This window comes from Butyrivibrio sp. WCD2001 (assembly GCF_000424485.1).
Lineage (GTDB): Bacteria > Bacillota > Clostridia > Lachnospirales > Lachnospiraceae > Butyrivibrio.
The window spans coordinates 1-57,671 of sequence record NZ_AUJZ01000011.1 but is presented as its reverse complement, the minus strand read 5'-3'; the positions used below and the strand labels follow the sequence as shown (position 1 = coordinate 57,671).

50 protein-coding genes (1 of these 50 running past the window's edge) are annotated in these 57,671 nt (G+C 42.6%); 47 read left to right on the top strand and 3 right to left on the bottom strand.

Annotation, left to right across the window (positions count from 1 at the left end; all coding sequences use genetic code 11):
• Positions 1-189 carry the 5' end (the start) of a metallophosphoesterase gene (locus tag G630_RS0111015; protein ID WP_022763264.1) on the bottom strand. Its footprint begins 564 nt before the window's first position, so the window shows 189 of its 753 coding nt (coding positions 1-189); it begins with the start codon at positions 187-189; the stop codon falls past the left edge of the window.
• 119 nt (positions 190-308) lie between these two features.
• Here G630_RS0111015 and G630_RS0111010 point away from each other — a divergent pair, with 119 nt between their 5' ends.
• The 10 genes from G630_RS0111010 (at position 309) to G630_RS0110965 (ending at position 13,305) form a co-directional block, all read left to right on the top strand.
• Entirely contained in the window at positions 309-986 is a 678-nt protein-coding gene (locus tag G630_RS0111010) for a hypothetical protein (protein WP_022763265.1), read from the top strand.
• 17 nt (positions 987-1,003) lie between these two features.
• The gene (locus tag G630_RS0111005) at positions 1,004-2,206 is read left to right on the top strand and encodes a macro domain-containing protein (RefSeq protein WP_022763266.1); all 1,203 of its coding nucleotides are present in this window, start codon (positions 1,004-1,006) and stop codon (positions 2,204-2,206) included.
• Between the two features lie 153 nt (positions 2,207-2,359).
• The gene (locus G630_RS0111000) at positions 2,360-3,034 is read left to right on the top strand and encodes a vWA domain-containing protein (protein ID WP_026498589.1); all 675 of its coding nucleotides are present in this window, start codon (positions 2,360-2,362) and stop codon (positions 3,032-3,034) included.
• A gap of 170 nt (positions 3,035-3,204) precedes the next feature.
• Positions 3,205-3,510 (top strand): PspC domain-containing protein, encoded by a 306-nt coding sequence (locus G630_RS25950; RefSeq protein WP_081646804.1) that lies wholly within the window; start codon positions 3,205-3,207, stop codon positions 3,508-3,510.
• A 54-nt stretch (positions 3,511-3,564) separates the two neighbouring features.
• Entirely contained in the window at positions 3,565-3,954 is a 390-nt protein-coding gene (locus G630_RS21550; RefSeq protein WP_022763268.1) for a DUF4342 domain-containing protein, read from the top strand.
• 202 nt (positions 3,955-4,156) lie between these two features.
• On the top strand, positions 4,157-6,214 hold the full coding sequence (locus G630_RS0110985) for a response regulator (protein ID WP_026498588.1): 2,058 nt from the start codon (positions 4,157-4,159) through the stop codon (positions 6,212-6,214).
• Positions 6,211-9,360 carry a DegV family protein gene (locus tag G630_RS21545; protein ID WP_049946175.1) on the top strand — a complete coding sequence of 1,050 codons (3,150 nt, stop codon included), beginning with the start codon at positions 6,211-6,213 and terminating at the stop codon, positions 9,358-9,360. The genes G630_RS0110985 and G630_RS21545 overlap by 4 nt, the downstream gene beginning before the upstream one ends.
• A complete protein-coding gene (locus G630_RS0110975) occupies positions 9,360-11,489 on the top strand; it encodes a sensor domain-containing diguanylate cyclase (protein WP_026498587.1) in 2,130 nt (709 codons plus the stop codon). Before G630_RS21545 ends, G630_RS0110975 begins: the two co-directional genes overlap by 1 nt.
• A gap of 26 nt (positions 11,490-11,515) precedes the next feature.
• Positions 11,516-12,388, top strand: a complete 873-nt coding sequence (locus G630_RS0110970) for a cation diffusion facilitator family transporter (protein ID WP_026498586.1) — start codon at positions 11,516-11,518, stop codon at positions 12,386-12,388.
• A gap of 50 nt (positions 12,389-12,438) precedes the next feature.
• Entirely contained in the window at positions 12,439-13,305 is an 867-nt protein-coding gene (locus tag G630_RS0110965) for a helix-turn-helix domain-containing protein (protein ID WP_022763273.1), read from the top strand.
• A 75-nt stretch (positions 13,306-13,380) separates the two neighbouring features.
• Here the strand turns inward: G630_RS0110965 and G630_RS0110960 are convergent, their stop codons facing one another.
• The gene (locus G630_RS0110960) at positions 13,381-13,602 is read right to left on the bottom strand and encodes a hypothetical protein (RefSeq protein WP_022763274.1); all 222 of its coding nucleotides are present in this window, start codon (positions 13,600-13,602) and stop codon (positions 13,381-13,383) included.
• Between the two features lie 259 nt (positions 13,603-13,861).
• Between G630_RS0110960 and G630_RS0110955 the strand changes: the two genes are divergently transcribed.
• The 37 genes from G630_RS0110955 (at position 13,862) to G630_RS0110770 (ending at position 57,268) form a co-directional block, all read left to right on the top strand.
• Positions 13,862-14,635: an HD domain-containing protein gene (locus G630_RS0110955; RefSeq protein WP_026498585.1), complete on the top strand. Its 774-nt coding sequence runs from the start codon at positions 13,862-13,864 to the stop codon at positions 14,633-14,635.
• Positions 14,636-14,745: 110 nt separating this feature from the next.
• Entirely contained in the window at positions 14,746-14,901 is a 156-nt protein-coding gene (locus G630_RS24220) for an SHOCT domain-containing protein (protein WP_081667878.1), read from the top strand.
• On the top strand, positions 14,902-17,055 hold the full coding sequence (locus G630_RS21540) for a DEAD/DEAH box helicase (RefSeq protein WP_049946174.1): 2,154 nt from the start codon (positions 14,902-14,904) through the stop codon (positions 17,053-17,055).
• Between the two features lie 90 nt (positions 17,056-17,145).
• The gene (locus G630_RS0110940; RefSeq protein ID WP_026498584.1) at positions 17,146-17,355 is read left to right on the top strand and encodes a hypothetical protein; all 210 of its coding nucleotides are present in this window, start codon (positions 17,146-17,148) and stop codon (positions 17,353-17,355) included.
• A 57-nt stretch (positions 17,356-17,412) separates the two neighbouring features.
• Positions 17,413-18,165 carry a LytR/AlgR family response regulator transcription factor gene (locus G630_RS0110935; protein ID WP_044959130.1) on the top strand — a complete coding sequence of 251 codons (753 nt, stop codon included), beginning with the start codon at positions 17,413-17,415 and terminating at the stop codon, positions 18,163-18,165.
• Between the two features lie 373 nt (positions 18,166-18,538).
• Positions 18,539-19,492 (top strand): AAA family ATPase, encoded by a 954-nt coding sequence (locus G630_RS0110930; RefSeq protein WP_026498582.1) that lies wholly within the window; start codon positions 18,539-18,541, stop codon positions 19,490-19,492.
• On the top strand, positions 19,482-20,648 hold the full coding sequence (locus G630_RS0110925; protein ID WP_026498581.1) for a DUF58 domain-containing protein: 1,167 nt from the start codon (positions 19,482-19,484) through the stop codon (positions 20,646-20,648). Before G630_RS0110930 ends, G630_RS0110925 begins: the two co-directional genes overlap by 11 nt.
• Positions 20,645-22,846 carry a transglutaminase family protein gene (locus G630_RS0110920; protein ID WP_026498580.1) on the top strand — a complete coding sequence of 734 codons (2,202 nt, stop codon included), beginning with the start codon at positions 20,645-20,647 and terminating at the stop codon, positions 22,844-22,846. Before G630_RS0110925 ends, G630_RS0110920 begins: the two co-directional genes overlap by 4 nt.
• Positions 22,847-22,984: 138 nt before the next feature.
• Positions 22,985-25,264 carry a YfhO family protein gene (locus G630_RS0110915; protein ID WP_026498579.1) on the top strand — a complete coding sequence of 760 codons (2,280 nt, stop codon included), beginning with the start codon at positions 22,985-22,987 and terminating at the stop codon, positions 25,262-25,264.
• A 276-nt stretch (positions 25,265-25,540) separates the two neighbouring features.
• The gene (gene flgM / locus G630_RS0110910; RefSeq protein ID WP_022763283.1) at positions 25,541-25,822 is read left to right on the top strand and encodes a flagellar biosynthesis anti-sigma factor FlgM; all 282 of its coding nucleotides are present in this window, start codon (positions 25,541-25,543) and stop codon (positions 25,820-25,822) included.
• A 234-nt stretch (positions 25,823-26,056) separates the two neighbouring features.
• A complete protein-coding gene (locus tag G630_RS0110905) occupies positions 26,057-26,578 on the top strand; it encodes a flagellar protein FlgN (protein ID WP_022763284.1) in 522 nt (173 codons plus the stop codon).
• A gap of 338 nt (positions 26,579-26,916) precedes the next feature.
• The gene (gene flgK / locus G630_RS0110900) at positions 26,917-28,602 is read left to right on the top strand and encodes a flagellar hook-associated protein FlgK (protein WP_026498578.1); all 1,686 of its coding nucleotides are present in this window, start codon (positions 26,917-26,919) and stop codon (positions 28,600-28,602) included.
• Positions 28,603-28,716: 114 nt separating this feature from the next.
• A complete protein-coding gene (gene flgK / locus G630_RS0110895) occupies positions 28,717-30,573 on the top strand; it encodes a flagellar hook-associated protein FlgK (RefSeq protein ID WP_026498577.1) in 1,857 nt (618 codons plus the stop codon).
• Positions 30,574-30,587: 14 nt separating this feature from the next.
• Positions 30,588-32,780 carry a flagellin N-terminal helical domain-containing protein gene (locus tag G630_RS23595; protein WP_049946173.1) on the top strand — a complete coding sequence of 731 codons (2,193 nt, stop codon included), beginning with the start codon at positions 30,588-30,590 and terminating at the stop codon, positions 32,778-32,780.
• A gap of 187 nt (positions 32,781-32,967) precedes the next feature.
• Positions 32,968-33,429 carry a flagellar assembly protein FliW gene (gene fliW / locus G630_RS0110885; protein WP_026498576.1) on the top strand — a complete coding sequence of 154 codons (462 nt, stop codon included), beginning with the start codon at positions 32,968-32,970 and terminating at the stop codon, positions 33,427-33,429.
• Between the two features lie 59 nt (positions 33,430-33,488).
• Positions 33,489-33,710: a carbon storage regulator CsrA gene (csrA, locus tag G630_RS0110880; RefSeq protein ID WP_022761402.1), complete on the top strand. Its 222-nt coding sequence runs from the start codon at positions 33,489-33,491 to the stop codon at positions 33,708-33,710.
• Positions 33,711-33,945: 235 nt separating this feature from the next.
• Complete coding sequence (locus G630_RS0110875) at positions 33,946-34,404, top strand: flagellar protein FlaG (RefSeq protein ID WP_026498575.1); 459 nt, start codon at positions 33,946-33,948, stop codon at positions 34,402-34,404.
• Positions 34,405-34,475: 71 nt separating this feature from the next.
• Positions 34,476-36,131 carry a flagellar filament capping protein FliD gene (gene fliD / locus G630_RS0110870; RefSeq protein WP_026498574.1) on the top strand — a complete coding sequence of 552 codons (1,656 nt, stop codon included), beginning with the start codon at positions 34,476-34,478 and terminating at the stop codon, positions 36,129-36,131.
• A gap of 86 nt (positions 36,132-36,217) precedes the next feature.
• Complete coding sequence (gene fliS / locus G630_RS21530) at positions 36,218-36,658, top strand: flagellar export chaperone FliS (RefSeq protein WP_242829928.1); 441 nt, start codon at positions 36,218-36,220, stop codon at positions 36,656-36,658.
• Between the two features lie 29 nt (positions 36,659-36,687).
• Entirely contained in the window at positions 36,688-37,212 is a 525-nt protein-coding gene (locus G630_RS0110860; RefSeq protein ID WP_049946172.1) for a hypothetical protein, read from the top strand.
• A gap of 8 nt (positions 37,213-37,220) precedes the next feature.
• Positions 37,221-38,222: a hypothetical protein gene (locus G630_RS0110855; RefSeq protein WP_026498572.1), complete on the top strand. Its 1,002-nt coding sequence runs from the start codon at positions 37,221-37,223 to the stop codon at positions 38,220-38,222.
• A gap of 154 nt (positions 38,223-38,376) precedes the next feature.
• A complete protein-coding gene (gene fliW, locus G630_RS0110850) occupies positions 38,377-38,829 on the top strand; it encodes a flagellar assembly protein FliW (RefSeq protein WP_026498571.1) in 453 nt (150 codons plus the stop codon).
• 329 nt (positions 38,830-39,158) lie between these two features.
• Positions 39,159-40,526: a flagellin N-terminal helical domain-containing protein gene (locus tag G630_RS0110845; protein WP_026498570.1), complete on the top strand. Its 1,368-nt coding sequence runs from the start codon at positions 39,159-39,161 to the stop codon at positions 40,524-40,526.
• A gap of 195 nt (positions 40,527-40,721) precedes the next feature.
• Positions 40,722-42,524 (top strand): motility associated factor glycosyltransferase family protein, encoded by a 1,803-nt coding sequence (locus G630_RS0110840; protein WP_026498569.1) that lies wholly within the window; start codon positions 40,722-40,724, stop codon positions 42,522-42,524.
• A gap of 13 nt (positions 42,525-42,537) precedes the next feature.
• Positions 42,538-42,843 carry a hypothetical protein gene (locus tag G630_RS0110835; protein WP_026498568.1) on the top strand — a complete coding sequence of 102 codons (306 nt, stop codon included), beginning with the start codon at positions 42,538-42,540 and terminating at the stop codon, positions 42,841-42,843.
• Between the two features lie 85 nt (positions 42,844-42,928).
• A complete protein-coding gene (locus G630_RS0110830) occupies positions 42,929-44,680 on the top strand; it encodes a motility associated factor glycosyltransferase family protein (RefSeq protein ID WP_196805780.1) in 1,752 nt (583 codons plus the stop codon).
• 92 nt (positions 44,681-44,772) lie between these two features.
• Entirely contained in the window at positions 44,773-45,834 is a 1,062-nt protein-coding gene (locus G630_RS0110825; protein WP_026498566.1) for a radical SAM protein, read from the top strand.
• Positions 45,835-45,868: 34 nt separating this feature from the next.
• A complete protein-coding gene (locus G630_RS0110820) occupies positions 45,869-46,948 on the top strand; it encodes a radical SAM protein (protein WP_026498565.1) in 1,080 nt (359 codons plus the stop codon).
• Between the two features lie 11 nt (positions 46,949-46,959).
• Positions 46,960-47,838 carry an SDR family oxidoreductase gene (locus G630_RS0110815; RefSeq protein ID WP_026498564.1) on the top strand — a complete coding sequence of 293 codons (879 nt, stop codon included), beginning with the start codon at positions 46,960-46,962 and terminating at the stop codon, positions 47,836-47,838.
• A gap of 3 nt (positions 47,839-47,841) precedes the next feature.
• Complete coding sequence (locus G630_RS0110810; protein ID WP_044959126.1) at positions 47,842-48,666, top strand: transketolase; 825 nt, start codon at positions 47,842-47,844, stop codon at positions 48,664-48,666.
• An 11-nt stretch (positions 48,667-48,677) separates the two neighbouring features.
• Entirely contained in the window at positions 48,678-49,592 is a 915-nt protein-coding gene (locus G630_RS0110805; protein WP_026498562.1) for a transketolase family protein, read from the top strand.
• 39 nt (positions 49,593-49,631) lie between these two features.
• The gene (locus G630_RS0110800) at positions 49,632-50,186 is read left to right on the top strand and encodes a D-glycero-alpha-D-manno-heptose-1,7-bisphosphate 7-phosphatase (protein ID WP_330363798.1); all 555 of its coding nucleotides are present in this window, start codon (positions 49,632-49,634) and stop codon (positions 50,184-50,186) included.
• A 30-nt stretch (positions 50,187-50,216) separates the two neighbouring features.
• On the top strand, positions 50,217-51,212 hold the full coding sequence (locus G630_RS0110795) for an SDR family oxidoreductase (RefSeq protein WP_026498560.1): 996 nt from the start codon (positions 50,217-50,219) through the stop codon (positions 51,210-51,212).
• 81 nt (positions 51,213-51,293) lie between these two features.
• The gene (locus G630_RS0110790; RefSeq protein WP_026498559.1) at positions 51,294-52,850 is read left to right on the top strand and encodes a PfkB family carbohydrate kinase; all 1,557 of its coding nucleotides are present in this window, start codon (positions 51,294-51,296) and stop codon (positions 52,848-52,850) included.
• Between the two features lie 24 nt (positions 52,851-52,874).
• A complete protein-coding gene (locus G630_RS0110785; RefSeq protein ID WP_026498558.1) occupies positions 52,875-53,453 on the top strand; it encodes a D-sedoheptulose-7-phosphate isomerase in 579 nt (192 codons plus the stop codon).
• 2 nt (positions 53,454-53,455) lie between these two features.
• Positions 53,456-55,531 carry a glycosyltransferase family protein gene (locus G630_RS0110780; protein ID WP_026498557.1) on the top strand — a complete coding sequence of 692 codons (2,076 nt, stop codon included), beginning with the start codon at positions 53,456-53,458 and terminating at the stop codon, positions 55,529-55,531.
• Between the two features lie 336 nt (positions 55,532-55,867).
• The gene (locus G630_RS0110770) at positions 55,868-57,268 is read left to right on the top strand and encodes a flagellin N-terminal helical domain-containing protein (protein ID WP_026498555.1); all 1,401 of its coding nucleotides are present in this window, start codon (positions 55,868-55,870) and stop codon (positions 57,266-57,268) included.
• Positions 57,269-57,432: 164 nt separating this feature from the next.
• Here G630_RS0110770 and G630_RS25050 read toward each other — a convergent pair whose 3' ends face one another.
• Positions 57,433-57,597, bottom strand: a complete 165-nt coding sequence (locus tag G630_RS25050) for a hypothetical protein (RefSeq protein ID WP_170832732.1) — start codon at positions 57,595-57,597, stop codon at positions 57,433-57,435.
• Positions 57,598-57,671: the final 74 nt, after the last annotated feature.

The window sequence follows — 57,671 nt, the reverse complement described above, 5'->3', positions numbered from 1 at the left end:
GTTGCCGATAAGAAGTTCCATATTCGGCGCATCCTTGATGGTCTGCAGCAGCTTAATTCCGTCGGGGCCTCTGTCTATGGCATCGCCAAGCACGTACATGAAGTCATCCTCTGAAAACCGGATCTTTTCCAGAAGCTTTTGAAAAATGTGATATTGTCCGTGAAGGTCTGAGACAGTATAGGTTGCCATAAATTCTCCTGTGATTTAATAACATACAATTCATATAACATAATACCATTAACTTGGCAGGTATGCTTTGCATTTTTTGTGATATTCTTAATTTATGAAAAAAAGGAACGGAAAAAGGTATGGGCAAAAATATTGTTAGTCTAACGCATATTTCAGAAGTTTTTCTATATGAATATTATGTCCTCGGGGATAACGAATATGAGCTCGCCGCGGAGGATACGGCGGCGCCGCACAAGGAGCGGGCCAGAGAGCTTGCGCAGGAAGGTGATTATAAGAAGGCGCAGCAGGAGTGGGTTCTGGCGCACTTTGAAAACCCGGTGGATATGGAAGCAATTTTGTGGATAATTCAGTGCTGCAAGCAGCTTGGAGATACCGAGGGCGAGTATTCGTACACGACGGATTCCTACAATTTCTGCTGCACGAGGGCAGAGCTGGCGGCTTATTACAGGAACCTTGGCTGGTATTATCTTGAAAAATACTTGCCGGACGTCTCGGCTGCCTGCTACCTTTACAGCAACTATTTTGATAAGACGGAACAAGCCGATGCGGAGATAGCATTTCTTGAGAAAGCTGTAGGAAAGCCGGTAGGGGATAAGAGTCTTGAGGAGATTCAGCAGCTTTTGAAGGACAACAATATCCCGACGGAGGCGAATCCCATTACGCTTGCGCTTTTATATAAAGCGGCCGAAGAGGCGATGGGCGCAGGAAGAGAAGAGCAGGCGATCGACTGTTATAGGATGGTCTATGACCTGACCGGCGATGAAGAGGTTGGGAAAATCCTGAATAATTTAGCTTAAGGAGCATAGGAGGGGATATGCCTTTTAAGATAATTCGTGATGATATAACTAAGATAAAAGCAGATGCGATAGTGAACACCGCAAATCCTGACGTTGCAATCGGAGATGGCGTTGACTATGCGATTTATGAGGCAGCAGGCAGGGATGCGCTTCTTGCGGAGAGGGAGAAAATCGGAGTCCTGGAGCCCGGTGAAGTGGGAGTGACGCCTGCTTTCAATCTTAATGCGAAGTACATCATTCATGTCAGCAGTCCCTGGTGGGAAGGCGGAGATGAGGGAGAACCGGAGCTTTTAAGAAAGTGCTATGATAAGTCACTTCTTGAGGCGGCTGAGAGAGGCTGCAACTCTATAGCATATCCGCTTCTTGCTACGGGGTCCTACAGATTTCCTAAGGAACTTGGGATTAAAATTGCTACCGATGCGTTCAAGGATTTCCTGGAAGAACATGAGATGGAAATAACTCTCGTGGTTTTCGGGGAAGAGGCGTATCGAATCTCGGGAGAGCTATTTGAGGATGTCGACAGCTTTATAAGCGACAGATATGTGGAGGAAGCCGAGAGCGATGAGTATGCCCGCGACTGGAAAATTGAGGCAATCTATACACAGGGTAGTTCTTTCGCGGATGAAGATTTTTCCGAGGAGGAATCTGATGAAGACCTCTATATAGATGATTCCGATGAAGAGTCAATCGATGAAATTATAATCAAAGAGGAATTACCGAAAAAAGACGATAATATTAATCCTATTAAGAAACTCGGCAGCATCTTCAAGAAATCCGATATGGCTGGAGCATCAAAGCTGTCTGCACCTGCGGCGCAGGCGATGCAGATGTCTAGCGAAGCTGCTATGCCGATGATGAGTCTGGAGGATACTTTAAAGAGTATGTACAAGGATTCCTTCGGGGAGCACCTCCAGCAGCTGATAAATAAGAAGGGCCTCAAGAATTCGGAAGTCTACGCTGCGGCCAACATGTCCAAGCAGTATTTTTCAAAGCTTCTTAAGGACAAGGTAAATCCCTCCAAGGAGAAGATGCTAGCACTTGCGGTCGGTCTTCATCTCAACATGGACGAGACCGTGGATTTCCTTCGACTCGCCGGCTACGCGATGTCTCCGATATCACAGACAGACGCAGTGGTGGAGTACTTCATCCGCAAACAAGAATACAACGTAATGCGAATCGACATAGTCCTCTACGAGTACGGCCTCGATCCGCTCTCCTGATCGAAGACAAAATTCCGCGCACCCGGTGGGCAGGCCCCTTGGATGCGCGGAATTTTTTCATGGTCGCCTTCGGGTTGACCATTTTTTTTTTGTCCGAAGGTATTATGTGGTTACAAGAACAGAAAACCAGTAATACAAACGGAGGTAAAGATTATGAGTAAAGGATTAACAGAAATAGTTTATATCTTGGATAGAAGCGGATCGATGTCAGGGCTTGAGGCAGATACAATAGGCGGGTTCAATTCCATGATGGATAAGCAGAAGAAGACCGGAGAGAAGGCGCTGGTTTCTACAGTACTTTTTGATGATGAGTGCGAGGTCCTTCATGACAGAATTCCGATCGACCACATAAAGAAGATGACCGAGAAGCAGTACTACGTTCGCGGATGCACAGCTCTTCTCGATGCAGTGGGCGGAGCGATTCATCACATAGCAACCATTCATAAGTATGCGAGAAAAGAGGACAGACCCGAAAAGACTATTTTCATAATTACAACAGACGGAATGGAGAATGCCAGCAGAAAGTACTCCTACAGCAAGGTTAAGAAGATGATTAAGCAGGAGCAGGAGAAATATGGCTGGGAGTTCATTTTCATCGGAGCAAATATCGATGCTTATGCGGAGGCTGACCGCTTTGGAATCAGGAGAGACAGGACCGCCAATTATGTATGCGACGAGATGGGTACAGCGACAGTATTTGCCGGAGTATCCAAGGCTGTAAGCGCGGTTATGATGGCAGAGGATGACTGCGATATGGAATGCTGCCTTGCTCAGAGCGGTTGGAATGAAGAGATAGACAGGGATTATAAGAAGCGCGGAAGAAAATAATCAGGAAGAAAAATCCCTTTTCACACACAAAAAACTCCAAAAAGGAAAAATATGAAATAATTTTTTGCATTATTTTGAATTTATCTGAAGACATTTGTGGATTATATTCGTTATATAAACAAATGAACAGTTTGGTTTCTGATTCGTAATCAGGAGAAAGGTTGAAAATCATGGGTGGAAAGAGATTATATAAGAGTAACAATCGTAAGATCTGTGGCGTATGCGGCGGCCTTGCAGAGTACTTTGGAATTGATCCTTTTATAGTAAGACTTATCTGGGGCGTTCTCGCATTTGCCTGGGGAACCAGCATTGCAGTTTATATCATACTTGCTTTCATAATGAGCGATGCTCCTGATTACATTGAAGACGGTCATATAAATTTTGAAAACAAGAACATTGAAGAGAAGACCTATGTCAATGCAGAACCGGTCGGTTTCAGAATTAACGACGGAGTTAAGGAAGAAATCTACCGATAATCATAGATGCAAATATATTAAGTTTTGTTAGAGTAGTGCAGAAAGGAGTAACACATGAACATAACACTCGAAGCAATTGAAAAGGTAATGGATCTTACAGGAGTTGAATACAAGACAGCTAAGGAAGCTCTTGAGAAGACAGAAGGCAATGTGGACGAAGCTGTAAAGCTCATCCAGCCTCAGACAAAGGACATCGGTGAGGATGTTAAGAACCTCATGGATAAGCTTAAGAAGACCGTTGAGGAAGGCAATGTTGACAGAATCCAGGTTAAGAAGGATGACGAGATTGTCCTTAGCGTTCCCGTAAACGTAGGAATCATCGGCGGTATCCTCGGACTGGCAGCAGCTCCCTGGGCTCTTATCGCCGGCAGTGTTGCAGCATTCGGTCTTGGCTGCAAGCTTATGGTTGTGAAGAAAGACGGCACAACCAATGAGATCAAGTAAAAACTGAATAGTACCCACTTTTTCCCCGAAGTCTCCGGTCGTTTCTGATCGTAATGCTTCGGGGATTTTTTTGTCTTAAAGAGTTTAATGTTTTTTTCCAAAAACTTAATATTGTGGTAATCAAATGAGATTGTTTGCTATTTATTCGACTTATATAATTAATTGTGGGATTTTGCACAGTTTCTTATGCGGAGATAGCAGAGTGGGAGATAATGAGCGGGTTTCAAAAAAGCATAATGTCGTGATCATCATTATCACCGTCGTAAGTATCGGTGCTTTAATGGAGAGTATTCTGCAGGGATGGGAGTTTTGGATGCCACCCCTTATTATTGTCGGGATTATTGCCTGCTGGGCAATACATGTCAGAAGCCATTTGGAGCCCAGGATTCGGGAAAATATTTTCCTGATATATTGCATGCTGGTGATTTTTTATCATGGCGCGCACAGGAGCAGCCTCTATGATGTGATTGCCTTCTCGGTTCTGGTGATGATTACAGCAACTTTGTTAAAGCGCGAAGAATACCTGGTTTTCTTACTGGTTGAGTTCTTTGCTATCATTTTCATGCAGATAATATGGACAGTGGCCTCCGGAGCCGCTGCGTTCAGTTCTCTCGAATTTCACAAAATCCTTCTCCAGTCGCTGTTAGAGGTATGCTGTTACAGAGCTCTAAGAGCTATCCTTAAGTATGAGCGCTTTGTTGAGGATGAGCTTATTCGTAAGAACAACAATGATGAGACCGAGAGTATAGGCCTCGAGGATTTCCTTGTAAACATATCACACGAACTGAGAACCCCTGTAAATGTTATAAACGGTATAACAAGTCTGATGCTTAAAAAGACGAGGAGTGAGGATGTCCTTATCATCAGGGATGCAGGTGTGCGCCTTTCACTGCAGATCGAGGACATCCAGGATTACAGTGAGATACAAAGAGGGGATTCCAGGCTCGAAGAGGACAGGTATGCCCTGGCGTCTCTCTTGAATGATATAGTTGCCAATTATAATATTCTTGCAAAGAACGATAATATCGAATTTATTATTGATCTTGATCCCAATATGCCAACGCTCCTTCGGGGCGATTCTGTAAAAATTCGAAAAATAATCGATCATCTTCTTGATAATGCCTTTAAGTTCACGGCTGCGGGCGGAGTATATCTCAAAATCACAGGAATAAAAAAAGAATACGGAGTTAATCTCATAATCGAAGTATCCGACACTGGCATAGGCATGGATGAGAAGGATATTGAGAGGATAACCAGAGGCCGCTATCAGGTGAACCAGAGCCGCAACAGGAAAGTTGGCGGTATTGGACTGGGGCTTTCCATAGTGTTTGGTTTTACGCGCCTTATGAAGGGGTTCGTCACCATTGAAAGTCAGAGGAAAAAGGGAACCACGGTGCGTGTCAGTATAGCGCAGGAGGTCCTCGATCCTTCGCCCTGCATGAGTGTTGCGGATAAGAGATTTATCAATATTGTTTTCTATCTGATTCCCAATAAATATAAATATCAGGCTGTCAATGAGTTCTACAAGTCGCTCGGAACCAATTTTGCCACGGGTCTGCGGCTTAATCTTTATGCGGTTCCGAACCTCGCCGAAGCAAAGAAACTCATCGACAAAGGAAAAATCACTCATGTTTTCATAGGGTATGAGGAATATGTCCTTGATCCTGAATACTTTGAGAAAATTGCGCATGAAAACATCACTGTTGCGGTTTCAAAACGCTACGATTTTGAGCGCCCTGATGACAGTGAGATAATCTGGGCAGAAAAACCCGCCAGCGGATATCAGATGCTTCGTGTACTAAACGGGGAGGCCTATTCTTCCAAGCTTCTTCCTGAAGAGGGAAGACCTAAGCTTGACGGGCTTCGCGCGCTTATAGTTGATGACGAACCTATGAACCTGGTTGTTGCCAGCGGACTTTTCAAGGAATACAAGCTTGATATTGAAGTTGCGCACAGCGGAGCAGAAGCTCTTACCATGTATTCGCAGTCTTTCTATGACATCATATTCATGGATCACATGATGCCTGAGATGGATGGAATCGAAGCGATGAAGCAGCTTAGAAGGATTGCTGTACAAAATGGCAAGAATGTATGTGTTATCGCGCTTACGGCAAACGCTATCAGTGGTGCGAGAGAGATGTTCCTGCAGGAAGGCTTTGACGGCTTCATAAGCAAACCGATAAATCTTAATACGTTTGAGCGTGTTATGAACAACCTTTTGAAAAGCGGGACTCTTCAGGGTAAAGGAGGTGCAAGATGAGATTACGCTTCCTTAACCGATTGATACGTCTTTTAAAGAGCCCTGAGCTCGGCTTCAGAGAGAGGGTTTTTGTGCTCCTTACCATTGTTACGGAGTTCTTCATTATCCTGGGACTTATAGGGGATATAGTTTTTAATGAGAATATTATTGAGACTATTACCGTAGCCATAGTAGCGGTATTGATTCCTGTCATCACATTTTCGTCAGTAAAACTGAAAAAGATAAAAACAGCAACAAGAATTATTGTCGTGGGACTTGTTCTGATACTCCTTCCTATCCTGTTTTTCTTTGGAGGCGGAGTTACGGGAGGCGGCGTGCAGTGGATAGTCTTTGCTTACCTGTACACCGGTCTTGTAATCAGCGGAAAATGGAGGCCGCTGATGGTCGCAATTTTGACTATTGAGACCTGTCTTTTCTACCTGAACGGATATTTTCGCCCTGAACTTGTCGGCAAACATAATGAGCGTATGTTTTACATTGATTCTCTGATATCGCTGATATTGGTGGGGCTTATCTGCTGTGCCATGGTGTGGTTCGAAGAATGGCTTCTTATGGAGGAAAACAATAAGGCGCGTGATGAGACCAAGAAGGTTGAGGAATTAAACCGCGCGCAGAACCGCTTTTTCTCAAGCATGAGTCATGAGATCAGAACACCCATCAACTCAATCCTTGGTCTTAACGAGATAATCCTTCGTCAGGAGGATGCTTCCTCCGAGATAATAAAGGATGCCGAGAATATCCAGGGGGCGGGCAGAATGCTGCTGGCTCTTGTGAATGATATTCTGGATTTTTCAAAGATAGAAGCCGGAAAGATGGACATAGTTCCCGTCAACTACAGTATGGAAACGATGCTGTCGGAAATCGTGGGAATGATATGGATGCGTGCGGAGGAAAAGGGGCTTGAACTCAAGGTCCAGGTTGATCCTTCGATTCCTGCGGAATACTTCGGCGATGAGATGCGTATCAAACAGATACTCATAAATATCCTGAACAATGCAGTTAAATATACAAAGCAGGGATCCGTGACACTTACGGTGGAGAAGGAGGAAGTAAGGGATAATCAGATACTTCTTGTGTTCTCTGTGACTGATACCGGAATGGGTATTAAGCAGGATGAAATACCCTATCTTTTTGATGCCTTCCACAGAATTGATGAGGAGAAAAACAGCAAGATAGAGGGTACCGGACTTGGCCTTTCAATCGTTAAGCAGCTGGTAGAGCTGATGGGCGGTAGGATAACCGTCAACAGCGTCTATACGCAAGGGTCGACTTTCATGGTTGCTCTGTGGCAGCAGGTGGCAAGAAAAGATGCCATCGGCGATATAAATATCGTGAAGTTTGTGAACAGGCAGAAGGCAGAGAAATATGTTCCCGACTTTACAGCATCCGAAGCGGCAATCCTTATTGTTGATGACAATGAGATGAACCTGGAGGTGGAAAAGAAGCTTCTTACCGATACGCAGATCACTATACATACTGCAATAAGCGGACAGGAAGCTCTGTCAATGACTCTGAATTACAAGTATGATCTGATACTCATGGATCATCTTATGCCTGAGATGGACGGTATTGAATGTCTCCAGCTTATAAGAAATCAGGATAGCGGACTGAATCGCAACGTTCCTGTTATTGTTCTTACGGCAAATGCGGACAGTGAGAACAGAGAACTGTATGATCGAAGTGGTTTCGATGATTATCTGGTAAAACCGGTGACCGGCCAGCAGCTTGAGGATATGCTTCTTAGGCATCTTCCCGAGATTAAGATAAACAGAACCGAGGGCAGCAGCAGTACCGGAGCACGGATGAATACTACAAGCGGTTATAGTAAAAAACTGCCGGTTGCAATTTGCACAAGCTCTATGTGCGACCTTCCGGCGAAGTTTATAAATGAAAAAAATCTGGATATAATTCCGTTCTCTATTATTGCGGACGGAAAGAGTTACCGTGACCGGGTAGAAGCAAGTACCGACGATCTTGTTCACTATATGCAGGAGGATGTGGAATTCAACTCTTCGCCGCCGTCGGTGGAGGAATTTGAGAGCTTCTTCGGACGCGTTATGAAAAAAGCACATCAGATCATATATCTGACGCTTGCTCCGGGCTTTAGCGATGAATACAGAAATGCCAAAACTGCGGCAAGAGCGTATGAAAATGTTATCATTTTTAACTCCGGAAATAACTCATGTGCTCTCGGATTGCTGGTGCTTCTGGCTCAGAGAAGGGCTATGCAGGGAAGACCAACCGATAAAATCCTGGAGGAACTTAAAAAAGCAAGAGATAACATCAGTTGTACCTTTATTACCACCGATGCCGGATTCATGGTGAAGAGAGGCATAATCGGCAGAAATCTTTATGGTGTCATGAGTACCTTCAATTTGAAGCCCGTAATCCGCATCAGGGATAACAGGGTAACCATTTGGCGGCTTTTCATGGGTGAAAAAGAGAGCTGTTATATCAAATACATAGATCATGTTCTGAACAGGTTTGAGAATCCCGATACCGATCTGATTTTTGTAGAGTATATAAATCTCACGGAAGATGAGAAGGAGTTAATAAGGCAGAGAATCCACAAGAGAATTCATTTTGAGCATATCATTTTCCAGAAGGTATGCTCAGTTATGACGCTGAACTGCGGCATGGGAGCAATCGGTTTGTCTTACCTGGAAAGAGGTGAGGCGCCTTATGATCTTAGCATGATGCTCTCGGGGGATGTTGTCGATGACAGTGAAGTTTCGTATGTGAATGATGAATCAATCGGTGATGAAAAAGAAAAAAGTGTTGACGAGAAGTGGTATGAGCATGTACCCGGACTGGAATATGAGAAGGCGCTGGAAGCTGCCGGGTCCAAGGCAACCTTCCTTGCAGTGCTTAAGATGTTCTATGAAGGGATCGACAAGAAAGCCTCTGAGCTTGAGAAATGCTATCTGGCTAAGGATTATGACAATTATATTATTAACGTCAATAACCTGAAAAATTCTGCCAGAACCGTAGGCGCTAAGAAGCTTGGAGAGCTTGCACTTGAGCTTGAAAATGCTGCGAAAGCGGGAGATGTTGATTTTATAAAACAGAATAACGGAAGGCTTCTTACGGATTACAGAGATTATATTAAGTTACTTAAGAGCATCGATGAAATGAAGGATATTTGATGAAAAAGGATAAAGATATCATAAAAAGTGTATACTGGCTCCTATTCGGTTTCATAATGATGCTGATCTTTGTTATGGTGCCCATAAGATCCGATATTTTTACTTCTGGTTATACGGAGCAGCCGATTAATTTTTCGGAAAACTGGAGAATGGGCGGACAAAAGATTGCTCATATTCAGTCTGTTATGGCAGGTGAACACGGCGGAGAAGTTATTTTCGAAAAAGGGCTTCCCTCAAGACTTACCGAGAAGGATTCTCTTTGCTTTGAATCCCAGAATACCAATCTGTCGGTTTTCCTGGATAACGTGGAGATATATAAATTCACCAGTACTTCCAACCTGACAGGTACAAGTACCGGTATTGTTTTTCATGAAGTGGGACTGGGTTCGCTGAACGTGAGGAAAACCATAAAGATTGTGAGTTCGTGCTGCTACGAAGGACAAAAGACCGGCAGAATTATGAATGTATACATATGTCCGCCGTCGGATTATATGCGCCTGATGTTTCATCGTATGCTGGTGCCATGCCTTTTGTGTGTACTTATGATCCTCTTTGGATTGATACAGATACTTGTGTACTTTTCGGTCATTGATAAGAGTACACTTCCCTTCAATATACTTGCTCTTGGAACGACTTCGCTTATAGCGGGAACCTGGCTTTTCATCGATACGAATATCATGCAGCTTCTGACGGGGGCGATTTATGCGTGGCGCGATATGAGTAAGACTCTGCCTTTTTGGGTGGGGTATCCCCTGGTTACTTTCTTTAATTCAACCACGGTAAAAAAGAGTTCGATTTATCATCATCTAAGCTTCTGGCTTTCAATGATATTTGAGCTGAGTATTATAAGCGCCAGGTATCTTTTTAATCTGGATATGGCCTATTCTTTTTCACTTTTCCTGATTCCATACTTTATTCTGATAATGGGAATCATGGTTATCATAGCCATTGACAATGCGAATTATTGCAGAATTAAAGGAATTGTCGTCAAAATCAGGGATATATATTTTGTGCTCATCCTGCTGCTTGTCTGCGGTCTTGTGGATCTTGTGAGAGATTATACCGCTCAGATTCAGACGGATGTGCAGGGGCTTTATACCAGGGCAGGAATGGTCATTCTGATCGCCTATATGATGTTCAGGTTTCTCAAATGGTGGACGAAGGATCATGCACAGATTCAGAGGGAGCGCTTCATTAACCATGCTCTTCAGTACGCTCTGTCTTCGGATTCTCCCGAGAATAACATAAAGGCAATGCTCGATTTCATGGGAAAAGAGCTTGAAGCAAACAGAATTTTCATTTTTGAAGATCAGAAGACCGGAAAATTCCGCGGCAGCTATGAATGGTGCAGAGAGGGACTTAAGCCTGAATCAATAGAGCTTATCTATTTGCCTTATGACGGCTTTCTGGATAAATTCTATGACACCTATGTGGAGAGCGGGCGAAGGCTCATTGTAAGTGATATACAGCAGGTAAAAGCGTCTGATCCGTACTTTTACGATCTCCTGAAAAACTATAAGGTTGAAAATCTGGTTATAGGTGCGCTGCAGATAAACGGTAAACTCACGGGACTTTGCGGAGTGAGCGGAGCGCCCAGAGAAAAGCTTGTGGATATCGCCGAGATTATCAATCTCATATCCTATTTCCTTGCGCAGCTGATTCTGCAGAGAGAAGAGCAGAAGAGACTGTTCTATTATAATTATAATGATGCTCTGTCGGGTGCGAGAAACCATATGGCGTACAGAAAGTTCATGGAGAGCGGACTGGATATGTCGGCGGCCTTTGGTTATATGCGTGCTGAAATTCTTGGACTTGAAGATATAAACAGAGAAAAGGGGTACGATGCCGGCGACAGAATGGTTATAGACGTTGCCAAAACTCTTATGGAAATCTTCGGAGAAGCAAATGTCTACAGACTTAACGGCAATGTTTTTGTCTGCTTCGGTTTTGAGACAGAGGAGTCCTATTTTGAAAATGATGTTGAATGTGCAAGACGCATGATTGAGAAGAAGGATATAAAGATAACCATGGGTTCTGCGTACTGTGTTAACGGCACAACGGATATGGAAATAATATTTAATCGTGTAGATGAGTTGTTACAGGAGAACAATAATGGTAATCTGGTATGAGGACTAGCTGAGGGGAGAAGCGTGTCATGGAAGAAGCCAGTATTATAAAAAAATTGTCCCGAGTTGGGATTTTAGGTAATGTAGTGCTTGCCGGGTTTAAACTGGTCGCCGGAATTCTGGGTAACTCCGGAGCGATGGTTTCGGATGCGGTACATTCACTGTCAGATGTTTTCGCTACTATTGTCGCATATATCGGAGTACTCCTGGCCAAGCAGCCGGAGGATGATGAGCATCCCTACGGCCATGAGAGGCTGGAGTGCGTTGCTGCGATGATTCTTGGAGTTATTCTTGCCGGAACGGGTCTGGGAATAGGATACACAGGTCTTCAGAAAATTATTTTAAGGCAGGAACTTGAGGTTCCCACTTTTTTGCCACTTATCGCGGCGGTAGTTTCTATTGTCGTTAAGGAGGCGATGTTCTGGTATACTATGTACTATGCGAAGAAGATGAACTCGGATGCCTTCAAGGCGGATGCATGGCATCACCGCTCGGATGCGCTTTCGTCCATCGGTTCCTTCATAGGTATCGGTCTTGCAAGACTGGGATTCCCGATAATGGATCCTATTGCGAGTCTGATTATCTGTCTGTTTATCCTGAAGGTCGCTTATGATATTTCAAAGGATGCTCTTGATAAGATGCTGGATACCTCCTGCGGAAAAGAGATGGAGCAGAAACTAAGATTTTTCATAGAGCAGCAACCTGGAGTGGAGCATGTGGATCTGCTTCAGACGAGACAGTTTGGAAACAGAATCTATATTGATCTGGAAATTGCAGTTAAGGGAGAGATCCCGCTGGTGGAGGCGCACGAGATCGCCGAGAAGGTCCACAACAGTGTGGAGCAGGAATTCACCAATGTTAAACATATTATGATACATGTTAATCCGGACACTGATACGTAATATCTTCAGTCCGGATTTTACATATAACCGGAAGGAAAGGCATCAAAGAAATGGACTACAGTCAATACGAAACCTATGATTTTGATCATGTGAGTGCGTTCAATATGTCTACGGGGTTCAAGGAGAGAAGCTACAAGATGCACTGGCATTCTTATGGAGAGATTCTTCTAGTAGGTCCCGGGAAGACTAATATTTATAAGGTGGGCAAGAGTACTTATGAGCTTGTCCCGGACGATATCGTGCTGGTATGGCCGATGGAGATGCATGCTATCGTCGATGCCGACAGGGAGAAGGCGCTGGTTATACAGTTTTCAAATTCCTTTATGAATTCGCTCTTCGATCTTCAGAGAATTATGCATATGTATCGCAATCTCCATATTATCTGCGTGGAAGCGCATCCTGAGCTTGCGGCAAAACTGAAGGCTATTACGGAGAAGATGAAGGACATCTTTTTTTCGGATAATCAGGAGAAGGAGATCAGGTGCTGCATGCTGCTCATGGAGTTCATGCTGACTCTCCTAGAGCACAGAAACGAGCTTGCGCCGGAGCTTTCCGAGGAGCCCTATGGTTATGCTGATGACGTTATGCAGCGAATGATGATGGTGACCGATTACATCAGGAATAATCTGACCGCAGATGATTTGTCCCAGGGAAGTATGGCTGAGATGGCAGGCATCAGTAAGGATTATTTTTCAAGGATATTCAAAAATGCTACGGGGATGAATTACAGTAAGTGGCTTAATATGATAAGGCTTGAGAAGGCATCAGAGCTCCTTACGGAGGAGGGCAGAACTCTGACGGAGATAGCGATGCTCTCGGGATTCCAGAGTATTCCCAGTTTCAACAGGGTGTTCCGCGAGGAGAAGGGGATGACACCCAGGGATTACAGAGCCCTGTTTGTGAGAAGGTCTGAGTAGTACTATATTAATGAAAAGCAGAAAAATACCGGCTATCTTCAGCGCGAAGATGACCGGTATATTTTTTGATGTTTTTTATTGTGCTATAACCTGATAATCCTTGTTCCAGATGAGCTCAAGTCCGTCGAACAGGTAGGTGAGCTTGCCATCAGGATATAAGCTGATGAACTTACTTGTGATATCGGATGGGTTGTCCTTGGAATTGTAGAAAACACCGCCAATATCGTTGTACCCCTGCTTGTCATAAACAAATCCGTCAATAGTAATTCTGGATGGAAACGTTGCTAAATCTGGCATCCGATGACTCCTTTATTGCTTGTGAGGGTTGCTGTAACTTTGCAAACATCATAGCATAAGAAGTGCTGATTGTAATTGATGAAAATTAATCGAACTTGGAATTTCTTAATCCATTAAGCGGTGCGGTTTTTGGAGGAAAACACAAAAAACACATTACAAATTTAATCTCGGGTTTTATACAATCGGATGACATATCGGTTTTTCTTGTTATAATAGGTACTTGGAAAAATGATTAAGATGAAGGAGACGGATCTCATAAATGATTTTAGATAGAAAAAATGTAAGGGAGCAGTTCGCTTCCTATACAAGAAATTACGATCCGGAGGATGTGAAGATAGCGCTGAAGATTGCGCACACCTACCGGGTTGCGGATAACTGTGAAAAGATAGCAAAATCCCTGGGGCTTTCAGAAGACGATGTGGAATTTGCGTGGCTTTCAGGTATGATTCATGATGTCGGAAGGTTTGAACAGGTCAGAAGGTACAATACTTTTAACGACGCCAGATCGGTGGATCACGCTGAGCTTGGAGCGGATCTTCTCTTTGGAGAGGAGGGTCTCATCAGAGGATATCTTGAGGATAGTTCTCTCTACGATATGATGGATGTCGTGATCAGACAGCACAACAAGTACAGGATTGATGAGTCTGTAACCGGAAAAACACTGACCTTCTGCAATATCTTAAGAGATGCGGACAAGATCGATATCCTGAGGGTAAATGTCGAGACGCCTCTGGAGGATCTCTACAGCGCTACTACTAAGAAGCTTATGGAGTCAGAGGTCTCAGAGGAGGTTATGGAGCAGGTGCGTGAAAAAATAGCGGTAAGCAGAGCTATAACCCACACCTATGCGGAGCACCAGATCGGACACATAGCGCTGGTCTTTGAGCTTGTTTATCCAAAGAGCAGGGAGCTTGCGAAAGAGCAGGGGTACCTTTATCAGATGTTCGATTTTCCAACTGAGACGGAAAGTATGAAGAAGGCTCTCGCCGAAACAAGGCGGGAGGTCGATGAATTCTTTAGCAGCGCAGAATGAGAATATGAGTTAAATTAGGCATCGCACGGTCAATTGGCTGTGCGATGTTTTCTTTGTTTATGATAAAATAAAAATAGTTTTTATGAAAAAAAGTCAGAGAGGGTATAGTCATGAGGAAAATTGGAAACTTGGTGCTGGTTCTACTGTGCGCAGTGATGCTGTCGGTAGTAGCGGATGAACTCATGAAACTCAAGGGACTCATGGAATCCGGAGTCATCACTGCCGAGGAGTTTGAGGCCCAGAAGAAAAAGATATTGGGAGAGTAAATGAATAAACCCAATTTCAAGGATTTAAATAATCTTATAAAGGCCATACATGATACAAATGCTGTTTTCATGCGTATCTATAATGACAAAGGTGCGCAGGAAGACAACATTAGGTATCTGTGCAATAAAATTGCGGCAGATTCAGCTCGGAAGTCGCTCTATGACATCTCTGCGGAGGAGTTAAAAAATGCTAAGGCCGGGATTCGTGTTCAGCCACTGGCGGATGCGGGTTTTACCAGCTTTGGGAAGATCGCGGATGCTACGGATTATGAGCTTGCTGCGATTGACGGTATCGGAGAAAAACAGATAGAAGCCATCAGGAACATAATAACTGAGGCTGCAAATAATCTCTCTTCAAGGGTTTCCATCAGATTAGAAGCAGATGGAAATCCTGCTGAGGGTGGGTACAATTTTGAACTTATCACGGCGCTTTCGGGATATATTAAGTGCGAAAAGATAAGAAGAGATAACAGGCCGGCTGCGGAAAATCTGAATGCTTATGCACAGAGGATTGAAAACAGCGGCATTATTAGAAACGGCGTTCGCTGGTTTTTTTCATCAAAAGCTTCAAAACAAAATACCGCTGATATGGCGGATAATATCTACGAGTTTTGTGACAGTGATTTCTTTAGGCGCATGCTTTCGGTGATCGATGATTATCAGAGAGCATTGAATACTTCAGCTTATGAGGCGACCGAAGCCTTCCGCGGAAACAGTGCGGATTTCTATGCTGTTCTTGAAAATCTCGGGAACATTTCAGGCAACAAACCTTTCATCTACGACAGTATTCCTGCGCAGCTCGCGGAGGAGATAGACAGTACGGTTCTTGATCTTAGCGGCTTTTTGGGGACGCTCAGACCTTATCAAGTGTTTGGTGTGAAATACATTATTCATCAAAAGAAGGTGCTTCTTGGTGATGAGATGGGACTAGGAAAGACTATTCAGGCAATTGCGGCAATGTCACATATACAGCAGACAGAGCAGAAGACCTGCTATTTTCTCATAGTCTGCCCTGCGAGTGTTCTTATCAACTGGGCGAGGGAGATTAAGAAATTCAGCAGTCTCAGTACCTATGTGATCCATGGCCAGATGGCTGACGATGCCTTTTCCATGTGGCAGGAAAAGGGCGGCGCGGCGATCACCAACTATGAGACCATGGGAAAAATCGTGGACAAAATCGATAACCACATGGGGCTTTCCATGCTGGTCATTGATGAAGCGCACTACATGAAAAATCCTGACGCCAAGAGGACGATGTATATTAGAAGACTTGATAATGAGTCGGAGCGAATCCTTCTCATGACGGGAACGCCGCTTGAAAACAGGGTTGAGGAGATGTGCAATCTGATAGATTTCGTTCGTCCGGACATGACACAGGAAGTACGATCGCTTGCGCATATTACGCATCTGCCGGAATTCAGGGAGAGCCTTGCGCCGGCTTATATCAGAAGAACCAGGGATCAGGTGTTAAAAGAGCTCCCTCCTATCGACGAGGAAGAGGAGTGGTGCGTTCCTACTCCGGAGGACCGCGCAGCCTATGCCAGTGCGGTAATCAGCGGCAGCTTTTCTGATATGAGAAGAGTTTCGTTTCTTCAGGAGGATATGACTAAGTCTGCAAAATGCGGAAGACTTCTGGAACTTATGGAAGAAGCCTGCGATGAAGGACGAAAAGTTGTAATCTATTCATTTTTCAGAGAGACCATAGCAAAAGTGAGTGCGCTCATGGGAAGTAAATGCGTGGGCGTAATAAGCGGCGATACCGGGATTGAGAGGAGGCAGCAGATAATAGATGAGTTCACTCAGGCGCCCGGAGGAAGCGTTCTTGTATGTCAGATAATTGCAGGAGGTGTCGGACTGAATATCCAGGCTGCCAGCATCGTAATTTTCTGCGAGCCACAGATCAAGCCATCCCTTGAAAGTCAGGCGCTGTCGAGAGTTTATCGAATGGGGCAGGTCAGGAATGTACTGGTTTACCGGCTGCTTTGTCCCGATACCATCGATGAGGATATGATGGTTATTTTGCAGCAAAAACAGACCGAGTTCGACAACTTCGCCAACGAGTCTGCTGTGGCGGGCGCTTATGACAATATCATCGATAAGGAATGGATTGAAAAGATAATCGAAAAAGAAACAATCCGTGTAAATCAGAACTAAATCGGTGTAAGAATAATGAATGGAATTATTTATGATAGATTAGCCTTAGAAGTTTATTAACGATTTTGTTTTTGAGGCAGGTGAATATATATGAAGGATGAAAAGTCTAATGTTTATGATGTACCAAAGAGAGAAGGAAGTGTGTGGCCGGATGATATGTGCCCGGCTTATACCCCCAGAGAAGATGCTATACCCAGCATAAAGGGGTGTTGGTACTGTAAATATGCGGATTTTCATCTGAAAGAAGAGCGGGCCCTGGAGGTTGGAATTTGCAACTGGCCAAAGAAAGTAATTGATTAAAACCTGATGACGGGTTGATTCGGAATAATACTCAAATTTTATCGGGAGATAGAAGTTATGGGAAACACGGAGACATTAAAGGAAGGAAATTCACTGAGGATTGCTATTTGCGACGATGACAAGACGGATCGTGAGAGAGTCCATGGACTGGTGAAAGAATATTTACAGAAGAAGAATCAGAGCGCGGATGTCAGAGTGTTTGATCATCCCGATGCGCTTATAGAAGAGTGCGAGCAGTTCAGACCTCATATTTATATTCTGGACATTGTTATGCCGATGGTTACGGGAATTCAGGCGGCGAGGGAACTTCGCTGGAATCAGCCTGAGGCGCAGATAATATTTGCAACATCCGAGAGCTCCTTTGCGCTCGAATCTTTCGATGTAAATCCGATCAACTATATTTTGAAGCCCATTGAAAAGGAGAAGTTTTTTTCAACGCTTGATCTTGCAATATCGCGTGTGGATTTGGCGGGAGAAAAGTGCATAACAATTAAGGTTAAGGGCGGACTTCAGACGCTTAGAATGGATGAGATTCTCTATATCGAGTATCGCAACCATGTGGTTTCATATCATATGAGTACAGGGGATGTGGTTTCAACTCCGACGCTCAGAATCGGATTTGCGGAGTATATGGAGGAAAATCATTCCGGAAGTGATTTCGTAAGATGTCACGAATCGCTGGCTGTAAGCGTGGCTGCAATAGATAAGCTCACAAAAACGGATATCACTCTTCGCGGCGGAGAGATGATCCCGGTCGCAAAGAGCAGATATGCCGAGGTTATGGACAGATATATGGACTTCAGGTTCTAGAATTATACTTTTCAATAGTGCTTTTTATCTTTAATGCCGGTTTTGAAATTCCGGTAAGAGAATTCCCCTTATTCAGCGTGTCTATGATGGCGGCGATGTATCTGCCCATATTCACGCTGTAATAATATTCTTTTTCAAGAAGCTCAGGCTTCTGATATATCAGATTAGTTGTGAAAATTCTTGTAAATTCTCCGGCGGCGTAGGCCTTATCAAATTTCTCAAGACCGTTCAGGAATAGTCCGAAGGTGGAGAAGATAAATATGTATTAAATTTCAGTGTCTGAAAATAATGGATAATATTCCAATATTGAGTTAAAATATAATCACAATTTCGAGGTTTTAGGCTTAAATTTTATTACATGACGGAGGAGTAAATGGGGACAAAAACGGGGGCTCTCGATGCTTTTCGGGAGCAGATGAATGATTACTTTGTTGGGAAGGGTGACACAGTTGATAACGTGCTCTGCTGCTTTCTTGCGGGAGGGCATGTTCTTTTGGAGGATGTTCCGGGAGTCGGTAAGACCACACTGGCCAGGACCTTTGCGGGGTCTCTCGGACTTTCTTTCGGACGAATTCAGTTCACGCCGGACACGATGCCGGGAGATGTTACCGGTATGTCTGTCTATGATATGAAAAAAGGCGAATTCAATTATCGTCCCGGCGGCGTGATGAAAAATATTGTTCTTGCGGACGAGCTTAACCGAACATCACCTAAGACACAGTCGGCGCTTCTTGAGGCAATGGCGGAATCTCAGGTCACTGTTGACGGTCAGGCTTATCAGCTTCCACAGCCTTTCATGGTTATCGCCACACAAAATCCTATCAATTTTTCAGGAACATATCCGCTGCCGGAGGCGCAGCTCGACCGCTTCATGATGAGGTTGTCAGTGGGCTATCCCTCTGCCGAGGAGGAACTGAGGCTTGCCAGGGATAACATGAGCGGAAGAAAAATCGAGGACGTGAAGGCGGTTCTTAATGCGGAGGATGTGACCGGTTTTAGGGAAGAGGTATCAAAGATCCACGTTAGCGACGGCGTACTCGGATATGTACAGCAGATAGTTGCCGCCACAAGAACGGACAGCGGATTCTCGCTCGGAGCAAGTCCCAGAGCGCTTCTTCATCTTCTGCAGGCATCGAGGGCGAAGGCTTTCCTCGAGGGACGAAGTTTCGTTAAACCCGATGATGTAAAGAAGATGGCGGTGCCGGTTCTTTCACACAGACTCATTCTTTCTACGCAGATGAGACTTCAGAAGAAGACAAGTAAAGATGTTTTGGAGGCTCTTGTTTTGAAGGTGAACATCCCCATGGAGGCGGATTATGAAAAATAAGGGGATGGTGATTTTAGCTGCACTTTTTGCTCTTTCGCTCGTCGGTATCTCGATGTTCGGAGGGGCTGTTACCTATGTCTTTTTCTGGACAGTGCTGCTCATTCCCGTGATTTCTTATCTGTATATTCTGTGCGTTATAATTTCACTTAAAATCTATCAGAAGACCGAGGGGCGTGACATGGTTTGCAAAGCGCCCTCGGATTTTTATATTACTTTGCAAAACGAAGGCTGGTTTTCGTTTTCATCTCTTAGAATAATTTTCTATTCATCTTTTTCAGGGATCTCAGATATCGATGACGGCGCTGTCTATGAGCTTCCGCCGCATTCATCCATTCAGAAAAAGACCAAGCTCCTATGTCGTTACAGGGGCGAGTATTATGTTGGAATAAAGAAAATAGTAGTGGGGGATTTTTTCGGAATATTCTCGTTTACCTATACTATAAAGGAGCCCCTCAGCGTAATCGTGGTGCCTGCAATGGTGCATTTATCAGAGCTTAAGGGGAGTGAACTTCTGTCGGATTCCGACCGCGACAATTATCAGAGAAAAACCGAACCCGATATTCCGGTGCGCGAATATGCAGACGGCGACGACCTTCGCTTTGTAAACTGGAAAGCCAGCGCGATCTCACAAAAACTCATGGTGAGAGAGCGCCGCGGCGAGGAAAAGAGCGGTATCGCGATTGTGATGGATCCCGGAAGATATCAGAAGAGGATGGAGGAGTATCTGCCCCCTGAAAATAAGGTGATCGAGTGGGTACTCGCACTTTCTTTTTATTATATGGAAAACAACATTCCCACGGAGATTATTTATAAGGCCGTGGAAGTGCAAAAGCTCCATGTAAGGGATGCGGGCGATTTCGATACGCTCTATTCGGAGATGAGCAGATTTTCATTCCGCGAGGACAACGATATGGATAAGCTTCTGGAGGAGCTGTATATAGACGGCGGCCTTGCGGGCTATCGCATGATTATCTTTGTGGCGCAGAGCTGGACTCACGAGGAGAGTGAGAGAGCAGATATGATCAATGCAGATCTGTCACCGATAAGGGTTTATCTTGCTCAGGACGAGAGTCTCGGAGATGTGGCGGATACGGTAAGCGGCAGATTTGATATCGTAAGAATTGGAGTCGATACACCGGCGGAGGCGAAGGCATGATAGTTGAGATTCTTTATGATCTGTTATTCATGATGCCGCTGTCTGTAGCGGTGTCATCCTTTACTCACGGGTACTTCGAGCCCGAAGAGGTGAAGAAGGCGTGGATAGTGATTGCGGTAGGTACGACGCTTTATCTGCTTTTGATGAAGCATTTAAAGCTCCGGGGCAGAGCTGTGCTTGCTGGGATTTTGCTTGCTGCTGTGCTCGCTTTCTGGCTTATTGTGCCCTCTGAGGACAGGATAGATGTGCTGCGGGAATACTCCTGGATTTTCCGGGAGATGGCTGTTGCGGCAGCAGTTTTTGTGGTGGGATTTTTCTCGGGAAAATATCGGAACCTGCGAATTCTCATCGCAGCGGGGGGATGCATATACCTTACATCGTCGCTCTTTACAGGGATGCCGGTGGAGAAGATCAGCGTCTGCGTAATTCTGATATATACGCTGCTTGTGGCAGTTGATGAGATTCAGAGATTCTCCGTAAAGGAAGGAGATACCGAACCGAGGAAGCATCTGGTTGCGGTTTCACCTTTTTTAATCGTGGTATTTGCGCTTGTTTCGGCGCTTGGAGTTTCGGATAAGCCCTACGACTGGGGGATTGTAAAGAGAATTTCAGGTTTTGTTGTAAGTGAATATGTCATGCTGAGTGAGAGCGTGTTTGGCGAAAACGGCTGGGATACAGGCTCTGCGGTGATCGGCTTTTCAAATCGCGGCGAATTTGCGGGGGATCTCTCTGCGAATAAGAGAATTGTTATGAGACTGAAGTCGGGAAATGAGAATGATCCAAGGCTCTATCTTTCGGGGAAGACTTTTGATACCTTCGACGGTCACAGCTGGGATAAGAAGGACACTTCCGAGATGGATGAGCGCCTTGCGGATACTATTGAGACCGTGAGCTTCGCGCTGGATGAGATGGGCGAAGATCCGGTTACCGATGTCCTGAAAAGGGTTGCATTAACGATTGAGTACAAGGATATGCATACGAAATGTCTTTTCACACCGGGTAAATATCTGCCTCTTGGAGATAAGTGGCAAAAGCGGCAGACCGAGGGCGGAGACATTGAATTTCCAAATAAGAGGGCTGCAAGAAAGCCCTACGATGTGGTGTTCTATCGCCTTAATAAGGATTCGGAGCTCTTTGATACGATTGCGAGGGATTCCCATGAGGTAAGTAAGGAGAGCTTTGAAGCGGCGAAGGCGGAGTGCGGCATAGACAGCGATTTTTCTTATGAGGATTTTCTTAAATATCGCGAAGCGGTTTATGAGAATTATCTTCCAAAGACAGTGTTGTCTGATAAGATGAGGGAGTATGTCGACGGAATTCTGGAGGGCGCGGACTCTGATTATGAGATGCTAAAGCGCCTCGAGGGGATGTTCGCGGAGTTTAAATATACGGAAAGCCCCGGTGAAATTCCGGATGAAGTGAAAAGCGAAGCCGATTTTCTTGATTATTTTATTTTGAATAAGAAGGAAGGGTACTGCAGCTACTATGCTACGGCGTTTGTGCTGCTCGCTAGAGCCTATGGGATTCCGGCGAGATATGTGCAGGGCTTCAATGTGCCGATGGGAAGGCACAGTATGGTGGAAGTGAGTTCGGTGCTTGCGCATGCCTGGCCGGAGGCGTATATTGAAGGCCTGGGGTGGATTGGTTTTGAACCCACGCCCGGGATGCGAAGTGATGTCGCTTGGGCGGTTCAGTCCGAGAGGGAGCTTCTGCTTGAGAAGGAGCGCGAGGCCTACCTGGCGGCGCATGCTTACTCCGAAGAAGAGGAAGAGACCTACGAGGAGCCGGTAGAGGAGAAGACCTCTATAAAGATAGACTGGTACAAGATTCTGATTCCGGTCTTTGCGGGAGTGTCGCTTACACTTTTGATGTTTGCGCTGGACAGGCTTCTAAAGAGAAGGCGCTATTTGAGAATGAGCGAGCGCGGAAAGGCCACGACTCTTTGTAAAAACAGCATGGAGCTTCTGAGGAGACGGCATCTTGGACGAAGACAGGATGAGACCTTGAGCGAGTATGAGGAGAGACTTAGCGGGAAATTCAGCGCTGAGCTGCTTTCCTTCCTTGGGACCTATGAGGAGATTTTGTACTCCGACAGGGAGATCACGGAGCCTGAGAGAATTGAAATGGAGGAGAGGTTTTCCCGGTTGAAGAAATTCTGCTTCACACAGCGCAGAGCGCTGAGGGCAAGCGAGAGCTGATGTTTTGACAGGGGGAAACTTAGGATTAAGTTGGGGATTTTTGGAAGTAATGAAAGGTCTGGGACTTTTGGAAGTAATGGAAGGTCCGAGACTTTTGGGAGTGATGTAAATAGGAGTGGCGGGACCGGAGGGGCTTTCTTGACAGCCCTCTATGCCTTCAGCTTTTCACTTGTTTTATTCTTGGCGCTGTGCCTTGTGCTTCATATAACTCCGTTTGGAGATCGCACATTTTTGTACGAGGACATGAAGCAGCAGTACGTGGATTTCTTTTCCTACTATCACAATGTGTGGCATGGGAAGGACGGTTTTCTGTACTCTGAAAACTGCGGGCTAGGCGCGGAAATGTTCGGTATCTGGGCCTACTATCTTACGAGCCCGTTTCTTTTGATGTTCATCTTTATTCCCGAGCAGTACTATGCCACCGCGGTGACATTTCTTATCATGCTGAAAATGGCATCGATAGCTTTTTGCATGTCGCTGTTTTTGTCGCATGTTGGGAGGAGAGCTGATGAGCGTTGTGGTTTTGGCTCGGTTCTGCTCAATCTGCAAATCTCGGTTGCCTTTGCGTTTTGTGGTTGGACTGTCGCCAACATGACAAATATCATGTGGCTTGATGCTGTGATCATGCTTCCTATTGTGGCAATGGGTTTCGATAAACTGATTCACCATGAGAAGCGGGGAATGCTTTTGTATGTGCTCTCTGTAATGGTGATGATTTTTGTGAATTATTATATCGCGGCGATGGTGCTGATTTTCCTTGGAGTGTTCGCGGTATTGTGGGTGCTGTTTGGTAAGGCTGATACCCTGAAGGGCTTTGGGAGGTTTTTAATTGGCTCTGCGATTGCGATTGCTCTGGATGCCTGGTTTCTGGTGCCCACAGTCATGTCTCTTATGGGAAGTAATAAGGATCATTCCGGTCCGATGATGGAAGCTTTTCAGAAATATCTTCCGTCTTCCGAAGCGGTGGGGAGATATTTGTCACCCCTGGATGTGCTGCCTAAGCTCTTCACGATGAGCTATGACACGATGGAGATTATGGATGGCATGCCCAATATCTATTTTGGCGCGGTTTTGATAATGCCATGCGTTCTGTTTTTCCTGACTTCGAAAATAAGTGTTAAGGTAAGAGCTCTCTTTGGTTCATACCTTGTAATTGTGCTTGCATTTTTCTGCATAAAACCGCTTAATACGCTGGCTCACGGCGGAACCGAGGCCTATGGATATCTCTACAGGTATTCATTTGTCTTTTCATTCGTGTGTCTAACCATGGCTTATCTTGCTATGTGTCAGCGTAAAAATCATCAGGGGAAGATTCATCCGGGAAAGATTGCGATAGCCGGGGTGATTACGCTTGCCTTGTATGGAGTTGCTTCGTTATCGCATGTGAGATTTCTTGGAGGGATAGTTCTTTTCCTGAATTTATTGCTTATTCTTGCAGGCGGGGCGGCAGTGGTTATATGGGGCTGTTTTTATAGGGAAAATGAGCCGGTACAGAAGGCTGGACTCACTGCCTTACTGGTTATGGGGCTCGTTTTGGCGGCGGACCTCTCTCTCAATTTTATATGTGTGTACAGAAATTCTTCGATGAACGGCGAAACTGCGTCACGAAACAGGATGAAGTGCATCCAGACGGAGGCAGCGCTTAGAATTATCAGAGACCGAGAGGCGGAGAACGGTGAGGTGCTGACTGACAGCGAAAAGACTGGCGGCAGTAAGGCTGAGGCAGATAACGGCAATTACAGAATAGAGTCGCTTAGTCCCAGGACACCGAATGAAAGTCTTCATTTTGGGTACAGAGGAACTACGACTTACAACAGCCTTCTGAAGGTTGAGAACAGACTTTTCATGTACAGGCTGGGTTTCAATGATAACGGCCTTTATACGATGTATGACAACTGGAATACAAGCTGTGCCGATGCGATTCTGGGGATAAAGTATCATATAAATGACAGTTCGACGCACAATGTGATTACGAATGAGTATGCGCTGTCGGCGGATCTCATTACGGATAAGACGATTCCGGGACTTATGGAGATTATCGAGTCGGCGGCAAATCCTTTTGAAGCGCAAGAGCTTTTGTGGAATTATTTCACAGATGCGGAGGATGAAGTTTTTATAAAGGCAACATGTGAGCCGGCGGATGGTAAGTTTGAGTTTCTGATTACACCGAACCTCGATGGCGAGCTGTACTTCTACATGAACCGCGAGGGGACGAATGAGCGCTCGCTTGAAATCAGGCTTGAGGGCGAGAGTCTGTGTGGCTATGGTAACGCATCCTGTCAGAAGGTGGTGGATCTTGGCTATCATAAGGCGGGTGAGAAGCTTCATCTGGTGATAGTTGATAACGATAATTTAGGTTACCTTCCGGATGAGCCGGTGGTGGTGACAGAGGATTTGGAAATTCTAAAAAAAAAATAAAATTTTTTTCATAAATAGGGGTTAAGTTTTGCTAAGGGCTCTCCGATACTATTATTGGTGAGGAAGATAAAGCACAATACCTTGGGTTTTCAGGAGCGACACCACAATATCGGGTATGTAGAGTCCGATGTCCACAAGATAGATTGATCAGGATGACATCGGTGAGAGGCCGGAAAATATATTTGAAAATATTTTCAAAAAACTCTAAAGTAATTGCAGAATACGCCGATAAATGTAGTAGAACTAAAGAAATTCTCCAAGGAAGGAGGAAACGATATGCGTATAGAAGCTTACAGCCAGATTCAACAAGTTTATGGCACCAGCAAAGTGAATAAGACCGCTAAGACTCAGAAGACTAATAATATTTCTGATTCTCTGAAGATTTCTTCAATCGGAAAGGATATTCAGGTTGCTAAGCAGGCTGTGAAAGAGGCTCCGGATGTCAGGGAGGACGTTACGGCACGCTTAAAGAGTGCAATCAAGGACGGCACATATGACGTTAGCGGAGAGGATTTTGCAGACAAGCTCCTCGCTAAACTTAGTGAATCATTAGGTTAATCCTAACCAAATACATATAGAAACTATTAGAGCCGGCTTAATCAAACGGTTAAAGCTCCGATGGCTATTAGGCAGGCTCTATAACTTTGCCCTTTTTTACCTTCGGTAAAAAAGCACTCCGTGGGATGCGCAGCTCGCAGAATGGAAGTTATTGCTAAAGCAATCTGCTCGCGCGCAAGGATTTCGCAAGCGAAATCCTATTTTAAGTCCTAACTATTTCTTGGAGGTACTACTATGGCAAGCTTATTACAGAATCTTGTTGATGCTCTTGACAGAGAATGTGCATTATATGAAAGACTTCTGGTTTTGTCCGGAAAGAAGACACCGGTGATAATCCAGAGAGATCTGAAAGAACTTTCCAAGATTTCAGGAGATGAGCAGGCTGTGGTTTCCCTTATAGCTGCAGTGGACAAAGAAAGAGAAGCTGCCATGGACGCTATCGCAGACGTAATAGGAGAAAAGGGCAACAATCTCAAGCTTATCGAACTTATCAGAATGCTTGATTCAAGGCCCAATGAGCAGAGAAGTCTTGCACAGATGAGAGACAAGCTTAAATCACTGGCAGAAAATGTTCAGAGAGTTAATGATCAGAACCAGATTCTGCTTCAGAGTTCACTTGAGATGGTTCAGTATGAGATGAATATCATTCAGGCAGCAAGACGTGCACCTGAAACTGCAAACTATACAAGAAAAGCCGGCACCAGAGGTGATCTGATCGGGGTTGCACCTATGGGAAGGTTTGATGCGAAGCAGTGATGTTAAATAATTGTAATAAAGTAAACTTTGGCATAGGTGTAAGTCAATTTTCAAATTTTGAAGAAATGGATTTACGGATTAACAATATAAAGAAGATTTTTCCTGAAAAACATAAGTCTACTTCTGTGAAAACATGAAATAGACTTATTTTTATGCATGAAAAACGGTAAGAGAAAACAGAAAAAAAGTGAGCGCATATATATAAGTAAATAGCCAAATTAACCGATACATTATATGAGTAATAGTGTAATTGACAGGGATAGCCCTTACCAAAACAGCAGATGTCAGTCCGGAAAAGGGATATCTAGACAAGCTCACATAGGCAATGAGGTAAATACATGGCATCTTTAATGGGAAGCTTATATATTGGAGCATCGGGACTTCAGACATCAAGTAACGCTCTGAACACCACCGCCCACAATATGTCAAATATAGACACGGAAGGCTATACGAGACAACAGGTTTCACAGGGCACTCGCCCTTACATCACCACTGAAAAGGATTTCAGAATAATTTCCTGGAAACAGACAGGACTCGGAGTTGTTTACAACAATTGTAAACAGGTCAGAAGTTTGTTCCTTGACCAGAGCTACAGGCAGGAGTCAGGAAGACAGGCTTTCTATGATGTGTCTGTTACAACCCTTGAAGAGATCGAGGATCAGCTTCAGGAGATGAACGGAAATGAGTTCGCGGATTCTCTCAGTAACCTCTGGGTAGCAGTTCAGGAGATGAGTAAAAATCCTACATCCGCGGTTAACCAGAGCACACTTGTGACAAGAGCTAACGAGTTTATCACAAGAGCTAACAGCGTATACGAAGGCCTCACAAATTACCAGGATAACATGGATCTCAAGGTTGCGGATCTGGTTGAGCAGATCAATAAGATCGGTGACAGGATAAAAGAGCTTAACCTTCAGATAGTTGAGATAGAGTCGGGAAATCAGGAGCATGCAAACGATCTTAGAGATGAGAGAAATCTTCTTCTCGATCAGCTCGGAGAGCTCGGAAGAATTAGCTACTACGAAGACATCTTCGGAAATGTACTTGTACAGTTTGAGGGAACACAGTTCGTAACAACAGATCATGTAAACCACATGGCATGTGACAATACACTTCCGGCAGATAAAGGCGGAAGCCCTTCAGGATATAACACTCCTTACTGGGAGTTCGCAGCAAAGAAAGAATACGATCCTATCCAGGAAGAATGGGTAGTAACAGATATCAGAGGAGCTAAGGTATTTGACCTTACACAGACAGTCTCCACAGCGATGAACACAGATATCGGAAAACTTCGCTCAACACTTCTTGCAAGAGGTGACCACCACGCAAATTATCACGATATAACAGATGATCCGACAGGTGCCTACTACAATACAAACATCGCACAGTCAGTCATCATGAACGTGGAAGCAGAGTTCGACCAGATGATCAAGAATATCTGCACAGCAATAAATCAGGTGTATGAGGATGCGGGAAGTAACCCCGTAACTCTCGGTGAGGTGGAAGGAAGAACTTCCGATTATGATCTTTTCAAAGTCCTTAACGAAGAGGATTGCCTCAACTACGACATCGATGAGAATCACAAGGCAGGAGAAAACAGAAAGGGCTACATAATCACCAACATCGCAGTTAATCCGCTTTACATGGCAGAGCCCACCGCAATGAAGTTCCTCCTCGCAGACGGAAGTGAAGATAATGATACGGTTGAGAAGCTGAAGAGTGCTTTCACCACAGCAAAATATCTCATCAACCCCAACGTGGCAACAAAAACTGATTTCGTAGGATACTACAACATGCTGGTTTCACAGGTTGCGAATTCAGGTGATGTATATAAAGGAATCAAGTCCAATCAGGAACTGACAGTATCTGCAGTATCTAACGCGAGAGAGCAGATCGTCGGAGTATCAAGTGATGAAGAACTTGAATTCATGATTAAGTTCCAGAATGCATTCAATGCATCGAGTAGATATATAAATGTAGTCAGCGAGATGCTCGAGCACGTGGTTACGGCGCTTGGCTCGTAATCCCCTCATCCGGCACTTCGTGCCACCTGTCTTCGCTCCGCTTCGGTCCGCGCTGAACCGACGTCCCCCGGACGTCGAGCGCCCCCAGGGGGAAGGCTAAAGAAAGGAAAAGATATGCCTTCAACATTTTTTGGATTAAACATAGCTGCATCGGGACTTAGAGCGGCGAACGCAGCACTTAATACAACAGCAAATAATATCGCCAATGCCAATACCGATGAATACAGCAGACAGAAGGTTGATCAGAGAGCATCGGATGCGCTCAGAGTTTTCACAACTTACGGATGCGCAGGTGCCGGTGTTGACACCATCGCGATTGAGCGAGTAAGAGATGAGTTCTACGACGTCAAGTACAGAACCAACGAGTCACTTCTGGGCAGAGTATCTCAGAGAAATTACTTCAACGAGCTTGCAGAGGAGTACTTCAAGGACGATGGAACAACCGGATTCTCAAGCCTTTTCTCCAAGATGCAGTCAGCGCTGCAGGACGTTATGAAGGCATCGGGAACTACAGAATCCAAGGCGACTTTCGTATCATCGCTCTCACAGATCACCGACTACTTTAACCACATGTCAGAATCATTAAAACAGCTCCAGAACGATATCAACCAGGAGATAAAAATGGACTGCGATACGATCAATTCCTACGCAGAGCAGATTTGTTCCCTTAACAAGCAGATCAACATCATCGAGATGCAGGGTTCAAGAGCGAATGAGCTGAGAGATCAGAGAGATGAGCTTCTTGATAAGCTTTCAAAAATAGTAAATATAGAAGTAAAGGAAACCAAGGTTGTCGATGCAAGTAATCCCGAGCGTGAGACCGGAGCAACAAGACTTATCGTAAATATCGCAGGAAAGCAGCAGCTCCTTGATTCCTACTCCTACAGAAAGCTTGTATGTATAGCAAGAGAAGCAAATGAAAATGTAAACCAGTCAGACATCGTCGGACTTTACGACATCAAATGGGCACCCACAAGCTTTAAGGACGGCGACGATACCAGCAAACTTGACGTATTTGATCTTGATAATAAGTTGATCGGCGGAGAACTTCAGGGTCTCATCGATATGAGAGACGGAAACAACAGCTTCTTCTTTAGCGGTGAAGTTCAGAACTCGGTAAAAGATCAGAAGACCGGACTTACAACAGTGACAATCAAGGTTTCGGATCCCGACCTTATGGACATGACAAAATGTACACTTCCTGCTGCAGGAAAAATCGAAGTTGCAAGTAAGATTTATTCATACGAGGACTGGCAGTACGATGGCGGTGATACCTACACCTTCATACTTACAGCGGAGAGTACAAGGTCGACAACTCCTCCCAAATATAGGACAGCAACAGTCGGAGCCGATTTTTCATATCAGGGCATTCCGTACTACATGCAGCAGATGAACGAGTGGATAAGACGTTTTTCAGACAGAGTAAACGACATAATGTCCAAGGGCTACACTGCAGACTCACTTGAAGGACGCTATATTCTGACAGGAACGAGCGACATGGATTCAAACGCACAGTTTTCATATCCTCAGCTCACTTCCCTCTCAAACAATAAAGGCTACTACGAAGTTACTGCAGGAAACTTTACAGTTACAAGGGAACTTCGAAGCAATTCCGATCTACTGGCAACCAAACAGGATGTGACCGAGGGCGAATCGGAGTACAGAAATATTGAGACACTGAACGAATTTTTCAATAAAGAAGATATCTTCAGGGGAGCTACAAGCGGCGAGTTCCTGGATAAGGTTCTCGGAGATGTGGCGCTCAATACCAGCAATTCCGGCACATTGGAAGAGACCTACACAGCACTGGAGAAGACTATAGGAAATCAGAGACTCAGCGTAATGGGCGTCGATGAAGATGAAGAAGCTTCGGCACTTGTTCAGTACGAGCACAGCTACACACTCAACTCAAAGATGATAAACACGCTCACAGAGGTTTATGACAGACTGATAACTCAGACAGGAGTTTAAAGAGAGGTTTTACCATGAGAATTACCAACAAGATAATGAACAACAACTCACTCTACAACATCAATAACAACAAGGTGGCAGAGGATGAAGTGAACACTCAGATGGCAACAGGAAAAAAGATTGCCAGACCTTCTGACGACCCGGTTATTGCAATCAGAGCTTTGAGACTTAGATCCACAGTTACACAGCTTGACCAGTACTACGACAAAAATGCAAAGGATGCAAAGAGCTGGATGGATGTAACTGAGGATGCCCTTTCCACAATTACCGATGTTCTCACGGATGCGATTCAGCAGGCCAACAGAGGTGCCAATAAGGACCTCACCATGGCAGACCTCAATACAATCGTTACCCAGCTGGATGCTCTTTCAGCAGAGTACTATTCCACAGGTAATGTTGATTACGCCGGACGCTATATTTTCACAGGGTTCAGGACTGATACAGCTCTGTCCTATTCAAAGCCCACGACAGAGAATTTCACAGATATAAATGACGAATTCAACGCGGGCGATATCAGCAAGTCCTGCAGAACTCTTAATATGCAGTATCTCAATGCCGGCGACGTTCTTGATACCAGCACCTCAGGAAGATTTAAAAATGAGACAAAGGAGGATGACATCCGCCAGGTTGAAATCGGAAGAATCAGATGCTCCTATGACAACCTCGATTACACAGTCGGAGATGGAAACTATGCGGAGCTGAAGTTCAGGGAAAATCTGGCTCAGGAAGCAACCTCTTCAATAACAGATACAAATCTTACATATTTTGATCTTACTTTTGTAAACAGCGAAGGCGTGGAGCAGAATGCATATGTTCCGCTTTCAGATACCTATACAGTAACTGTTGGTAATTATCAGTATACCGCAGAGAGAGCAAGCATCACTCATCCCGAGAGAGGTTACATCATCAATGTGACAGATCTTACGTCCTATGATGTTTATCAGTTCGAAGTTAGTAAAGACGGAGTTCTGACAGACGGCGACGGAGATGGACAGTTCGATGTTCCCACAGGAATTGAGAGCGCGATAGTTTCCATGCATACCACAAGTGTAACAACATTGGCCTTTTCAGATGGAGAAAATACCGAAGTTACAATGCCGCTCCTTGGACCCGTTGGGCAGCAGTATAAGATAGAAGTTGATAACGAATTCGTTGCAACCGTAAGCGGAGACGGAACCTACAAGATCGAGAAGGCAACCGAGCAGGATGAGTACGGAAACGCTACCAAGACAGTGCTGCAGGTAACAGCAAACGGAAGTATGCATTCTTCATATAAAGAGACAACAATTAAAATCGATAAGGATCATATCCTCTATTCAACTTCATCTGATGATGAGATTGATGAAGCATATAAGCAGCTTAAGGGCGAATACGCACCCAAGAGAAGCAATTATAATTTTGGTAATGTAGCAAGAGATGAAGAGATGTTCCTGGAAGCTTATGAGGAGTACTCCAAGACCCTTAATAACATGGTTTATCTCAATGCGAAAACCGGTGAAGTTCTTCTTAACGATTACCTTTCGGAGAAACTGGGAGCACTTGCTTTTATCAGCAACGCCAACACAATTGATGTTGTTTACGACAAGAAGGAATGGGCGCAGGGAGATATCAGACCTCAGAACCTGTTTGCTTGTGTGGACAGTGAAGGAGTTATTTACAACGGTGGTAATGCGGCTCACGATATTCAGTATGACGTTGGATATTCACAGAAGATTACGGTAAATACCACTGCGAATTCAGTTTTCACAACAACAATTAAGAGAGATGTTTTCGATCTTGATCAGCTCGCAGCACAGATAAATGTAGTAAATACAACTCTTGAAACTCTTAAGGAAAAAATCGCAGACCTCACAGATGAGGATGAAATAAGAGTTGTTCAGAACGAAATCGATGCCTGCAAGAAGGCATATGATTACCTCCGCCAGAACATCCAGGAGGAATTCGAGCACAAGATCACCAGCATTCAGGAGGCTCTTGATAAGGCAAACGTAGCTGTAACAGACAACGGTACAAGAAGTAAGAGACTTGAGCTAATCAACTCCAGACTTCAGGACCAGACCACAACCTTCAAGACTTTGCAGTCCGATAATGAGGACGCTGATCTTGCAGAGACAGCAACCAATCTCGCAACCGCACAGCTCACCTACCAGGCAGCCCTCATGGCAACCGGTAAGATTGGTAAAGATACACTGATGAACTACATCTGATATGGTAGAAAAGATGCCTTCCCCCTTGGTGGAGGAAATATAAAATGCCTTCCCCCTCTGGGGGAAGGTGCCCGAAGGGCGGATGAGGGAATGAGGGGAGCACTTTATACTTTATTTACTTGCTAAATACCGTTAACTTGTCTACAATGAATAGTAGTGATGTTTTTTCATATGGAGGGGTACCAGAATGAAATTAACAACCAGAATTTTCGGAGAGATTGAGATTGAAGACAGCAAGATCATAGAGTTTCCGAAGGGTATTATCGGTTTTCCGGACATGACCGCATTTGCGCTCATGCATGATAAAGATAAGGATACCAACAACATCAGATGGCTGCAGTCACTTGATGACCCGGTATTCGCTATGCCGGTTATGGATCCGCTTTACGTTAAGCCGGACTTCAATCCTGTAGTTCCGGAGGAAAACATTAAGGACATACTTCCTCTTGAGGATGAGGACCTTCTGGTTCTGGTAACCGTGACTGTTCCTCAGGATATCACTAAGATGACAGTCAATCTGAAGGGGCCTATCATCATCAATTCGGGTAACTGCAAGGCATGTCAGATCATTATTGACGACGATGATTATCCTGTAAAATACCCTATTTATGACTATCTTCAGAAACAGAAGGAGTTGGCACAGCGTTAATTTTACTTAAGGTACTTCTGTGGGGAGCTTGGTATAAAAAAGGAGAGAGAGGAAGAGCTATGTTAGCATTATCCAGAAAAAAGAACGAGTCTATCATCGTTAACAATAATATTGAGATTACAATTTTAGACATCAGGGGAGATCAGGTGAAGGTGGGAATCGCCGCACCGAAGGAGGTTCCGATCTACAGAAAAGAAGTATATCTGCAGATCCAGGAAGAGAACAAGGCTGCTACAAATACAGATGGTATTTCCGCATTAGCAGACCTTTTGAAACAGTAATAATTAAATACGATGTTGTGGGAGTCCCGTGCAGGGTGATGCATGGGGCTCTTATTTATTTCCTGTATATAAACATTTTATTAAAAAACTATAAGAACCTAAATGTTCTGTGTTTACATCCGATATAATGGATAGAGGATAGTATAAGTATGTTTATGTATATTTTTAGGCATACTGATATGAAAAAAGCGGAAAGGGATAGCCGCTGTAAAAGAAACACAAGGAGGTGAGCGAGATGGCTATGGAAGCAATCGGAAACATTGGTGCAGTAGGCACAACACAGATTCCCGATGTCCAGAAGGCAGAGCGCGTTGTTAATTTTCCTGAGGGTGCAGGACAGGGACAGGAGAAACCGGATTTTTCACTGGATACTCCGTCTACTCAGACTCCCGCGCCTAAAGTAGAAGTTCAGGAAAGTACCAATCCCAACGTGCCTACCCGCCAGGAGAGGACACAGGAACAGATCGAGGCTGAGAACAAGCGCATAATGAACGCTATCAGCGAGATGAACAAGAAAATGTTCAATAACTCTGAGGCAGTGTTCGGAATCCACGAGGATACTAACCGTATCACAATCAAGATCGTGGACAAGACCACCAGAGAGACAATCAAGGAGTTGCCGCCGGAGAAGACTCTCGATATGATAGCAAAAGCTTGGGAACTGGCCGGACTTATGGTTGACGAAAAAGGATAATAAATCCCTTTTCGGAAGTCTATTAAAAACGTGCAAGGGGTATTTTGCGCTTTTTTAGAAAGGAGCACCATATGACCATGAGAATAACCGGACTGGCCTCCGGACTCGATACAGAGAGTATCATTACAGAGTTAACAAAGGTACAGTCCAATAAAGTAGATAAAATTAAAAGTGATCAGAAAAAGCACGACATGAAAATGGATAAGTGGAAGGAACTCAACAAAAAGGTTGTGAACTTCTACAATAAGACATTGAGCAATCTTAGATTTGATTCCTCTTTTGTAAAGAAGACTACCACGGTATCCGATGAAAGCGCAGTAACGGTTACTACTTCCGGAAATGCCATGAATAGTAATCAGAAACTGTCAGTGAACAAACTTGCCAGCAGTGCATATCTTACCGGTGGCAAAGTTACATCCAAATCGGGAGATTTAAAAGCTACCACTTCTATTACAAATCTGACCGGATATTCAAGTACTCCCGGAATACATAAACCGGCTGTACTTGATGAGGAAGGAAATGAAACTACTCCTGCTGTAACGGATAATGATTACAAAGGAATAGTCAGAGTAAGATTTGGAAAAGCACCTGCCGAAGGTGAAGAAGATACCAGAGAGTTTGTTGATATCAAGATTGATGCCGACAAATCAATAACGGAAGCTCTTGCTGAATTTAAAGAAGCAAAGTCGGCGAGCGGCTATGGACTTAATGCAAGCTTTGATGCTAAGCAGGGACGTGTATACATATCTTCTTCCGAATCAGGTGAAGATCAGAATTTTGATATCGATTTTGACCATAGTGATATGAGAATAGTTTCAGCAATGGGACTTGACTATGGCACCAATGAGGATGCTGTTCATAATGCCGGAGAAGATGCGGAAATCACTTTAAACGGTGCTGTATACAAATCAAACAGCAACACCTTCGACATAAACGGACTTAGCATTACTGCAAAGCAGGTTGCATCCGACATATCACTTCAGACCAGCGATGATACAAGCGGTATCTACGATATGGTAAAGGGATTCCTGAAGGAATACAACGAACTTATGGGAGAAATGTATACCCTGTACAACGCTGATGATGCCAAAGATTATGCTATTCTCACCAAAGAGCAGAAGGATGAGATGACGGATGATGAGATTGAGGATTGGAACAAGAAGATTGACGAAGGTCTTCTCTCCAGAGATCCTACAATTTTCAGAGTCATGAACGAAATGAAAAATGTCATGATGCAGTCCTTCGACTGGGGTGAACTCGACTATAACGAGGAGAAGGCAGAATGGGTTGAGGTAAAGACATCGTTCTGGTCATTCCATATTGCTACGCCTGGATATTTCGAAGGCGAAGAAGCTGATAGAATGAAGTGGCACATCTATGGCGACGAGGATGATGAGCTTACAAGCGGTAAGGAAGATAAGTTAAAGGCAAAGATAGAGAAAGATCCTGAGATAGTTTGTAAGTTCTTTAAGACTATTGCATCCGATATGTATTCAAAGCTCGGCGATCTTATGAAGTCAACCGACTTCTCCAGCGCTTATACATTATATGAAGATAAGCAGATGAAGAAGCAGGTAGACACCTATAAGACGCAGCTTAAGGATGCGCAGGACAAGCTTGGTAAGATGGAAGATAACTATTACAACAAGTTTGCCCAGATGGAAAAAGCCATGACCAAGCTCAACGAGCAGACCAATTCCCTCGCAGGAATGCTTGGAACAGGCTGATGAAACAAGTATAGGTCTTCCCCTCAGGGGAAGGTGTCAGCGAAACTGACGGATGAGGTTATCAACACGACACACGGAGGTATGTTATGCCGGTAGCAAGAAATCCTTATGCACGACAGAGCAATATGATGAACCAGTATCAGAATACCAAGATTCAGCAGGCTAAGCCTGAGGAACTTACTCTGATGCTTTACGATGGTGCAATAAAGTTCTGTAATATCGCAATTATGGGACTTGAGAAGGAAGATGATAAGAAGTTTACGACATACCTTCTCAAGGTAGAAAATATTATTGACTATCTCAATAACACCCTGGATATGAAATATCCTGTGGCAAAGGATTTTGAGAATGTCTATAACTATCTTATGAAGCGACTTGTTGAAGCGGATCTTCACAGAGAGCAGTCTCTTGAAATCATGAACGAGGTTAATAAGCACATTCATACCATGCGTGATACATGGATGGAGGCTATCAAGATTTCAAGAGGACAGGCTCCCGCGCCACAGACGGTTCAGGCAGGAGCATAAGATAACAAATTAAAAACAATGGGGAAGCTATGCGGCTACTGCATGGCGAATCTGAAGAAAGTGGGGAAACAAAGGTGACAGAATCATACCTGGATATGATGGAAGAGAGTCTCAGGGACAAGATAAAAGTCTTAGAAGAAATAGTAAAGGAAAACGAGACTCAGAAAGAAATACTTGAAAGTACGACAGCATTTGATGAAAAAGGCTTTGATGAAGCAATAAGTCGCAAAGGTGAACTGATAAGGCGGGTTGAGAATCTGAATGACGGATTTGAAAGCTTGTACGAGAGAGTAAAGAAGGAGCTTGAAGACAACAAAGATAAGCACCGTGAAAAAATAAAAATTTTCCAGAATCTTATCAGAGAAATTACTGATTTATCTAATTCCATAGAAGCCGGCGAAAAGCGCAACAGAGCGCTCGCACAGAACTACTTCAATATGTCGAGGGGTCAGATAAATCAGAATCGGAAATCTTCGCAGGCAGCCCTTGATTATTATCTTACAATGAACAAATCCAAGATTACACCGCCTCAGTTCTATGATACGAAGAACTAGGTGATAATGTGAACGAACTTCCAATTGTAAAGGAATACGAAAACAGAATAGTTGAGATACTGTCAAGTGACGATATCACGGAGTGCTTTGACGAGATGCTTCAGATAGGGGCGAGGATAATAAGCGGAGCGCTTTCCCAGGAAGGCAAGAGAGAGCTTGCCGACAGAATAAGGAGAAGCGTTTATTTCCTTCCCAATGAAGATACGGCAGAGATGCTAAGGCATATAGCATATCTTCACCTGATGGTCAGACTGACTGACAGCAAGGATTTCTATACTGAATTTCTTGCTTATATTGATGGAATAAGGATAGATGAAAGATACAGATTTTTCTTATTAATGCAGGCACGCTATCTTTCATACCAAAAACCGTATATAATTACATTAGAATCCGATAGACTGTTTCATAAGATTTACAAGAGAAGCAAAAAGTTTTATGAGTGCAGGCTCGGAAGTATTGGAAGCTTTTTAAAACTTAATGAGAGAAGACCGGATCAGACAATCATTCTGACTCAGCAGTATCTTGCTGATACTCACAGGGAGACACATATTACCAATCTCATCGCACAGGAGATCATGGTCAGCATGTGTCAGAATACATTCATAATAAATACGAATGATCTACTTCCGGTTTCAAATGTGGTTCCTTTGTTTGGAATAGAGGGACATAATCAGATGCAGTATCTGGCAAACGCCAATAACGTATATGTCAGAGGACTGTCGGTACCGTTCTTCCAATGTGATGACAGAATGCCATCCGAGGATGAGATGAATATTATTCTGAGTACAATACTGGATGTGAGACCGGAATATATCATAAGCTGCGGAGACCATTCGATCACGGCATCTCTTGCTGCTAAGTTTATACCGGTAATACCGGGCTATCAGATAGCTCCGGTGGATGATCCGCAGATTGTCAGGGAGAATCTTCTTAATTATAGAAGAATGATCGAAGAAAAGAGATTTTGGCAGATAAGATTCAGGGTAAGTGAGAATAAGGCAAGTATATGATTTGCTGATAATAATATAGTTCATCAATTCAATAAATACTTCCCATAGTGGAAGATGAGTGTTGAAAGAACATATAATCCATTGCCTTCCCACCTCTTGGGGGGAAGGTGCCTGCGGAGCAGGTGGATGAGGGGTATTAGAAGGGAGACGAAAAATGAAACTTAATACCAGAATCTTTGGCGAAGTAGACATTGAGGATCAGAAAATCATAAGCATGCCATTCGGCCTTGTAGGATTTCCTGATCTTCAGAAATTTGCACTTATCCATGACAAGGACAGACCGGTTGGATCTGTGTGGTACTTACAGTCAATGGATGATCCGGACATTGCTCTTCCGGTCATTGATCCATTGTGCGTAAAACCCAATTACAATCCGCAGATCAATGAAGATGAGGTAGAAGTATTGGAACCTCTTACCAATAAGAATCTTCTTATGCTGGTAACGATTTCGGTTCCTGAAGATATCACTAATATGACAGCCAACCTCAACGCTCCGATCCTGATCAATGTTGATACAGGAAAGGGAGCCCAGATAGAGTTGGAGAATGGCAAGGAAGAATATGTAACCAAGTATCCTATTTATGACTATCTGAAGGGAAAGAAGTAATAAAGAATAAAACCATTATTTTGATGGTAGAAAGAGCTGAATATACCATTAAAATAATGGTTTTTTGACAGTTTATAATTATTTTAGAATTTTTTTGAAAAAAGGGGTTAACTTTATGATAGTTAGTCCGATATAATGGATGTAGGAACACAAAGTGCGTTTGTTTTGTGGCACGGAACACAAAGAAATCAGCGCTTGTGTATATAGTAGGATAGCAGGGAGAGAGCAGCCTAGGAACTCCGCTCACCGGATATCCGAATCGAAACAATTTCATTTTTTTAACTACCGCAAAAGGATTTGCGGCGTACACAAACACGGAGGTATATATTATGGTAGTACAACACAACGTAACAGCGATGAACGCAAACAGAATGCTCGGAGTAACAACTGGTTCACAGTCAAAGTCAGCCGAGAAACTCTCTTCAGGTTATCAGATTAACCGTGCAGCAGATGATGCAGCAGGTCTTTCAATTTCCGAGAAGATGAGAAAGCAGATCAGAGGTCTGGATCGTGCTTCAACAAACGCAGAAGATGGCGTAAGTTCTGTACAGACAGCAGAAGGTGCACTCACAGAAGTACACGATATGCTGCAGAGAATGAATGAACTTGCAGTTCAGGCAGCTAACGGAACAAACAGTACATCTGACCGTGAGTCCATCCAGAACGAGATTGATCAGCTGACAACCGAGATCGATCGTGTTGCAGAGACAACCAAGTTCAACGAGACATATCTTCTTAAGGGCGGCACTGGTTTCAGAGATAAGTACATGGCAGCTCATGATGCTGGTCTTAAAGGAACACTTGCTGATATCGGATCAACTGCTACATTTACCGTTAAGATTGAAGACGATAGTGATGTTACCATAGCTGGTAAGAACTACCATGTAGGTGGTTCAGCTATTAATGCCATTCAGGGCTCTATTACTGGCACAAAAGATATCACAATCAATGGAACAACCTATAAGGGCAATAATACAAGCTCAGAAGATGGTTCAACAAAAGTATACAAATATGGTGATGACGAGTTCACAGTTGACCAGATTAAGGCAATGGTAGTTGATGGTGCAAAGGTTGCTATTAGTACAGGTGATGCAGTTACAGCAGTTGACAGTACTCTTGATAAGAATATTTCTGCTGCATCAGCACAGTCTAAGATGAAGGATGCCCTGATTCAGGCAAACAAGATTGGTGTAGATACCGATAAGGTTGGTGTTGTTGCTGTTGCAGCTGCTTCCGCAAGTGGCACAACTACATTTACAATTACTAAGGGATCAGCACAGGTTAAGAAAGACCTTGGATTACAGCTTCATGTTGGCGCAGATGCTGATATGACTAACAAGATTGCAATCAATGTTGAGTCTATGTCTTCTAAGAACCTTGGAATCCAGAACATCAGCGTTGTTGATGGAACAGGTGTTGCTGCAACATATGCTATTGATGCCATCGAAGATGCCATCAAGACAGTATCTGCTCAGAGATCTGCACTCGGTGCTGTTCAGAACAGATTAGAGCACACAATTAAGAACGTTGACAACGTAGTTGAGAATACCACAGCAGCTGAGTCCCGTATCCGTGATACAGACATGGCTGAAGAGATGGTTACCTACAGCAAGAATAATATTCTTGCTCAGGCAGGTCAGTCAATGCTTGCTCAGGCTAACCAGTCCAACCAGGGTGTTCTTTCACTCCTCGGCTAATAACGTTTGCGAAATACTTAGACGTACATTAAGTACAGCCATAGAGAGGGCTCTCCCGGAAGGGAGGGCCCTTTTCGCAGCTTCAATGGAAGTAGCGATTTTAAAACCGGATATGGTATAATTATCAATAAAAAGTATTTATTTATTCTGTTTGAAATCAAATTGCGTTTATTGGTGTCAATAACGGAGGGGGTTATGAGACTTAATAAGGATGAGGCTCTTCGGAAGAAGAATTTTGATGCATTTGAGAAAAAATATGATTATCGACCGGCAATTGACCCTGACGAAGATGAAAAGTACTGGATGGAGGAGTCGAGAACCGGAAAACCCGTATTGTTTATAAAAAATGGTGATGGCACTAATGATATAAGGATGAACAGCATCTACGACCCTGAATATGAGGCTGAGAGATGGGCCAAAAAGGTGGATTTTGGCAGTAAACGAAGCATTGTTATGGTTTTGGGGTTTTCTGTCGGATACCCAGTTAGAGCTCTTAAAAAGGAATTAAGACCGGACACTTCTTTTTATATCTATGAACCGCAGGAAGGACTGTTTTCTTTTGTCATGGCATTTATTGACATAACGGATCTGCTTTCAGATCAATATTGCGAATTTTACATATCGAAAAAGCAGACGGCTCAAATGGAAACAGCTATTATGACTGAGCAGAGTAATTATGGCGCTGAGTTGCAGGGGGTGACCTCTCCCTATTATAGGATAGATGACATATTTGATAATACGCTCAGATCATTGTTTATGTTTGAGGCGATGCACAAGAATTACCAGAGAAACAGAGCGAGGATAAGTTTTGAGTGTAGACTTTATGCCTGGAAGCATATGAATGAAGCTTTGGATATAATTAAATTTGCGGAAGCTATTCCTGAGGGCATTCCTGCAGTAATAGTATCTGCAGGGCCATCGCTCAAGAAAAATGTAAAAGTTCTTGATAGGATTAAAAATCATGCTCTGATAGTTGCAACGGACAGAGCAGTCAGTGTATTGGACCATAATAATATTATTCCTGATATTGTTGTATCGCTTGATTCTCAAAAAGATTCCTCGATGCTTGATGGAGAAGTGGTAAAAAAAGTTCCGCTTATAGGATCTTTTCAAACTAATATTGAAACACAGAAGAAATTCAGAGGGAGAACTGTTTATTATGATGTTACAAAGGTAGAAAGAGCCTTTTTGGGTGAAACAGTCGATTCTTTAGGGGCGTTTGAAAGCGGAGGAAATGTTGCCAGCTCGGCATTTTCTATTTGCAGGCTATTGGGAATAAAGACAATTGTTCTCATAGGTCAGGATCTGGCATTTCTGGATGGAAAGCACCATGCCGATGAATCTGAGGCGGGAAAGCCAACCTGTAATACACTTGAAATAGAGGGTATATATGGTGGGACAGTTACTTCCTGTACTGAGTGGCTTGCATTTAGGGATTTCTTTGAGCGCCAGATAAAAATGTATGAGGATATGAGGGTTATTGACGCGACAGAGGGAGGAGCATTGATTCACGGATCAGAGATTATGACTCTTAACGAAGTGGCTGATATGTTTGAAGATAAAACATATAATCTTACGGAAGCGTTTGCAAAAATTCCAAAAACCCAGACTCTCGAGGGGCATGAAAGAACTCTGGAACTTATGAATAAATGTTTGGGAGATTTTGATTTTATCGCAAAGAGAGGAGAGGAAGTAGCAGATTTTTGCAATAAGCTACTAAGGATTGCCAAATATCAGAATATTGCTGATTCAAAGGTTCAAAAGAAATTAAAACTGCTTGATGATATGAGGATGAGTATATATGAACTTGGGGCATATTCATTATTGGATCAGTTTTGGATACAGGATGTAGAATCAATTCCGGATTATACATTCATGCTAAGGAACAACGAAGAAGCTATTCCGATACTTGAAAATGCAATTAAGTTTTATACACACCTTAGAGAGGATGCCGAATCGATGAAGGAAGCTATGATTAGAGCACTTCAGACGGATTAAGGAAGGGGGATATATGGGCCAGTTACAGGATATGGGAAGACAGGTAATAGCCAATAATGAGAAGGCGGCAGATATAATTTATCAGAGAAAGCCCGGAGGTCCTGAGATGATAGCTCCGGTTATGAAATTGCTGGTAACATTCACTGAGCTCCTTGTTACAAGTGGAAAGGCCGGTGTAGATAATGCTGAGCAGATGAAGGTATGGCAGACAGATTTTGCGAGGCTTGTAGAGGCAAATAATCAGAAGGATTATATTTTGGTTGCCGATATTCTTCACCACGATCTTAACCGAGAGATAGAGGAATGGATTAGTAAATAAAAAGGAGTAACACCTGATAATGCCTGAAGTATCTTTGAACGTTCATAAAAATGAACAGTTAAGAGAAAAAAATCTAAGATTGTTTATGGAAAGATACGGCGAAGAGCTGACCATAGATCCTGACGAGGATAAGAAGTACAGACTAGAAGTGGCAAAGGACGGAGAGGCGGTTCTTGTTATTAGAAATGCTCTTCCAACCGGTGATTTAAGACTAAATAGTATATATGATCCTGCGTATGAGGCTAAGAGGTGGGCTGATAAACAGGATATACGTAATCGAAGGACGACAATAGCTCTATTGGGCTTTTCAACCGGTGTTTTTTTAAAAGCACTTATGGAGAAACTGCGTCCTGACACAGTTTTTTTTGTCTATGAGCCGGGTGAGTCCTTGTTCTCATTTTTGTGTGCATTTACGGATCTAACGGACATTATAAGTGATAGCAGGGTAAAGCTTTATGTTACTGATAGTCAGAGGAGACATTATGAAGAGGATATGCTTCATGATATGTCTACTTTTAGACCGGAGGCTAAAGGAATCATTACCCCGTTTTATCAGACTAATGATGAATTTACCGGTGCCTGTAATGCTATTGCAAAGGTAATGGAATCTAACAGAAACTATATGCGAGGGAGAAGCCGCATAGCACTTAAGGCAAGAATGTACGCGTGGAATCATATCCGGCATGCTTCATTTTTTCCGGATTTGAAAAAGCTAATTCCCCAAGGGATTCCGGCTGTTATCGTATCTGCTGGACCATCTTTAAGAAAAAATGTAGAAACTCTTAGGAAAATAAAAGGACGAGCTCTTATCATATGCACAGACAGAGCAGCAAGTGTATTGGATGAGGTTGGGATTGTTCCCGATCTTGTAGCATCGCTTGATGCAGAGAAAAGTGCAGACTATTTAAATTATAAAATTCTGGAAAATGTTCCGATGATAGCTTCATATCAGGTCAATATTGATGCTCAAAAGCTTTTTGAGGACAGATGTATTTTTTTTCATGCGCTTACTTATGAAAATCGTTTGTTTGGAGAGGCTGTAGGAAAAATGGAACAGGGAATTGATCTTGGAGGCAATGTTGCAGGCGGCTCTTTCATTGCCTGCGAGATGCTTGGCATTAATACAATAATACTGATCGGACAGGACCTCGCATTCTTGGATGGGAAACATCATGCAGATGGAAAAAATGAGGGGATGCCTGACATTGATGCGAAAGAAATAGAAGGAATAGATGGGAAACCTGTACTTTCCAATGATATGTGGATAGCATTCAAAGAATTCTATGAGAGACAGATGAATATCCACCCGGAACTTACGGTTATTGATGCTACAGAAGGCGGAGCTCTCATTCGCGGAAGTAAGGTTATGACGCTTGAGGAAGTCGCGGAGACAGTATGCACAGAAACTTATGATATTGATGACATATTGGCGAAGCTGCCAAAAGCGGTTGACGAGGAGGGATACAAAAAAGCAAGAGAAGTCATGAATGGATGGCTTGATGAAATTGATGAACTTATACATAATTCTGAGGAATTGGAGGTGCTTTGCAGGCAACTTTTGAGGGTTGCAAAATATCAGAACATAAATGATCCTAAGCTTGAACGCAAGTTCAAAAAACTGGATGATTTACGGAAACCGCTGTATGATTCGGTAATAAATTATATGCTTGAAGAATACTGGATAGAGGATATGTATTCAATTCCGGATTATACGTTCATGGTAAGGAATAACGAGGAGGCTATTCCGCAATTTGAAACAGCAATGAAATTCTTCGGACATTTGCCTGAAGATTTGAAGAGTTTGAAAGAAGAACTAAAAAAGGCAATGGAAGTATAAAAGAGTTTATGTAAATAGAAAAAGTGACGATATATTATTTGGCATATTTTTAATCATTATTATGTTGAGACTAAGTTCGTGAGGGGAGAATTATGTCTGACAAGATAAGAATGGATTCACATAAACTAATATATCACCCTGACAGGGTGGCAGCATGGCAGCGAGGCGAGCTCATCTATCCCATTGAAATGGAAATTGGGATTAGCGGAGCTTGCAATCATCGCTGCATTTTTTGTGCCGTGGATTATATGGAATATCAGCCCAGAATGCTAGATAAAGATGTCCTGATAAGAAATCTTGAGATTCTTGGAAAGAAAGGACTTAAGAGTATTATCTATGCGGGTGAGGGTGAACCTATGGCTCATCCCAAAGCACCGGAAATAATAAATTCTACAAAGGAAAATGGAATAGATGCTGCGATGTCAACTAACGGAGCACTCTTTACAGGAGAAAAAGCAGAGGACTGTCTTAAGTCGCTAACATGGGTAAGATACAGCATAGCCGGAGCAACTGATAAAACTTATGAGTATATTCATCAGTGTAAAAAGGGTGATCTTCAAAAGGTCTTAAAGAACATGGAGGATACAGTAAAAGTAAAGAGAGACCAAAAGCTGCAGACTACTCTTGGAGCACAGCTTTTACTTCTTCCGGAAAATAAAGATGAAGTGGTTACGCTTGGAAAAATGATGAAAGAGATTGGTTTTGACTACTTCACTGTTAAACCATTTTCGCAGCATCCCTCAAGCAAGGCAAAGCTTCAGGTTGATTATTCTGAAGCAGAAGATATAGGAATAGAACTAAGTACTCTTCAGACAGCTGATTTCAAGATATATTTCAGGTCTCAATCAATAGAAAATCTTGGAATGGAAAAGCCTTATCATGATTGCTGCGGACTTCATTTTATGGCTTATATGGACTCCGCCGGAGAAGTTTTTCCCTGCATAGTTTATATGGGACAGGATGAATACATATACGGAAATATCAATAATGAAGACTTTGACAAAATATGGGAGTCTGAACGAGCCAGGAATATCAGAAAAATATTCTGTGGTGATTTCATAAAGAAGAATTGTCGTAAGAATTGCAGACTTGATGAGATGAATAAATATTTGGATGAAATAAGATACCCAGGTGATCATGTGAATTTTATTTAGAAAATATACGATTTTATGAGGAAGGAGATACAAAATGGATAAGTACAAGATGGATGGACATAAGATGTTATGGCATTTGGACAGAGTCCTTGCATGGCAGAATGGTGAGCGAATTGCACCACTATCAATTGATTGCGGCTTAAGTAAAGGCTGTAATATACAGTGTGAGTATTGCTTCGGACAGATGCAGGGCAATGGCTATAAAGAAAAGGCGAAAATAGTATTCCCAAGAGAGGCATTATTGGAATACATGCGCAGTGCCGGAAAAATGGGTGTTCGTTCCATAGCTCTTATCGGAGAAGGAGAGCCTACTCTTAATCCTGCAGTATATGATGCAATTATTGAAGGAAAAAAAGCCGGAGTGGATATGTCACTTGGAACAAATGGTGTTTTATATGACAAGGGAGATAAAGGAATTGAGGCTTTAAAGAACCTCACATGGATACGCTTTAATATTAGTGCAGCAAGTAAAGAGGCATATCAAAAAATACATAATAGTCCAATGTTTGATACCGTTATTGATAAGATTTCTTTTTGCGTCGAAACAAAAAATGCATTAAAACTAAATACTACGATAGGCTTGCAGATGGTTCTTACTCCTAATAATGCAGATCAGGTCGTTCCGTTGGCCAAGCTTGGTAAGGAACTGGGTGTTGATTACTTAGTTGTAAAGCAGTGTTCAGATTCAAAAGATAATACACTTGGTATCTATGAAAATTTGGGAGAATATAAAGATTTTACAGAGATGCTAAAGGATGCAGAAGCGGTATCGACAGATAATTATAATGTAATAATCAAATGGGCACATATAACGAATGAAGGACACAGAAATTATAAGCATTGTATCGGTGCACCATTCTTCTTGTATTCAAGCGGAGATGGCAGAATATATCCTTGCGGAATGTTCTTTGATTATAAGGAAGAAGAGTATAGGCTTGGAGATCTAACCAAACAGACTTTTGAAGAGATTATAAAGAGCGACAGATACTGGGAAGTTATGGATAAGGTTGCGCATATAGATACTGATACCTGCTACACAAATTGCAGAACGCACATGATAAATGAGTTTGCATGGCAGATCAAGAATCCTCCGGAGCATATTAATTTCGTATAAGGAGCAAATAGGTGAGAGTTCTTATTACAGGTATCAATGGTTTGGTTGGAAAGGATATTGCTGAACTGTTCGCTGCGAATGACTATGATGTAGTCGGCGTAGGGAGAAGTGCAAATTGTGTAGTTGATGTGAATTATTATTCGCTTGATCTGACTGAACAGGATAGAGTTGAATCCCTTATCAAAGAAGTTAATCCGGAAATCACTATTCATTGCGCTGCATATACCAGACTTGATGATTGCGAGACAAACAAAGACTATGCTTATAGTATGAACGTTGATGTTACTGATTTTTTGGCGGGACATAGCAAGAGGTTTGTATATGTTTCAAGCGACGCTGTATTTAGCGGTAATGATGGTGGTGGTTATTCTGAGGAATCCATTGCTGAGCCAATAAATTATTATGGATTGACTAAATTGGAAGGTGAGAAGAAAGCAAAAAATAATGCCAACTCTTTGATTGTCAGATCCAGTTTATATGGTTATAGACCAGATAATGAATCTGCAATAGCTGAATGGGGATTAAGAAGTATTCTTAACGGAACCGAAATAACCGGTTTTTCGGATGTTATTTTTAATCCAATGTATTCTAAACAGTTTGCAGATGCAATAAAGGTATTGATTGAAAAGGGCTGCTTAGGGACATACCATCTGGGATGCGATGAATGTATTTCTAAATATGAATTTTTTTGCAGAATAGCGGAAATAGCCGGCAAAAATTCAGAATTAGTAAAATGCGGAAATATGTCCGGAAAGGTATTTAAAGCGCAGCGAACAAAAAATACCAGCTTGGATGTCAGCAAGTTTACATCAGAAATCAAGAAGAAATACAGCTTAAATGAAGGCTTGAGTGCTTTTGTGAAAGATGTCAGAGAGAAGAAAGGCTTTTGAGAAATGATCAAGAATAGCAATGAAATGGCTTTACTTGTAAGAAAGAATATTTATAGAATTGCTCATTATGCCGGCGGAGGACATTTGGCGTCAGCTCTGTCTATTGCTGATATAGTGGCTGTTCTTTATTTTGGCGGGGTGATGAAATATGATCCCCAAAAACCTGATTGGGTGGATAGAGATTTCTTTATTCTAAGTAAAGGACACGCCAGCTACGCATTGTATTCTGTACTTCAAAGCGCGGGTTTCTTTGATGAAAAGGAATTATGGAATGTGGGAAGGCCGGGGTCATTGATAGGTGAACATCCTAAGAAAGGTGATATTCCGGGAGTCGAAGCTTCTACAGGTGCTTTGGGGCATGGCCTTTCTTTTGGAATAGGGATTGCATATGCCAACAGGGTGGATAAATTGCCCGGTCATGTATATGTGGCTCTTGGTGATGGAGAATGCCAGGAAGGATCAATATGGGAAGGTGCATTATCTGCGCCAACACTTAAGCTGGATAATCTTACTGTTATAGTTGATCACAATAAACTGCAAGCAATGGATAGACTTGAGAATATTGTAAATATGAAGCCTTTTGCAGACAAGTGGCGTGCATTTGGATGGCATGTTATTGAGATAGATGGCCACGACCACACAGCGATAAAGGATGCTCTGTTATATAGAGCAGAGGGAAAACCTGTGGCTGTAATAGCTAATACAGTTAAGGGCAAAGGCGTATCATTCATGGAAAACAAACCGATATGGCATTATAGGATGCCTAACGAAGAAGAACTAAAAATTCTTATGGATGAATTATGTATAAGTGCAGAAGAACTGCAGTGATGGGGGTATAGATGAGAACAGCATATCTTAATGCTTTATATGACATTGCAAAAAAAGATAGCAGAGTATATGCAATCATATCTGATAATGGAGCCATTGTATATGACAAATACAGGAATGATTTACCGGATCAATACCTGAATGTGGGTATTTCAGAAGCAAATATGCTGGGAATGGCAGCGGGCATGGCAAATAGAGGAAAGATTCCTTTTGCCTATACTATAGGCGCTTTTTTGGCTTATAGGGCATATGAATTTATTCGTAACGATATATGTCTGCAAAAACAAAATGTCAAAATTGTCGGGACGGGAGCAGGTGAAGTATATAGTGCTTTGGGACCTACTCATCATACAACTGAAGATTTGGGCGGATTGAGGAGTCTTCCGAATCTTACAATTCTTTCTCCGGCAAGTCCTATGGAAGTACAGAAATCTGTCAGGGCTGCATATGAATATGAAGGGCCGGTATATTTGAGGATAGGTACAAACAAAGAACCTGAAATTTACAGTGAAGACTATGAATTTGTTATTGGGAAGGGAATTGAGTTAAGAAAAGGAAAAGAGATCGCAATTATCGGAACGGGGAGCATTCTGAAAGATATTATCGATGTTGTTGATAGTATCAATCAAACCGGAGATGTAGTAAGGGTTATAAATATTAATACTATTAAACCGTTGGATACAGAAATAATTGAAAAGGCAATAGATGAATGCGGAAAAATAATTACGGTAGAAGATCATAATATTATTGGTGGCATAGGCAGCGCTGTAGCAGAAGTTGTTGCAGAGTATGGTAAAGGTATCAGGTTTAAACGCATCGGATTATCTGATTTTTCGCATGGTTATGGTAAATATATGGAAGTAAAAGATGCGAATGGTATTGGTAAAGAGGTCCTGAAACAGGCCATTGCTGAAATGCTTGAGTGAGTTGTTTTATGGATATGCTGATTTGGAAGATGTATGGGTGTGAAGAAAAAGGCAATTTTCCTGGATAGAGATGGAGTCATAACCGTAGAAAGAGGATATGCGATATCATCGATTGATGAACTCGAGCTATATCCATTCACAGCAAAGTGCGTAGAAGATATTAAAGAACAAGGTTATCTGGCTATAGTCATAACCAATCAAAGCGCAGTCGCTAAGGGACTCTATACTGAAGATGATCTAAAACATATGAACCAGTTGGTGATGGAGCAAACCGGAATAGATGCATTGTATTATTGTCCGCATCATCCACAGGGAATCGTCCCTAAGTATACTATGGTATGTAATTGTCGTAAACCTAAGACAGGGATGATAGATCAGGCATGCAAGGATTACGACATCGATTTGGATAATTCATATATGGTTGGCGATAGAGCTTGCGATATCATACTTGGACAGAATGTAGGTATAAAGACTGTGCTACTAAACTCCGGGTATGGAGAGAGCGGTCTAGAAGAAGATTGTAGTCCTGATATGATAATGGACGATCTAAGAGAGTTTACAGATTATTTAATACGATATAGAAGCAAAGATTGATAGTTGTCATTGGTATGAGGGGGATTATTCATGAAGACTATTGTAACAGGTGGCTGTGGGTTTATAGGTTCACATATGGTGGACAGACTTCTTGCTGAAGGCCATGAGGTGGTTGTAATTGATAATTGCAGCACAGGAAGACTTGAAAATATAGAACATCAAAAAGGAAATCCTTCGCTTAAGGTAGTTATTGAAGATATTTGCAATACAGATAAGATTATGCCTTTGTTTGATGGTATCGATTGGGTATTCCATTTTGCGGCACTTGCGGATATCGTTCCATCAATTCAGCATCCCGATGAATATTTTCATTCAAATGTAGACGGAACTTTCTCTGTTCTGCAGGCAGCAAAGGCAGCAGGTGTAAAGCGGTTTATGTATACTGCTTCATCTTCATGCTACGGCATTCCTGACAAATTCCCGACAGATGAAAATGCAGATATAAGACCTGAGTATCCTTATGCTCTGACAAAGAGACTCGGTGAAGAACTGGCACTCCATTACGCCAAGGTGTATGGGCTACCGGTTGTTTCGCTATGCCTTTTTAATGTATATGGACCGCGTTCAAGAACATCGGGGACTTATGGAGCAGTGTTTGGAGTTTTTCTTGGGCAGAAACTTGCAGGGAAACCGTTTACTGTTGTGGGAACAGGTGAGCAGACGAGGGATTTCACTTATGTTACCGATATTGTTGATGCATTCTATACAGCAGCAAAATCGAATGTTGTAGGTGAACGTTTTAATGTTGGTAGCGAGCATACCTATTCTGTAAACAGGCTTGTTGAGCTTCTTGGAGGAACGGAAGAAAATGTTGTTCACATTCCTAAGCGCCCGGGTGAGCCGGATTGTACCTATGCTGATACATCCAAAATTGCAAAAATGCTAGGCTGGCATCCACAGGTAACACTTGAGCAGGGGGTTCAAAATATCCTTGATAATATTGATTATTGGAGACAGGCCCCGGTATGGACACCTGAAACTATTAAGGATGCCACTGCTGACTGGTTCAAATATTTGGGTAAGTAAATTTATAAAGGAAAGATGATTCGACTTAATGCCTTCTCCCTTTGGGAGAAGGTATCAGCGAAGCTGACGGATGAGGGGAATATGCGTAAGCCAGAAAACAAGATTGTATCAAGAGAAGACTTTCCGAAGATCAGAGAGAAACTAAAAAAAGAGGGCAAAAAAATAGTACTGTGCCACGGTGTGTTTGACCTTGTTCATCAGGGGCATTTGGAGCACTTTGCAGATGCAAAGAAGCAGGGAGATATCCTTGTTGTATCTGTTACTGCCGCAAAATACGTTAACAAAGGTCCCGGAAGACCATATTTTAATGATGCGGAGCGGCTGAATTTTATTGCGAACCTTGAGATAGTGGACTATGTCCTTTTGAGCGAGGCGGTAACTGTTCATGACATTGTAAGGGCAGTACAGCCTGACATCTATGCAAAGGGCAAGGAATATGCTGTTGCTAAAAATGACCTCACCGGAAACATAGGTAGTGAAGAGGCGATAGTAAGAGAATATGGTGGAGAGGTCTATTATACAGAAGGAAAAGTATTTAGTTCCACAAAACTTCTTAACAACTTCTTTTCTGCTCTTCCTGAAAATGTCGTTGACTATGCAAATAAGTTAAAAAAGAAATATGGGGATGATGTTCTCTCGCAAATAAGAGACAATATCGAGGCCTTTAAAAAGAAGAAAGTTCTTGTAGTTGGTGATGTTATTTTCGATGAGTATTCCTTTGTGAATATCCAGGGCGTAACCATGAAGGATGGAAGCCTCTCTACTTTCTTTGAGGAGAAGGAAAGATATGCCGGAGGCTCACTTGCTATTGCACGGCATCTGTCTGAGTTTGTGGGGAAAGTTACTCTATGCTCAATGATTGGGACTGAACCCGGATATATGGATTTTATAAAAGAGTCTATGGATGGGGTTCATCTGGATATTATAGAAGATGAAGAGTTTGTAACTCCGGTTAAGCATAGATATGTTAAATCAAACAAACAGCGCCAGGAGTATGACAAGCTTTTCTCGGTAAACACGCTGATGAGGCGGCATGATATCAGGCATCATGACTATAGTATTTTTTATGACAAATTAAAAAAAATGATTCCCAAATATGATGTTGTTATAATCGGTGATTTCGGACATGGTCTTATTGATCAGAGGGCAAGAGATATTATTCAGGAAAAATCGAAATTCCTTGCGCTGAATGTTCAGACCAACTCAGCAAATATGGGAATGAACCTAATTACCAAATATGATAGAGCCGATGCCTTTGTTGTTGATGAGAGAGAACTGAAAATGGCATTTGGGCAGCATCTTGCAGGTAAGGATAAACTTCTTGAAAAGCTTATCAAACAGATGAGTACAAATGTCGGATGGGTAACGGTCGGAGCTATGGGCGCGATAGGCATGCGGCCCTCTGCAAAGCAGAAAGCGTTATGTCCTGCGCTTACTCTGGAAGTGACAGATACAGTAGGTGCGGGTGATGCATTTTTTGCACTTGCATCTATGTGTGCTGAAGCTGATATTCCAGTGGATATGGCGACACTGGTTGCCAATGTGGCAGCAGCGCTTAAAACAAATGTAATAGGTAATAAGGACTATGTTCATAAGGTAGATCTTTTGAAGTTTTTAAGCACAATACTTAATGTTTAAATTTTTTGATACCGGAGAATGAATATGGAGACAAAGAACCATAATGAATACTTAAAAGATGTGATAAGACTGCTGGAAAGTGTAGTGATTACACAAAAGGGGAAAGAGCTTTCATACAGTGATGGAATTGAGAGGATGATAAATATTCTGTGTGCAACAAGGCAGGCGCACAGACAACTGTTTTTTGCAGGAAACGGAGGGAGCGCAGCTATAGCTGAACATATGACAGCTGACTATTTAAAAAACGCACATATGAGAACTGTTAGCTTATACGATAGCCCTGTACTTACCTGCCTTGGCAATGATTATGGTTATGAATATGTTTTCTCCAAGCAGCTTGATATGATGGCGGAAAGAGGAGATCTTCTGATTGCAATAAGCAGTTCCGGGAATTCACAAAACATTGTAAATGCCATAGATATAGTAAGGCAACTTAGGGGAACTGTAATCACATTTACGGGATTTGAATCTTCAAACAGAGTCAGAAAAATGGGAGATATCAATGTTTATGTTCCATGTTGTAGTTTTGGAAAGGTTGAATCCATTCATCAGCTTATTTTGCAGCAGGTTGCTGATGAGATTATGAGCGCGGAGGAAGAATAACTGTGAGTGATAATCGAGAAAAAGAACTATTTGAACAGTCAATACACTCTATCCAAACATTTGCAGAGAAAGGGTATATAAATGAAGCATTTAAAATGCTTGAAGCTCTTGAAAAAGCTTATCCCGGTAAGCGGCAGGAATTACTGTGGAACAAGGTTTGGCTTCAAGAAAAATGTGGAGATGCTAAGAACATCATTCTTAGTCTTTTTGAACTTTATGATTTTTATAATGATGAGAATGCTTATGAACTAATAGAAGAAAGTTTTTTTATTCCACAAAGGGAACAACTGGAGTCGAAGTACAAGACCAATAAAAAGATTGTTGAAAATTATAATATGTTTTTTGGGAATGTTCCGGAATCCCCTGCTTTTTTTGTTTTATATCATGATGATGAGATGGTAGTTATTCTTGATAAGAATAAGAAAAAGCTATACGGATGGACAAAAGATAAAATAAATATCGATGCTATCGAAAAAAGTGCTCTTTTTTTGGAGGGGGCATTATTTTGTAAGCAGATAGAGGAAATAGCAGATAGAGTGAAGCCTGAATTATCTGCAAATGGTTTTGAGCTTGCTATATATTTGGTTTTTTCTGAGTGGGAATTTGAAGCTTTTTTACAAATTGCAAATACTGAAAAGCTAATAAAATATGGAAGATATGTCTTTTTGGTCGAAAAGGAAGGAATATATCAGTGCTTTAAAGATTCTGAGTTTGAATTGCCGGGGCATGGATATAGCTTGAATGGACGAAAGTTAACACTTCATACCTGCTTTCACGATATTTTAGATGCGCAAAATCAAAGAAAAAGAGAATTAAGTGAGGAGGTGAAAAGGTATTATAAGGAGAATGTCAATGAAGTAAATGAAAGAGTAAAGGTGGGAAAACCCAGAATACTTTTTTCTACATCGAGGTTCTCAACGGTACTTCAATATCATGCTCGAAATGCTATGGAGGCAGCTAGAAAACTGGGGTGTGAATGTGAGCTATCCATTGAAACCGAAAATATAAAAAGAGTAACTCCGCTTAAGCAGATGGAACTGTTCATGGAATTCAAACCGGATGCTATTTTTGTTTTAGATCATTTTAGATTTGAAGAGAGGGGATTTTTCCCGGATGAAATATATTGGATTACTTGGATTCAGGATCCAATGAATCATATTATTGATTCGGAAACATACAAAAAGCTTGGGAAGAAAGATATGGTTATAAACCACTTTATTTCATGGGACTGGTTGAAGGAACTATATCATGGGAAGTTAATTGATGCACCAATTCCGTCCAATCAGGATATTTATAAGCCTTATGAGCTTACAAATGAGGAATTGGATTTATATAGTACAGACATATGTCTGGTGTGCCATTCCAGTGATGTGGAAAAATGGATTGATGATTTTTTGAACGGAACTGAAATGGACGAAGAAATAAAAATAATTTTGAGGGAGATATTAAATCTGTATTTTGAGGACGCGAAAAGGGGTGAATTTTTATATAACAAAGCGGATTTTGCTACATACATAAAGGATGGATTTGCATGTAAAAATATGGCTTTAAATGACTTAGGGATAGAATATTTGGCTGAACAGATGTATATGTGGTTTAATCAACGTGTTTTCCGGCAAGTGTTGGTCGATTGGCTTTTGGATGCCGGATTTGAAAATATTAAGCTTTGGGGCAATGGGTGGAAGAATAGTCCCAAATATGAAAAATACGCTATGGGACCGGCAGAAAATGGAGTAACTTTATCAAAAATCTATCAGGCTTCAAAAATAGTTGTAGGAAATAATATTATGACAACTGCGGCTGCCAGAGCATGGGAAAGTATGTTTAGCGGTGCTTTCTATCTATCAAATTATATACCGAAAGGAGATGATCTTGTTGATATAAATTTGATCATGCCGGAAGGTACTGTTGAATTTTTCGAAGATAAGGAAGAACTTATAGAGAAAATACGTTATTACCTTGAACATGAAGATGAGAGAAAAAAGATGGCGGAAATAGGCAGGGGGGAAGCCCTAAAACGTATGACCTTTGATGCTCTAATGGAAAAAGTGATAGGTTTACTACCTGAGTATGTATGATATGGCTGAATTGTTGCCATAATTATCTAAAAAATCAAAAAAATTGCAAATTATATACAATGGGCGAAAGGTCGGTAAACACTGGGCTTTCGCCCATTTTGTTAGCGAAAAATAATGCAAAATGTAATAAAAAATCAAAAAAATTAAAAAAAGGGGTTAAGGAAATGGAAAAGCGAACGATATATAAAGTGTAAAAGAAAATAAAACATCGTCAAGGATGATCGATGTGGGAGCGCACTCAACTTAATAAGTAACTATTATTTTGAAAAAGTATCAAGCAGCAGGCTCAGACTCTACGGATTAGAGGGAGAGACTGCACCCACATGGAGGTATACTATGGTTATCCAGCATAATATTACGGCGATGAATTCTAACAGAATGCTTGGCATTACAACAGGTAGTCAGGCAAAATCTTCAGAAAAACTTTCCTCAGGTTATAAAATCAATAGAGCAGCAGATGATGCAGCAGGATTATCCATCAGTGAGAAGATGAGAAAGCAGATGAGAGGTCTTGACAGAGCATCAACAAACGCAGATGACGGCGTAAGTTCAGTACAGACAGCTGAAGGTGCACTTACAGAAGTACACGATATGCTCCAGAGAATGAATGAACTGGCAGTACAGGCAGCAAACGGAACAAACTCCAAGACTGACAGAGATTCCATTCAGGCAGAGATAGATCAGCTTACTATAGAAATAGACAGAGTAGCAGAGACAACCAAGTTCAACGAGACTTATCTGCTCAGAGGCGGCACCGGATATCATGACAAATACATGAAGGCACATGATGCAGGTCTTGACGGAACCCTTACAGATATGGGACATAATGCAATGTTCACAGCATATGTTAACTCTGATACAGAAGTGAAGATCGCAGGAAAAGATTACCACCTTTATGATAAAGCGAGAGATTCCATAGGTCTTCTTCAGACAAGTATAGGTAATGCTGGTTCCTCTATTGTAACTATAAATGGTACATCATATTTCAAGGGAACAAGTTCTCTTGATGGACAGACAAAGGTCTTCATCTATGGTGACGAAGAATATACAGTTGCTGAGATGCAGGCGATGGTTAAGGATGGAACAAGGGTTTCTGTTAATGGTCATACAACCAGAACGGCTACAGATGTAAACCTTGATAAGAATATTACAGTATCAGCAGCCCTTGACAAGATGATGATTGCACTAAGGCAGGCCAATGTTATCGGTGTAGATAGTGCTAAGATTGCAAATGTACAGGTTAATACCCCTGTAGGTACTCAGACACAAAGTGCAGGAATGATGTACACTTTCTCAATTACCAAAGGTACAGCCAGAGTAGCAAGAGATCTAGGATTACAGCTTCATGTAGGTGCTGACGCAGATATGTCCAACAAGATCATGGTCGATATCGAAGTTATGAATGCAGCAAACCTCGGAATCCAGAATCTGACAGTTACAGATAACAGTGGACTTCAGGCTACATACGCAATCGACGCAATCGAAGATGCAATCCGCCAGGTATCTGAGCAGAGATCAGCACTCGGTGCAGTACAGAACAGATTAGAGCACACAATCAAGAACCTGGACAACGTAGTAGAGAATACAACAGCAGCAGAATCCAGACTTCGCGATACAGATATGGCAGAGGAAATGGTTACTTACAGCAAGAACAATATCCTCGCACAGGCAGGACAGTCAATGCTGGCACAGGCAAACCAGAGTACACAGGGTGTTATGTCACTCCTTCAGGGTTAAGGGTGAGGGCAGCCTAATAAAATACATAATCAATCATAAGAGGCGCTCTCCGCACGGAGGGCGCCTTTTTCATTTAATAGGAAATTTCGCCTTGCGGCAAAACCTTGAATTAAAAGGCCCGGACAAGACCGGGCCACGCAAAGCGGAGGTATGTTGGTTTTAAATTACCAATCTACCTCGTCAAAGAATTCATCATCTTCATGCATAAAGTAATCCATGTCGAGAAGGTCTTCATCATCCATCTCGCGGATTTCGTTCGCCGACATGCCTTCCGGCGGATTTTGGATGTATTTCTCTCTAAGCTTTGCTATTAGTTCTTTACTAGCCATGGCTGTTCCTCCTGTAGCATGATTTTATCATGCACAGGAATACGAGGGAACACTGCCGATTTTTGGAGATGGAG

Coding starts and splice junctions, on each gene's coding strand:
- G630_RS0110785 (WP_026498558.1), top strand. CDS start 52,875: ATGGAGACAAAGAACCATAATGAATACTTAAAAGATGTGATAAGACTG.
- fliW (WP_026498571.1), top strand. CDS start 38,377: ATGAAACTTAATACCAGAATCTTTGGCGAAGTAGACATTGAGGATCAG.
- fliD (WP_026498574.1), top strand. CDS start 34,476: ATGACCATGAGAATAACCGGACTGGCCTCCGGACTCGATACAGAGAGT.
- flgK (WP_026498578.1), top strand. CDS start 26,917: ATGGCATCTTTAATGGGAAGCTTATATATTGGAGCATCGGGACTTCAG.
- G630_RS0111005 (WP_022763266.1), top strand. CDS start 1,004: ATGCCTTTTAAGATAATTCGTGATGATATAACTAAGATAAAAGCAGAT.
- G630_RS0110840 (WP_026498569.1), top strand. CDS start 40,722: ATGAGACTTAATAAGGATGAGGCTCTTCGGAAGAAGAATTTTGATGCA.
- flgM (WP_022763283.1), top strand. CDS start 25,541: ATGCGTATAGAAGCTTACAGCCAGATTCAACAAGTTTATGGCACCAGC.
- G630_RS21550 (WP_022763268.1), top strand. CDS start 3,565: ATGAACATAACACTCGAAGCAATTGAAAAGGTAATGGATCTTACAGGA.
- G630_RS0110975 (WP_026498587.1), top strand. CDS start 9,360: ATGAAAAAGGATAAAGATATCATAAAAAGTGTATACTGGCTCCTATTC.
- G630_RS0110860 (WP_049946172.1), top strand. CDS start 36,688: ATGCGGCTACTGCATGGCGAATCTGAAGAAAGTGGGGAAACAAAGGTG.
- fliS (WP_242829928.1), top strand. CDS start 36,218: ATGCCGGTAGCAAGAAATCCTTATGCACGACAGAGCAATATGATGAAC.
- G630_RS0110930 (WP_026498582.1), top strand. CDS start 18,539: ATGGGGACAAAAACGGGGGCTCTCGATGCTTTTCGGGAGCAGATGAAT.
- G630_RS0110875 (WP_026498575.1), top strand. CDS start 33,946: ATGGCTATGGAAGCAATCGGAAACATTGGTGCAGTAGGCACAACACAG.
- flgK (WP_026498577.1), top strand. CDS start 28,717: ATGCCTTCAACATTTTTTGGATTAAACATAGCTGCATCGGGACTTAGA.
- G630_RS24220 (WP_081667878.1), top strand. CDS start 14,746: ATGAGGAAAATTGGAAACTTGGTGCTGGTTCTACTGTGCGCAGTGATG.
- G630_RS25050 (WP_170832732.1), bottom strand. CDS start 57,597: ATGGCTAGTAAAGAACTAATAGCAAAGCTTAGAGAGAAATACATCCAA.
- G630_RS0110955 (WP_026498585.1), top strand. CDS start 13,862: ATGATTTTAGATAGAAAAAATGTAAGGGAGCAGTTCGCTTCCTATACA.
- G630_RS23595 (WP_049946173.1), top strand. CDS start 30,588: ATGAGAATTACCAACAAGATAATGAACAACAACTCACTCTACAACATC.
- csrA (WP_022761402.1), top strand. CDS start 33,489: ATGTTAGCATTATCCAGAAAAAAGAACGAGTCTATCATCGTTAACAAT.
- G630_RS0110920 (WP_026498580.1), top strand. CDS start 20,645: ATGATAGTTGAGATTCTTTATGATCTGTTATTCATGATGCCGCTGTCT.
- G630_RS0110970 (WP_026498586.1), top strand. CDS start 11,516: ATGGAAGAAGCCAGTATTATAAAAAAATTGTCCCGAGTTGGGATTTTA.
- G630_RS21545 (WP_049946175.1), top strand. CDS start 6,211: ATGAGATTACGCTTCCTTAACCGATTGATACGTCTTTTAAAGAGCCCT.
- G630_RS0110805 (WP_026498562.1), top strand. CDS start 48,678: ATGAGAACAGCATATCTTAATGCTTTATATGACATTGCAAAAAAAGAT.
- G630_RS0110790 (WP_026498559.1), top strand. CDS start 51,294: ATGCGTAAGCCAGAAAACAAGATTGTATCAAGAGAAGACTTTCCGAAG.
- G630_RS0110935 (WP_044959130.1), top strand. CDS start 17,413: ATGGGAAACACGGAGACATTAAAGGAAGGAAATTCACTGAGGATTGCT.
- fliW (WP_026498576.1), top strand. CDS start 32,968: ATGAAATTAACAACCAGAATTTTCGGAGAGATTGAGATTGAAGACAGC.
- G630_RS0110965 (WP_022763273.1), top strand. CDS start 12,439: ATGGACTACAGTCAATACGAAACCTATGATTTTGATCATGTGAGTGCG.
- G630_RS25950 (WP_081646804.1), top strand. CDS start 3,205: ATGGGTGGAAAGAGATTATATAAGAGTAACAATCGTAAGATCTGTGGC.
- G630_RS0110795 (WP_026498560.1), top strand. CDS start 50,217: ATGAAGACTATTGTAACAGGTGGCTGTGGGTTTATAGGTTCACATATG.
- G630_RS0110845 (WP_026498570.1), top strand. CDS start 39,159: ATGGTAGTACAACACAACGTAACAGCGATGAACGCAAACAGAATGCTC.
- G630_RS0111000 (WP_026498589.1), top strand. CDS start 2,360: ATGAGTAAAGGATTAACAGAAATAGTTTATATCTTGGATAGAAGCGGA.
- G630_RS0110810 (WP_044959126.1), top strand. CDS start 47,842: ATGATCAAGAATAGCAATGAAATGGCTTTACTTGTAAGAAAGAATATT.
- G630_RS21540 (WP_049946174.1), top strand. CDS start 14,902: ATGAATAAACCCAATTTCAAGGATTTAAATAATCTTATAAAGGCCATA.
- G630_RS0110825 (WP_026498566.1), top strand. CDS start 44,773: ATGTCTGACAAGATAAGAATGGATTCACATAAACTAATATATCACCCT.
- G630_RS0110905 (WP_022763284.1), top strand. CDS start 26,057: ATGGCAAGCTTATTACAGAATCTTGTTGATGCTCTTGACAGAGAATGT.
- G630_RS0110925 (WP_026498581.1), top strand. CDS start 19,482: ATGAAAAATAAGGGGATGGTGATTTTAGCTGCACTTTTTGCTCTTTCG.
- G630_RS0110835 (WP_026498568.1), top strand. CDS start 42,538: ATGGGCCAGTTACAGGATATGGGAAGACAGGTAATAGCCAATAATGAG.
- G630_RS0110940 (WP_026498584.1), top strand. CDS start 17,146: ATGAAGGATGAAAAGTCTAATGTTTATGATGTACCAAAGAGAGAAGGA.
- G630_RS0110830 (WP_196805780.1), top strand. CDS start 42,929: ATGGAAAGATACGGCGAAGAGCTGACCATAGATCCTGACGAGGATAAG.
- G630_RS0110960 (WP_022763274.1), bottom strand. CDS start 13,602: ATGCCAGATTTAGCAACGTTTCCATCCAGAATTACTATTGACGGATTT.
- G630_RS0111010 (WP_022763265.1), top strand. CDS start 309: ATGGGCAAAAATATTGTTAGTCTAACGCATATTTCAGAAGTTTTTCTA.
- G630_RS0110820 (WP_026498565.1), top strand. CDS start 45,869: ATGGATAAGTACAAGATGGATGGACATAAGATGTTATGGCATTTGGAC.
- G630_RS0110770 (WP_026498555.1), top strand. CDS start 55,868: ATGGTTATCCAGCATAATATTACGGCGATGAATTCTAACAGAATGCTT.